The organism is Streptomyces sp. NPDC102270 (genome assembly GCF_044766405.1).
Taxonomy (GTDB): domain Bacteria; phylum Actinomycetota; class Actinomycetes; order Streptomycetales; family Streptomycetaceae; genus Streptomyces.
The window spans coordinates 450,147-506,551 of record NZ_JBIWLX010000002.1 but is presented as its reverse complement, the minus strand read 5'-3'; the positions used below and the strand labels follow the sequence as shown (position 1 = coordinate 506,551).

Annotated in this window: 53 protein-coding genes (2 of these 53 cut by a window edge); 28 read left to right on the top strand and 25 right to left on the bottom strand. The window is 71.2% G+C overall.

Annotation, left to right across the window (positions count from 1 at the left end; translation table 11 throughout):
* Together ACIRP7_RS05220 and ACIRP7_RS05215 are read left to right on the top strand one after the other, a co-directional pair.
* Nucleotides 1-433 carry the final stretch of a coenzyme F420-0:L-glutamate ligase gene (locus tag ACIRP7_RS05220; protein WP_403654280.1) on the top strand. Its footprint begins 866 nt before the window's first position, so only the last 433 of its 1,299 coding nucleotides appear in the window; its start codon lies off the left edge, out of view; the stop codon is at nucleotides 431-433.
* Between the two features lie 70 nt (nucleotides 434-503).
* Entirely contained in the window at nucleotides 504-1,511 is a 1,008-nt protein-coding gene (locus tag ACIRP7_RS05215) for a DNA-3-methyladenine glycosylase family protein (protein WP_403654158.1), read from the top strand.
* A gap of 37 nt (nucleotides 1,512-1,548) precedes the next feature.
* Here ACIRP7_RS05215 and ACIRP7_RS05210 read toward each other — a convergent pair whose 3' ends face one another.
* A complete protein-coding gene (locus tag ACIRP7_RS05210; RefSeq protein WP_403654155.1) occupies nucleotides 1,549-2,631 on the bottom strand; it encodes a sugar phosphate nucleotidyltransferase in 1,083 nt (360 codons plus the stop codon).
* A gap of 146 nt (nucleotides 2,632-2,777) precedes the next feature.
* Complete coding sequence (locus tag ACIRP7_RS05205; RefSeq protein ID WP_403654152.1) at nucleotides 2,778-4,199, bottom strand: peptidoglycan recognition protein; 1,422 nt, start codon at nucleotides 4,197-4,199, stop codon at nucleotides 2,778-2,780.
* A 129-nt stretch (nucleotides 4,200-4,328) separates the two neighbouring features.
* On the opposite strand from ACIRP7_RS05205, the gene ACIRP7_RS05200 reads away from it, so the two are divergent.
* The 6 genes from ACIRP7_RS05200 (at nucleotide 4,329) to ACIRP7_RS05175 (ending at nucleotide 13,544) form a co-directional block, all read left to right on the top strand.
* Nucleotides 4,329-5,063: a TIGR03089 family protein gene (locus ACIRP7_RS05200; protein ID WP_403654149.1), complete on the top strand. Its 735-nt coding sequence runs from the start codon at nucleotides 4,329-4,331 to the stop codon at nucleotides 5,061-5,063.
* A 119-nt stretch (nucleotides 5,064-5,182) separates the two neighbouring features.
* Complete coding sequence (locus ACIRP7_RS05195; RefSeq protein ID WP_403654146.1) at nucleotides 5,183-6,367, top strand: LCP family protein; 1,185 nt, start codon at nucleotides 5,183-5,185, stop codon at nucleotides 6,365-6,367.
* A 153-nt stretch (nucleotides 6,368-6,520) separates the two neighbouring features.
* Complete coding sequence (locus ACIRP7_RS05190; RefSeq protein ID WP_403654143.1) at nucleotides 6,521-8,266, top strand: LCP family protein; 1,746 nt, start codon at nucleotides 6,521-6,523, stop codon at nucleotides 8,264-8,266.
* Nucleotides 8,267-8,366: 100 nt separating this feature from the next.
* Entirely contained in the window at nucleotides 8,367-9,977 is a 1,611-nt protein-coding gene (locus ACIRP7_RS05185; protein WP_403654140.1) for an LCP family protein, read from the top strand.
* Nucleotides 9,978-10,117: 140 nt separating this feature from the next.
* Nucleotides 10,118-11,851: an LCP family protein gene (locus ACIRP7_RS05180; RefSeq protein ID WP_403654137.1), complete on the top strand. Its 1,734-nt coding sequence runs from the start codon at nucleotides 10,118-10,120 to the stop codon at nucleotides 11,849-11,851.
* 151 nt (nucleotides 11,852-12,002) lie between these two features.
* On the top strand, nucleotides 12,003-13,544 hold the full coding sequence (locus ACIRP7_RS05175; protein ID WP_403654278.1) for an LCP family protein: 1,542 nt from the start codon (nucleotides 12,003-12,005) through the stop codon (nucleotides 13,542-13,544).
* Between the two features lie 40 nt (nucleotides 13,545-13,584).
* On the opposite strand, the gene ACIRP7_RS05170 is transcribed toward ACIRP7_RS05175, so the two are convergent.
* Nucleotides 13,585-14,628, bottom strand: coding sequence for a glycosyltransferase family 2 protein (locus ACIRP7_RS05170; protein WP_403654134.1), 1,044 nt, complete (start codon nucleotides 14,626-14,628; stop codon nucleotides 13,585-13,587).
* A 132-nt stretch (nucleotides 14,629-14,760) separates the two neighbouring features.
* Between ACIRP7_RS05170 and ACIRP7_RS05165 the strand changes: the two genes are divergently transcribed.
* Entirely contained in the window at nucleotides 14,761-16,221 is a 1,461-nt protein-coding gene (locus ACIRP7_RS05165; RefSeq protein WP_403654131.1) for an LCP family protein, read from the top strand.
* A 42-nt stretch (nucleotides 16,222-16,263) separates the two neighbouring features.
* Here the strand turns inward: ACIRP7_RS05165 and ACIRP7_RS05160 are convergent, their stop codons facing one another.
* Nucleotides 16,264-16,848 (bottom strand): acyl-CoA thioesterase, encoded by a 585-nt coding sequence (locus tag ACIRP7_RS05160; protein ID WP_403654129.1) that lies wholly within the window; start codon nucleotides 16,846-16,848, stop codon nucleotides 16,264-16,266.
* A 118-nt stretch (nucleotides 16,849-16,966) separates the two neighbouring features.
* Between ACIRP7_RS05160 and ACIRP7_RS05155 the strand changes: the two genes are divergently transcribed.
* A complete protein-coding gene (locus tag ACIRP7_RS05155) occupies nucleotides 16,967-18,277 on the top strand; it encodes an LCP family protein (protein WP_403654126.1) in 1,311 nt (436 codons plus the stop codon).
* Nucleotides 18,278-18,311: 34 nt separating this feature from the next.
* Here ACIRP7_RS05155 and ACIRP7_RS05150 read toward each other — a convergent pair whose 3' ends face one another.
* The 3 genes from ACIRP7_RS05150 to ACIRP7_RS05140 form a co-directional block, all read right to left on the bottom strand.
* Complete coding sequence (locus ACIRP7_RS05150) at nucleotides 18,312-19,133, bottom strand: class I SAM-dependent methyltransferase (protein WP_403654123.1); 822 nt, start codon at nucleotides 19,131-19,133, stop codon at nucleotides 18,312-18,314.
* A gap of 81 nt (nucleotides 19,134-19,214) precedes the next feature.
* Entirely contained in the window at nucleotides 19,215-19,577 is a 363-nt protein-coding gene (locus ACIRP7_RS05145; protein ID WP_403654120.1) for a four-helix bundle copper-binding protein, read from the bottom strand.
* A gap of 178 nt (nucleotides 19,578-19,755) precedes the next feature.
* The gene (locus ACIRP7_RS05140) at nucleotides 19,756-20,913 is read right to left on the bottom strand and encodes an acyl-CoA dehydrogenase (RefSeq protein ID WP_403654118.1); all 1,158 of its coding nucleotides are present in this window, start codon (nucleotides 20,911-20,913) and stop codon (nucleotides 19,756-19,758) included.
* 179 nt (nucleotides 20,914-21,092) lie between these two features.
* On the opposite strand from ACIRP7_RS05140, the gene ACIRP7_RS05135 reads away from it, so the two are divergent.
* From ACIRP7_RS05135 to ACIRP7_RS05105, 7 genes are all read left to right on the top strand, one after another.
* On the top strand, nucleotides 21,093-22,436 hold the full coding sequence (locus tag ACIRP7_RS05135) for a UDP-glucose dehydrogenase family protein (protein ID WP_403654115.1): 1,344 nt from the start codon (nucleotides 21,093-21,095) through the stop codon (nucleotides 22,434-22,436).
* Nucleotides 22,437-22,678: 242 nt separating this feature from the next.
* The gene (locus ACIRP7_RS05130; RefSeq protein WP_403654112.1) at nucleotides 22,679-23,827 is read left to right on the top strand and encodes a DNA gyrase subunit B; all 1,149 of its coding nucleotides are present in this window, start codon (nucleotides 22,679-22,681) and stop codon (nucleotides 23,825-23,827) included.
* Nucleotides 23,828-24,070: 243 nt separating this feature from the next.
* On the top strand, nucleotides 24,071-24,745 hold the full coding sequence (locus ACIRP7_RS05125) for a hypothetical protein (RefSeq protein WP_403654109.1): 675 nt from the start codon (nucleotides 24,071-24,073) through the stop codon (nucleotides 24,743-24,745).
* Nucleotides 24,742-26,061: a copper resistance CopC/CopD family protein gene (locus ACIRP7_RS05120; RefSeq protein WP_403654106.1), complete on the top strand. Its 1,320-nt coding sequence runs from the start codon at nucleotides 24,742-24,744 to the stop codon at nucleotides 26,059-26,061. The genes ACIRP7_RS05125 and ACIRP7_RS05120 overlap by 4 nt, the downstream gene beginning before the upstream one ends.
* Nucleotides 26,062-26,103: 42 nt before the next feature.
* Complete coding sequence (locus ACIRP7_RS05115; protein ID WP_403654103.1) at nucleotides 26,104-27,138, top strand: plastocyanin/azurin family copper-binding protein; 1,035 nt, start codon at nucleotides 26,104-26,106, stop codon at nucleotides 27,136-27,138.
* A gap of 109 nt (nucleotides 27,139-27,247) precedes the next feature.
* Nucleotides 27,248-27,706: a hypothetical protein gene (locus ACIRP7_RS05110; protein WP_403654100.1), complete on the top strand. Its 459-nt coding sequence runs from the start codon at nucleotides 27,248-27,250 to the stop codon at nucleotides 27,704-27,706.
* Nucleotides 27,703-28,407: a plastocyanin/azurin family copper-binding protein gene (locus ACIRP7_RS05105; RefSeq protein WP_403654097.1), complete on the top strand. Its 705-nt coding sequence runs from the start codon at nucleotides 27,703-27,705 to the stop codon at nucleotides 28,405-28,407. The genes ACIRP7_RS05110 and ACIRP7_RS05105 overlap by 4 nt, the downstream gene beginning before the upstream one ends.
* A gap of 37 nt (nucleotides 28,408-28,444) precedes the next feature.
* On the opposite strand, the gene ACIRP7_RS05100 is transcribed toward ACIRP7_RS05105, so the two are convergent.
* Nucleotides 28,445-28,954, bottom strand: a complete 510-nt coding sequence (locus ACIRP7_RS05100) for a CGNR zinc finger domain-containing protein (protein WP_403654094.1) — start codon at nucleotides 28,952-28,954, stop codon at nucleotides 28,445-28,447.
* A 116-nt stretch (nucleotides 28,955-29,070) separates the two neighbouring features.
* Here ACIRP7_RS05100 and ACIRP7_RS05095 point away from each other — a divergent pair, with 116 nt between their 5' ends.
* Together ACIRP7_RS05095 and ACIRP7_RS05090 are read left to right on the top strand one after the other, a co-directional pair.
* Nucleotides 29,071-29,430 (top strand): VOC family protein, encoded by a 360-nt coding sequence (locus tag ACIRP7_RS05095; RefSeq protein ID WP_403654091.1) that lies wholly within the window; start codon nucleotides 29,071-29,073, stop codon nucleotides 29,428-29,430.
* 29 nt (nucleotides 29,431-29,459) lie between these two features.
* Complete coding sequence (locus tag ACIRP7_RS05090) at nucleotides 29,460-29,843, top strand: VOC family protein (RefSeq protein WP_403654088.1); 384 nt, start codon at nucleotides 29,460-29,462, stop codon at nucleotides 29,841-29,843.
* Nucleotides 29,844-29,849: 6 nt separating this feature from the next.
* Here ACIRP7_RS05090 and ACIRP7_RS05085 read toward each other — a convergent pair whose 3' ends face one another.
* From ACIRP7_RS05085 to ACIRP7_RS05070, 4 genes are all read right to left on the bottom strand, one after another.
* The gene (locus ACIRP7_RS05085) at nucleotides 29,850-30,962 is read right to left on the bottom strand and encodes a dipeptidase (protein WP_403654085.1); all 1,113 of its coding nucleotides are present in this window, start codon (nucleotides 30,960-30,962) and stop codon (nucleotides 29,850-29,852) included.
* Between the two features lie 189 nt (nucleotides 30,963-31,151).
* Nucleotides 31,152-32,339: a dipeptidase gene (locus ACIRP7_RS05080; protein WP_403654082.1), complete on the bottom strand. Its 1,188-nt coding sequence runs from the start codon at nucleotides 32,337-32,339 to the stop codon at nucleotides 31,152-31,154.
* Complete coding sequence (gene purE, locus ACIRP7_RS05075; RefSeq protein WP_403654276.1) at nucleotides 32,336-32,833, bottom strand: 5-(carboxyamino)imidazole ribonucleotide mutase; 498 nt, start codon at nucleotides 32,831-32,833, stop codon at nucleotides 32,336-32,338. The genes ACIRP7_RS05080 and purE overlap by 4 nt, the downstream gene beginning before the upstream one ends.
* Nucleotides 32,834-32,853: 20 nt before the next feature.
* Nucleotides 32,854-33,993, bottom strand: a complete 1,140-nt coding sequence (locus tag ACIRP7_RS05070) for a 5-(carboxyamino)imidazole ribonucleotide synthase (RefSeq protein WP_403654079.1) — start codon at nucleotides 33,991-33,993, stop codon at nucleotides 32,854-32,856.
* A 167-nt stretch (nucleotides 33,994-34,160) separates the two neighbouring features.
* On the opposite strand from ACIRP7_RS05070, the gene ACIRP7_RS05065 reads away from it, so the two are divergent.
* On the top strand, nucleotides 34,161-34,676 hold the full coding sequence (locus ACIRP7_RS05065) for a GtrA family protein (protein ID WP_403654076.1): 516 nt from the start codon (nucleotides 34,161-34,163) through the stop codon (nucleotides 34,674-34,676).
* Between the two features lie 158 nt (nucleotides 34,677-34,834).
* Here the strand turns inward: ACIRP7_RS05065 and ACIRP7_RS05060 are convergent, their stop codons facing one another.
* Entirely contained in the window at nucleotides 34,835-36,109 is a 1,275-nt protein-coding gene (locus tag ACIRP7_RS05060; protein WP_403654073.1) for an ATP-binding protein, read from the bottom strand.
* A gap of 45 nt (nucleotides 36,110-36,154) precedes the next feature.
* The gene (locus tag ACIRP7_RS05055) at nucleotides 36,155-36,832 is read right to left on the bottom strand and encodes a response regulator transcription factor (protein WP_007382513.1); all 678 of its coding nucleotides are present in this window, start codon (nucleotides 36,830-36,832) and stop codon (nucleotides 36,155-36,157) included.
* Nucleotides 36,833-37,129: 297 nt separating this feature from the next.
* Here ACIRP7_RS05055 and ACIRP7_RS05050 point away from each other — a divergent pair, with 297 nt between their 5' ends.
* Entirely contained in the window at nucleotides 37,130-38,674 is a 1,545-nt protein-coding gene (locus ACIRP7_RS05050) for a peptide MFS transporter (RefSeq protein WP_403654069.1), read from the top strand.
* 98 nt (nucleotides 38,675-38,772) lie between these two features.
* Here ACIRP7_RS05050 and ACIRP7_RS05045 read toward each other — a convergent pair whose 3' ends face one another.
* From ACIRP7_RS05045 to ACIRP7_RS05025, 5 genes are all read right to left on the bottom strand, one after another.
* Nucleotides 38,773-40,017, bottom strand: coding sequence for a hypothetical protein (locus ACIRP7_RS05045; protein WP_403654274.1), 1,245 nt, complete (start codon nucleotides 40,015-40,017; stop codon nucleotides 38,773-38,775).
* A 65-nt stretch (nucleotides 40,018-40,082) separates the two neighbouring features.
* Complete coding sequence (locus ACIRP7_RS05040; protein ID WP_403654066.1) at nucleotides 40,083-41,174, bottom strand: hypothetical protein; 1,092 nt, start codon at nucleotides 41,172-41,174, stop codon at nucleotides 40,083-40,085.
* Between the two features lie 89 nt (nucleotides 41,175-41,263).
* Nucleotides 41,264-41,956 carry an LPXTG cell wall anchor domain-containing protein gene (locus ACIRP7_RS05035; protein WP_403654063.1) on the bottom strand — a complete coding sequence of 231 codons (693 nt, stop codon included), beginning with the start codon at nucleotides 41,954-41,956 and terminating at the stop codon, nucleotides 41,264-41,266.
* Nucleotides 41,957-42,088: 132 nt separating this feature from the next.
* Entirely contained in the window at nucleotides 42,089-42,583 is a 495-nt protein-coding gene (locus tag ACIRP7_RS05030; protein WP_403654060.1) for an ATP-binding protein, read from the bottom strand.
* Nucleotides 42,584-42,808: 225 nt separating this feature from the next.
* Nucleotides 42,809-43,189, bottom strand: a complete 381-nt coding sequence (locus tag ACIRP7_RS05025; protein WP_352388188.1) for an STAS domain-containing protein — start codon at nucleotides 43,187-43,189, stop codon at nucleotides 42,809-42,811.
* A 238-nt stretch (nucleotides 43,190-43,427) separates the two neighbouring features.
* Here ACIRP7_RS05025 and ACIRP7_RS05020 point away from each other — a divergent pair, with 238 nt between their 5' ends.
* Nucleotides 43,428-44,342 carry an RNA polymerase sigma factor SigF gene (locus ACIRP7_RS05020; RefSeq protein ID WP_403654057.1) on the top strand — a complete coding sequence of 305 codons (915 nt, stop codon included), beginning with the start codon at nucleotides 43,428-43,430 and terminating at the stop codon, nucleotides 44,340-44,342.
* Between the two features lie 173 nt (nucleotides 44,343-44,515).
* Entirely contained in the window at nucleotides 44,516-46,021 is a 1,506-nt protein-coding gene (locus ACIRP7_RS05015) for a ricin-type beta-trefoil lectin domain protein (RefSeq protein ID WP_403654054.1), read from the top strand.
* A 12-nt stretch (nucleotides 46,022-46,033) separates the two neighbouring features.
* Here ACIRP7_RS05015 and hutI read toward each other — a convergent pair whose 3' ends face one another.
* Genes hutI through hutU form a run of 4 tightly spaced genes read right to left on the bottom strand, consistent with a single transcriptional unit; the run spans nucleotide 46,034 to nucleotide 51,619 of the window.
* Nucleotides 46,034-47,326, bottom strand: coding sequence for an imidazolonepropionase (hutI, locus tag ACIRP7_RS05010; RefSeq protein WP_403654051.1), 1,293 nt, complete (start codon nucleotides 47,324-47,326; stop codon nucleotides 46,034-46,036).
* On the bottom strand, nucleotides 47,323-48,684 hold the full coding sequence (locus tag ACIRP7_RS05005) for a formimidoylglutamate deiminase (protein ID WP_403654048.1): 1,362 nt from the start codon (nucleotides 48,682-48,684) through the stop codon (nucleotides 47,323-47,325). The genes hutI and ACIRP7_RS05005 overlap by 4 nt, the downstream gene beginning before the upstream one ends.
* The gene (locus tag ACIRP7_RS05000) at nucleotides 48,681-49,883 is read right to left on the bottom strand and encodes an allantoate amidohydrolase (RefSeq protein WP_403654272.1); all 1,203 of its coding nucleotides are present in this window, start codon (nucleotides 49,881-49,883) and stop codon (nucleotides 48,681-48,683) included. Before ACIRP7_RS05000 ends, ACIRP7_RS05005 begins: the two co-directional genes overlap by 4 nt.
* Before the next feature lie 56 nt (nucleotides 49,884-49,939).
* Nucleotides 49,940-51,619, bottom strand: a complete 1,680-nt coding sequence (hutU, locus tag ACIRP7_RS04995; protein WP_403654045.1) for a urocanate hydratase — start codon at nucleotides 51,617-51,619, stop codon at nucleotides 49,940-49,942.
* Between the two features lie 154 nt (nucleotides 51,620-51,773).
* On the opposite strand from hutU, the gene ACIRP7_RS04990 reads away from it, so the two are divergent.
* The 5 genes from ACIRP7_RS04990 to ACIRP7_RS04970 all read left to right on the top strand — a co-directional run bounded on the left by ACIRP7_RS04990 (nucleotide 51,774) and on the right by ACIRP7_RS04970 (nucleotide 55,644).
* Nucleotides 51,774-53,159 (top strand): diaminopimelate decarboxylase, encoded by a 1,386-nt coding sequence (locus ACIRP7_RS04990; RefSeq protein WP_403654270.1) that lies wholly within the window; start codon nucleotides 51,774-51,776, stop codon nucleotides 53,157-53,159.
* Nucleotides 53,160-53,329: 170 nt separating this feature from the next.
* Nucleotides 53,330-53,746: a hypothetical protein gene (locus ACIRP7_RS04985; RefSeq protein WP_403654042.1), complete on the top strand. Its 417-nt coding sequence runs from the start codon at nucleotides 53,330-53,332 to the stop codon at nucleotides 53,744-53,746.
* Nucleotides 53,743-54,690, top strand: coding sequence for a hypothetical protein (locus ACIRP7_RS04980; RefSeq protein ID WP_403654039.1), 948 nt, complete (start codon nucleotides 53,743-53,745; stop codon nucleotides 54,688-54,690). Before ACIRP7_RS04985 ends, ACIRP7_RS04980 begins: the two co-directional genes overlap by 4 nt.
* A gap of 34 nt (nucleotides 54,691-54,724) precedes the next feature.
* Complete coding sequence (locus ACIRP7_RS04975) at nucleotides 54,725-55,249, top strand: roadblock/LC7 domain-containing protein (RefSeq protein ID WP_403654036.1); 525 nt, start codon at nucleotides 54,725-54,727, stop codon at nucleotides 55,247-55,249.
* A gap of 20 nt (nucleotides 55,250-55,269) precedes the next feature.
* Nucleotides 55,270-55,644, top strand: coding sequence for a hypothetical protein (locus tag ACIRP7_RS04970; RefSeq protein ID WP_057611596.1), 375 nt, complete (start codon nucleotides 55,270-55,272; stop codon nucleotides 55,642-55,644).
* 25 nt (nucleotides 55,645-55,669) lie between these two features.
* Here ACIRP7_RS04970 and ACIRP7_RS04965 read toward each other — a convergent pair whose 3' ends face one another.
* Entirely contained in the window at nucleotides 55,670-56,263 is a 594-nt protein-coding gene (locus ACIRP7_RS04965) for a hypothetical protein (protein WP_403654033.1), read from the bottom strand.
* Nucleotides 56,264-56,346: 83 nt separating this feature from the next.
* Nucleotides 56,347-56,405 carry the final stretch of a MurR/RpiR family transcriptional regulator gene (locus ACIRP7_RS04960; protein ID WP_403654268.1) on the bottom strand. The gene runs 805 nt beyond the window's last position, so only the last 59 of its 864 coding nucleotides appear in the window; the start codon falls outside the window, past its right edge — the gene reads right to left on this strand; it ends in the stop codon at nucleotides 56,347-56,349.

Sequence of the window (56,405 nt, the reverse complement as noted above, 5' to 3'; positions counted from 1 at the left end):
GCGGACCGGGCTGCTGGACGCCATGCGGGATGCCTGGATCGCCGATCTGCGGCGGGACGGGAAGTCCGAGGAGTCCATAGCCAAGCGGGTGCGGCGCGGGGACGTGCTGCGCAACGCGCCGTATCTCGTCGTGCCCTGTCTGGTGATGGACGGGTCGCACACGTACGGCGATGTGCGACGGGACGCGGCCGAGCGGGAGATGTTCGTCGTCGCCGCGGGGGCCGGGGTGCAGAACTTCCTCGTCGCGCTGGCCGGGGAGCGGCTGGGGTCGGCGTGGGTGTCGTCCACGATGTTCTGCCGCGGTGTGGTGCGGGAGGTGCTGGGGCTGCCGGAGGGCTGGGATCCGATGGGGGCCGTGGCGGTGGGGCATCCGGCGGAGGAGCCCCGGCCCCGGCCGGAGCGGGACGCGGGGAGCTTCATCGAGGTGCGGTAGTGGGCCTCTGCTTGCGCCTAGTCTCATAGGGCTGCTCCCCCGGTTCCTCTCGTATCCCAGGACTTCACTCGTGGCAGGACGTTTCGCTCCGCGCCCCACGCGTACGACCGTGCGCGGCGGGGAGGTCGTCGTGCCCGCCGCCCGGCGGGAAGCGGCGCCGGTGCAGGCCCCGCTGGTGCGGAGGTGGACGCCGGGGTGGCCCGTCGATCTCGGGCTGGTGCTCGGGGCGCTGCGGCGCGGGCCGGCCGATCCCACCTTCCGGGCTCTTCCGGACGGGTCCGTGTGGCGGGCCAGTCGTACACCTGCCGGGCCCGGGACCCTGCGGGTGTGCGTGTACGGCGGTGAGGTGCGCGGCGAGGCGTGGGGGCCGGGGGGCGAGTGGCTGCTCTCGCAGCTGCCGGAGCTGCTCGGGGCCGCGGACGATCCTTCCGCCTTCGTGCCCCGGCATCGGGTCGTGGCGCATTCCTGGCATCGGCGGCCGGGGTTGCGGCTGACGCGGACCGGGCTGGTGCTGGAGTCGTTGATCCCTTCCGTGCTGGAACAGAAGGTCACCACCGACGAGGCGTACCGGGCGTGGCGGATGCTGGTGCGGAAGTTCGGGGAGCCGGCGCCCGGGCCCGCGGCGGGTGGGCGGCTGTGGGTGATGCCGGCGCCCCGGACCTGGGCGTTGATTCCGTCGTGGGAGTGGCACCGGGCCGGGGTGGACAACAAGCGGGCCTCGACGATCCTGCGGGCCGTGCGGGTGGCTGCGCGGCTGGAGGAGGCGGTGGGGATGTCTCCGGCCGCCGCGCAGGCCCGGTTGGAGGTCGTGCCGGGGGTGGGGCCGTGGACCTCCGCGGAGGTGGTGCAGCGCAGTCACGGCGCGGCGGATGCGGTGACCGTGGGGGATCTGCATCTGCCGGGGATCGTGGGGTTCGCGCTCGCGGGGGACCGGGACGCGGATGACGCGGCGATGCTGTCGTTGCTGGTGCCGTATGCGGGGCAGCGGCATCGGGCGGCTCGGTTGATCTTGCTGAGTGGGCGTACGCCTCCCAGGCGGGCGCCGAAGATGACCCGGGGAGACATCGGGCGGTTGTGACCGGTGTGGGGGCGCCGTCGGGGCTGGGTTTCCGGATTCACTGGTCCGACGAGAAGCGGACCGCTCCCGCCGGGATCTGCGCGTCGCACCAGACCCGCGCGCCGTCCCTCAGCTCGTTGTCGGCGCCGATGATCGCGCCGTCGCCGATGACCGTGCCGGTGAGGACCGAGCGTTCGCCCACGCGGGCCCTGGTGCCGATCAGGGAGTCGGTGATGACGGCGCCTGGTTCGATCACCGCGCCCGGCAGGATCGTCGAGCCGGCGACTCGCGCGCCCTGCGCGATGTACGCGCCCTCGCCGACCACCGTGCCGCCCGTCAGCTTCGCGTCGGCGGCGACCCTTGCCGTGGGCAGTATCAGGCGGTCGCCGCAACGGCCGGGTACCGCCGGGGAGGGGGCCCGGCCGAGGACCAGGTCCGCCGAGCCGCGGACGAAGGCGGCGGGGGTGCCGAGGTCGAGCCAGTACGTCGAGTCCACCATGCCCTGGAGGTGGGCTCCGGCCGACAGGAGTTCGGGGAACGTCTCGCGTTCGACCGAGACCGGGCGGCCCTGCGGGATCGTGTCGATGACCGAGCGGCGGAAGACGTACGCGCCCGCGTTGATCTGGTCGGTGACGATCTCCTCCGGGCTCTGGGGCTTCTCCAGGAAGGCGAGGACCCTGCCCGTGTCGTCGGTGGGGACCAGTCCGTAGGCCCGGGGGTCCGTCACCTTCGTCAGGTGGAGGGAGACGTCGGCGCCCGTGGTCTCGTGGGTGCGCACCAGCGCCCTGATGTCCAGGCCCGTCAGGATGTCACCGTTGAAGATCAGGACCGGGTCGTCGGGGGCGGAGTGCAGACGGGCGGCCACGTTGCGGATCGCGCCGCCCGTGCCGAGGGGCTCCTCCTCGGTGACGTACTCGAGGTGGAGCCCCAGGGACGAACCGTCGCCGAAGTAGGGCTCGAAGACCTCCGCGAGGTAGCTCGTCGCGAGGACGATGTGGTCGACGCCCGCCGCTCTGGCCCGGGCCAGCTGATGGGTGAGGAAGGGGACGCCTGCCGCGCGGACCATGGGCTTCGGGGTGCGCACCGTGAGGGGCCGCAGCCTCGTGCCCTTGCCGCCGACCAGGAGGATCGCTTCTGTCACCTGTCGTCTCCGCTTCCTGCCGGGACCGGCCCGAACTGTCTTTCGACCGGCCAGTGTATGCAGACCGTTGTGCTGCACCTTCGGCGGCCGTGCGGCATTCGCGCCTGCCCCCCGACGGCGGTGAAACGGATGGTATGAACCGACCGTCAACGGCCCTGGAGACGGGCGGCTGTCGTGCGGGTGGATCCGAGTTTGCGATAGAGCTGCCGTCCGGGGCACTCCGTGGCGAAGCCGTCCCGGTGACCGGAGATCACGTTCAGTCGTACCTTCCTACCCTTCGGATAGCGGTTGCCACCGCCCGACTTCAGATACGTCTTGCCCTTGGGGTTGGCGCCGTGAAGGCCGAGCTTCCACGCGGCGAGTTGTGCGATGGCCCTCGTCGCGGCGGCGGGCGGCTTCTTGGAGCCGTAGCTGCCGAGGACGGCGATCCCCATGCTGTTGGAGTTGAAGCCGAGGGTGTGGGCGCCGAGGACCGGCTTCGCCACGCCGCCCGCCCGGCCCTCGTAGATGTTTCCGCACTTGTCGACGAGGAAGTTGTAGCCGATGTCCCGCCAGCCCATGCTCTTGACGTGGTAGCGGTAGATACCGCGAATGAGCGAGGCCGCCTGCGTACAGCTGTACCCGTTGCCGGACGCCGTGTGGTGCACGAAGGCCGCCTTGACCTTCTTCGTGTAGACGAACGTCCGCTCGCGCAGCCCCTCGTCGGCGCCCCAGCCGTGCCGGGTGACGATGCGCGGGCGCGGCCCGATGTACGGCTTCACCCGCTGCTGCCCCGTCAACTCCGCCGCACGCAGGGCGAACAGTTCCTGTTCGGTCTGCTGCCGGTCCAGCGCCGGGATCTCGGTGGCGCCGAGGCCGACGAGACCGGCGTTGGCGGCGGAGGCGTCCATGGCGGCGTCGGCATCGGCGGGGTCGGCGGTGGGCGCGGGGCGAGGTGCGACAGCGCGCCGGGGTGCGCCGGCCGCGCTCTCCTCGCCGGTGGGCTCCGGTGCGCTCTCGCCCGGGTCCACGAGTTCCAGACGCAGACCGGCGGGAAGCGGGGCGGTCGTCGTCGCCGTACGGGAGCCGCGGGCCGTGTCCTCGGTCCTGCGGTCGGCCTCGGCGCGGACCCGTACCTCCACTCCGTCGGAGTCACCCACCCACAGCGGTGCCGTGGCGCCGTGGACGCGGCCGGAGGTGCGCTCGGCCGTGCCGGGGTCGGCGGCGTCGTCGTTGTGGATCTCCAGATCCTGCCAGCCCGACCAGGTGTCGGCGCCGACCGCTCGGGTGCGGACCTGGACGCGGCCGTTCAGGACGGCGTCCGGGTCGTCCCAGATGACGCCCACGAGGGAGAAGTGCCGTACGTCCCGGCGTGGCAGGCCCTGTTCGGCGACCGGGGCGAGGGTGCGGTCCCGGGAGACGAGGGGCGCGAGGGGCAGCGACTGGGTGCCCCCGAGGGCTTCCGCGCCCGATGCCGGTCTCACGGCAGCCGGGGACACCGGTCTCGCCGCGAGCGCGGGCGAGGTGAGGGGAAGGGCGAGGGCGAGGGCGCAGGTGACGCCGACCGAGGAAGCAAGAAGTCCACGCATGCTCCCGATCCTGAACATAGTCATATAAATCTGTCCATCGGGGAACTGACGGGCCGTCGGGTGCCGTTGCGCCGAACCGGTGGCCCCGCGCGGAGGTGTCCGGCCGCGGGCCCGCGTACGCTTCTGCGGGTGAACGCCACCGATCGCACCCCTGCCGACCTGCTGCGTTCCGCGCTCGCCGCGGACCCCGGACGCCCCCTGGTGACCTTCTACGACGACGCCACGGGTGAACGTGTCGAATTGTCCGTGGCCACCTTCGCCAATTGGGTGGCCAAGACCTCGAACCTCCTCCAGGGCGACCTCGCCGCGGCACCCGGCGACCGGGTGGCGCTGCTGCTGCCCGCGCACTGGCAGACGGCGGTGTGGCTGCTGGCGTGTGCGTCGGTGGGGGTGGTCGCGGACGTGGGCGGCGACCCTTCGGCGGCGGACCTCGTGGTGAGCGGGCCGGATTCGCTGGCGGCGGCGCGGGCGTGCTCCGGGGAGCGGGTCGCTCTCGCACTGCGACCGCTGGGGGGCCGGTTCCCGCAGACGCCGGACGGGTTCGTGGACTACGCCGTGGAGGTGCCGAGCCAGGGTGACCGGTTCGTTCCGTTCGCGCCGGTGGATCCGGACGAGCCCGCGCTGGTCGTGGCGGGCCGGGAGTTCAGCGCGGCGGAGGTCGTCGAACGGGCCCGGGCCGAGGGGACGGGGGATCGCGTGCTGTCGGGGCTGTCGTACGACACGTGGGACGGGTTGAACGCCGGGCTGTACGGGGCGCTCGCCAACGGGGGGTCCGTGGTGCTGTGCCGTCATCTGGAGCAGTTGGGCGAGGAAGGGCTCACCAAGCGGATCGAGAGTGAGCGGGTCACGGCCGTTCGCCGGTGACCGGACGGCCGGACACCGGGTGCGGTCACCCGAGTGGAGCAGTACCGGCCGCCCCCGGGAAGCGGTCCGCGTCATGGTCGTACGGACAGACCCGTACGCCATGAGGGGTGGGCCGACTCGTGACCGACACTGCTCGCGGCCTCGGGCCCGGCCTCGGGGCGTCGGCCGACGGTGAAGGGCTCATACGCCGGCGCCGGCGGCGGTGGCTGCGCGGTGCCGGGCTCGCCGGCGCCGTCGTCGCCACGGCGGCCGGCGGTACCGGATGGGCCGTCTACGCCAAGCTCGACGGGAACATCACCGCGGACGACGCCGCCGCCGCGGAACTCGCCCGGTACGAGAAGGACCGGCCGACCTCGCTCGTCAAGGGCGCGCAGAACATCCTGCTGATCGGGTCCGACTCACGGTCGGGCGACGGGAACGCGCGGTACGGGCGGGACTCCGGGACCGCGCGGTCGGACACCACGATCCTGTTGCATCTGGCCGCCGGGCGGCGGGCCGCGACCGCCGTGTCGCTGCCGCGGGACCTGATGGTGGACGTGCCGGCCTGTCTGGGGCGGGACGGGACCCGCAGTGAGCCCATGTTCGCGATGTTCAACCACGCCTTCCAGATGGGCGGTTCGGCCTGCACGATCCGGACCGTCGAGAAACTCACGAACATTCGCGTGGACCATCACATGGTCGTCGACTTCCATGGGTTCAAGGACATGGTGGACGCCGTCGACGGGGTCAATGTCTGCCTCGCCGAACCGATCGACGACAAGGCGGCCAAGCTGCGGCTTCCGGCAGGGCGGGTGACACTGAACGGCGAGGAGGCGCTCGGCTATGTGCGGGCCCGCAAGTCCCTCGGCAACGGCAGCGACACCGGCCGGATGGACCGTCAGCAGCGCTTTCTCGGGGCACTCGTCAACAAGGTGCAGAGCAATGACGTACTGCTGAATCCGGTGAAGCTCTATCCCGTGCTGGACGCGGCGACTTCCTCGCTCACCACCGATCCCGCACTGGCGAGTCTGCGCGGCCTGTACGAACTCGTGCGCGGACTCAGGCACATCCCCACCGAGCGGGTGCAATTCCTTACCGTGCCGCGGGAGTCGTACGTCTACGACGCCAATCGTGATCAACTCGTCGAACCCGAGGCCCGGCGGCTCTTCGAACGGTTGCGCAAGGATGCGCCGGTGAAGGTGACGGAGAAAGCCCCGAAGGTTTCAGAACATTCTCCCGACGAAGAACCCTATGGACAATCTGAGAACGGCGACGGGACCCCCGCCTTCCGCGGCAACACGGCCGCCCAGGACACCTGCGGGTAAAGCGTTTACCAAGGCGACGAAGCCGTGTCCGGGCAAATGGGCGGATTGCCCGGTTGTAGGGACGTGGAATACGTCACCGCCGTAACCTGTCGGCGAATCGGACGGCTAGTGTGAGCGATCCGGTGCATCCGGCCGACGGAGGATTCAGCAACCGTGGACGCACAAGGCCGTGGGCGGGCGGGCGAAATCGACCCCGCCGACCAGTGGGTACTCAACCCGCACACCGGTGAATACGAACTGCGACTGACCCCTTCCGCACCGCAGTCGGGTGTTCCCGGTCCCCGTAGATCCATGTCCTCCCCGAGCAGGGCGGGCGCGCCCGTCGGCCGTACGACCACTCCGGTGGTCCCCGGCCGGGACGTCCCGCCGCCGCGCAGGCGCCGGGGCGCACCGCCCGAGCAACCGCTGCCGGGGCGGCGCGGACGCCGGCCGGTCAAGAAGAAGTCGACGGCGAAGAAGGCGCTGCTGTGGACCGGCGGCACGATGGCCTTCGTGCTGGTCGCGGCCGCGGGCGGCGGCTACCTCTACATCCGCCACCTCAACGGGAACATCACCTCCGTCTCCGACGACGGCGCGAGCACCGGTGGCTTCCAGTCCGACAAGGCGATCAACATCCTGCTGATCGGCACCGACAAGCGGACCGGCAAGGGCAACGGCAGCTACGGCGACAAGGACAGCGTCGGGCACGCGGACACCACGATCCTGCTGCACGTCTCCAAGGACCGGACGAACGCGACCGCGCTGAGCATCCCGCGCGACCTGATCGTAAATGTGCCGGACTGCCCGACCACGCAGGAGGACGGCACCACCAAGGTCATCCCGGGCACCGACAACGTCCGCTTCAACACCAGCCTCGGCCAGGACGAGCGCACCCCCAGCTGCACGGTACGGACCGTGACCGAGCTCACCGGCATCCAGGCCGACAACTTCATGGTGGCCGACTTCAACGCGGTCAAGACGCTGACCACGGCGGTCGGCGGGGTCGAGGTCTGTCTGGCCAAGGACATCGACGACGAGGACTCCAAGCTCAAGCTGTCCAAGGGCACGCACACCATCTCGGGCGAGCAGGCCCTCGCGTTCGTGCGTACCCGGCACTCGGTCGGCTTCGGCGGTGACCTGAGCCGGATCGGGCTGCAGCAGCAGTTCCTGAGCGCGCTGATGCGCAAGCTGAAGTCGAACGACACGCTCACCAACCCGGCGAAGATGCTGAAGCTGGCCGAGGCGGGCACGAAGGCGCTGACCGTCGACTCGCAGCTCGACAGCATCGGCAAGCTGAAGGACCTCGGCCTGGAGCTGGGCAAGCTGAACGTGAAGAACCTGACGTTCGCCACCGTGCCGGTCGTCGACAACCCGGCGGAGAAAGTGAAGGCGACGGTCGTCCTCAACGACGCGACGGCCCCCACGGTCTTCGACATGATCAAGAACGACGTGTCGTTCACCGAGGTCAAGAAGAAGGCGAACGCGTCCAAGAGCGCGGAGGCCGCGGAGGCGGCGGCCCGTCTGAAGGGCACCAAGTCCGCCGCGTCCGAGGTGCGGGTGCGCATCCTCAACGGCGGTGCGGTGGCGGGCAGCGCGCAGGCCGAGCTGGAGTACCTCCAGAACGAGGAGGGCGTGCTGAAGTCGGAGAACGCGGGCAACGCGGACGCGGCGCTGGCGAAGACGACCCTGGAGTACTCCCCCGACCAGGCCGATCAGGCGCGGCGCCTCGCGGCCATCATGGGGCTGTCCGGTTCGGCGCTGAAGCCCGGCAAGAGCGTCACCAACTCCCAGGGCCTGCCCACGATGACGCTGACCCTCGGCAAGGACTTCAAGGGCGCCGGGGTCTCCTTCACCACGGCGACGAAGGCACCCGAGGGGGTGCAGCAGTCCACGGCCGACAAGGTCGAGTGCGCCAAGTGAGAGCCGGCTCCGCGGTGACCTGAGAGGCCTGTCGTGCGTCTAACCAGTCGTACGGCAGGTCTTTTCGTTCGTTCGGCGTGTGAGGGTGGGGAGACAGGGGATGGGGCACAGCAGTGTGCACGAGGAGGGGGCGCGGGCGGATGTACGGCCCGCCCAGGGGCCCGGTCCGGAGAAACCCGGGCGGCACGGGCGGCGGCGGGCCAGGGCTCAGCGCAAGCACCGGGTGCTGAGATGGTCGGCGACCACGCTCGCCGTGCTGATACTCGGCACGGCCGGCGCCGGATACCTCTATTACCAGCATCTCAACGACAACATCCGCAAGGGTGAGCGCAGCAGCGGTGACTCCAAGGCGCGCAAGGCCGGGGCCAACGCGGCCGGTCAGACGCCGTTGAACATCCTGCTGATCGGCTCGGACAGCCGTAACTCCGACGAGAACGTGAAGCTCGGCGGCAGCAGGGACAACCGCGGCAACCCGCCGCTGGGCGATGTGCAGATGCTCATCCACCTGTCCGCGGACCGCAAGAGCGCGGCGATGGTGAGCATCCCGCGCGACACCCGCGTCGACATCCCCAAGTGCACCGACCCGGCCACCGGCGAGAAGTACCCGGCGACCACCGACATCATCAACACCTCCCTGGCCCGCGGCGGCGCCGGCTGCACGCTCGCCACCTGGCAGAACCTCACCGGCGTCTACATCGACCACTGGATGACGATCGACTTCTCCGGCGTGGTGCGGATGGCGGACGCCATCGGCGGGGTCTCCGTCTGTGTGAAGCAGAACGTGTGGGACCGCCCGACGCCCGACGTGTCCGGCGGCTCCGGGCTGAAGATGAAGGCGGGCACGCACAAGGTCAAGGGCAAGCAGGCCCTGCAGTGGCTGCGCACCCGGCACGCCTGGGGCAGCGACCTGATGCGGGCCAGGGCCCAGCACATGTACCTGAACTCGATGATGCGCACGCTCAAGGGGCAGAACGTCTTCACCGACACCCCGCGGCTGATGGGCCTGGCCGAGGCGGCCACGAAGTCCCTGAAGGTGTCCGAGGAGATCGGCTCGGTCAAGGACCTCTACGACCTGGGCATGCAGCTCAAGTCGGTGCCGACGGACCGCATCACCTCGGTGACGATGCCGAACGTCCAGGACCCGAAGAACAAGGACCACGTCGTACCCGACGGCGCGAACGCCGACAAGCTCTGGGAGATGCTCCGCGACGACGTGCCTCTCGACAAGAACGGCAAGAACGGCAAGAGCTCCGCCGGGAAGAAGACCGCGCAGGCCACCAAGGCTCCTTCCGCGCCCGACGGCGAGATCGGCGTCCTCGTGCAGAACGCGACGGCCACCTCCACGCTCGGCCCGGTGGGCGGACGGGCCGGCACGGTCGCCGAGGAGCTGGTGCGGAAAGGTTTCTCGCAGGCGTCCAAAGACGCGACGGCGGGCCTCTCCGAGGACCGGACCGTGGTGCGCTACCCGAGCGCAGACCTGGAGGGTGACGCCCAGCGCGTCGCCAAGTCCCTGGGAATTCCCTTGAGTTCCGTGAAGAAGTCGACCGATGTCTCCGGGGTCACCCTCGTCGTGGGCGCCGACTGGCGTACCGGGACGGCGTATCCGAAGCAGGCCGAGGCCAGGGCCGGTGATCTCCCGGGCAACGCGGACGCCATCAACGGCTCGGACACCGGGCAGTGCATGGACGTGTACGGGGTGTACCAGTGGTAATCGAACGCTGGGGTCCTGGCGTACGTACCTGCTTGCAGAATCGGCACGAGAACAACTCACGTCGCTCAAGGCCCGACCGGGCGGATAGGGTGAGCGATCCAGCGATCGCCGCGTGGCCCTGACGGAGGATTCGGACAACCGTGGACGCACAAGGCCGTGGGCGGGCGGACGACGTCGACCCCGCCGACCAGTGGGTGCTCAATCCGAACACCGGTGAATACGAACTTCGACTGGGCCCTTCCGCACCGCAGTCGGCCGTCCCCGGTCCGCGTGGATCCGCGCCCTCCCCGAGCCGGCCGGGAGCACCGCGTGGTCGTACGACCACCCCCGTGGCCCCCGGCCGGGACGTCCCGCCGCCGCGCAGGCGCCGGGGCGCGCCGCCCGAGGAACCGCTGCCGGGGCGGCGCGGACGCCGGCCGGTCAAGCAGAAGTCGACGGCGAAGAAGGCACTGCTGTGGACCGGCGGCACCATGGCCTTCGTCCTGGTCGCCGGTGCCACGACCGGCTACCTCTACCTCAAGCACCTTGAGGGCAACGTCGGCACGGCCGATGTCGGCGACGCTGCCGCGAGCAACTTCAGCAAGGACGAGGCCTTCGACATCCTCATCATCGGCACCGACAAGCGCACCGGTGAGGGCAACGGGGGCTACGGCGACGCGGGCAGCGTGGGCCACGCCGACACCAACATCCTGCTGCACGTGGCCAAGGACCGGACGAACGCGACCGCGCTCAGCATCCCGCGCGACCTGATCGTCGACATACCCGACTGCCAGACCAAGCAGGAGGACGGCTCTCAGACGGTCGTCGCGGGGCAGGAGGACGTCCGCTTCAACAGGAGCCTCGGCGAGAGCGGCCGCGACCCGGGCTGCACGATGCGCACGGTCGAGGCGGCCACCGGCATCAAGCCCCAGCACTTCGTGATGGCCGACTTCAACGCCGTGAAGACCCTGACCACCGCGGTCGACGGCGTCGAGGTCTGCGTGGAGAAGGCCGTCAACGACAAGAAGTCGAAGCTCGTCCTGCCCGCGGGCACGTCGAAGGTGGAGGGCGAGCAGGCCCTCGCCTTCGTGCGCACCCGGCACGCCTTCGGCAACGAGGGCGACCTGGACCGGATCAAGGTGCAGCAGCAGTTCCTGGGCTCGCTGATGCGCAAGATGACCTCCGGTGACACCCTCAGCAGCCCCGGCAAGCTGCTGAAGCTGGCGGACGCCGCGACCAGCGCGCTGACCGTGGACAAGGCGATCGGCAAGGTCGGCACGCTCAAGGACATCGCCCTGGAGCTGAAGAAGGTGCCGACGAAGAACATCAGCTTCATGACGATCCCGGTCAAGGACAACCCCGCCGAGCCGAAGCCGGTGACGGTGGTCATCGACGAGTCGAGGGCTCCCCAGGTCTTCGACGCGATCAACAACGACGTCTCCTTCACCGAGGTCAAGGCACAGCAGAAGAAGGAGAAGGCGGAGGTCGCGGCCCGGCTCAAGGGCGCCAAATCCGCCGCCTCCGACGTCCGGGTGCGCATTCTCAACGGCGGTGCGGTCGCGGGCAGCGCGCAGCAGCAGCTGTCCTACCTCCAGACCGAGGCGGGCGTGACCAAGTCCGAGAACGCGGGCAACGCCGACGCGGCGCTCGCGAAGACGACTCTGGAGTACGCCCCCGACCAGGCCGACCAGGCCCGCCGCCTCGCGGACATCATGGGCCTGTCGGGTTCCGCGCTGAAGCCCGGCAAGAGCGTCACCAACTCCCAGGGACTGCCCGCCATGACCCTCACCCTGGGCAAGGACTTCAAGGGCGCGGGCGTGAAGCTCAGCTCCGCCACGGCCGCCACGCCGGGCGTGGAGAAGTCCACCGCCGACAAGGCGCAGTGCGCGAGCTGAGGCCTCCGGAGGCGGGTCCCAGGTCTCGCACAGGTTCGTAGGGCAACCTCACGGCCCCGTCGTATGTCTAAGACGTGCGGCGGGCCCGTGGCATGACCGCGGGTCCGGTGGGGTGGGTGGGAGGACGGGAACGTTGACAACGCAATACAGCGTGCAGGAAGTCGCGCCGGCGACCGAGGGGGACAGCGGGCACGGCAGCCGCAGGGCGCCGCGCAAGCACCAGATGCTCAGATGGTCCGCGGCGACGCTCGCGGTGCTGATACTCGCGGTGGCCGGAACCGGCTACCTCTACTACCGGCACCTGAACTCCAACATCGAGCAGGACGACCTGAACCTGGGCGACAACAAGGTCGCCGAGCCGACGCCGAACGCGGCGGGCCAGACCCCGCTGAACATCCTGCTGATCGGCTCCGACGCCCGGGACAGCAAGGAGAACCAGGAACTCGGCGGCGCCAAGGAGACCTTCGGCTCCACGCCGCTCGCCGACGTGCAGATGCTGCTGCACCTGTCCGCCGACCGCAGCAACCTCTCGGTCGTCAGCATGCCCCGCGACACCCTCGTCAAGGTCCCCAAGTGCACCGACCCGGACAACGGCAAGGTGTACGCGGCGAGCGACGGGCGGGTGATGGCCAACCAGAGCCTCGGCCACGGCGGTCCGGGCTGCACGGTGGCCACCTGGCAGGAACTCACCGGCATCCACATCGACCACTTCATGATGGTCGACTTCTCCGGCGTGGTGTCCATGGCCGACGCCATCGGCGGCGTGCCGGTCTGCGTGGACGCCAACATCCTCTCGCGGGACAGCCAGGGCCACGGCTCCGGTCTGAAGCTGGAGAAGGGCACGCACCCCGTCAAGGGCGAGCAGGCCCTGCAGTGGCTGCGCACCCGCTACGGCTTCGAGGACGGCAGCGACCTCGCCCGCGCCAAGGCCCAGCACATGTACATGAACTCGATGGTGCGCGAGCTGCGCGACAACGCCACCCTCAGCAGCCCGAACAAGCTGCGCAAGCTCGCCGAGCAGGCCACGAAGGCCGTCACCGTCGACTCGGGGCTCGGCACCGTGAAGAAGCTCTACGACCTCAGCAACGAGCTGCGCAAGGTGGAGCCGGAGCGCATCACCATGACGACCATGCCCAACCGCTACGTCGGCGCGCGCGTGGAGCCCACCGAGGACGCCGAGCAGCTGTTCCGGCTGGTGCGCGAGGACATCGCGCTGGACGGCAAGGACGCGAAGAAGGCGACCGCCGGCAAGACCGAGGCGGCCTCCGACGACCCCGCCGCCGCGAAGGACGAGATCGGGGTCCTGGTCCAGAACGGCACCCGCACCGACAGCCTGGCCGCGGCGCGCGGACGCGCGAGCACGGTGGCCGGGCTGCTGGTGGACAAGGGCTTCGAGAAGGCCGTCTCCGACCGTTCCGCGTCACTGAGCGAGGCGACGACGCTCGTGCGCTACCCGAGCGCGGAACTGCGGGGCGACGCCGAGGCGGTCGCCAAGTCCCTGGGTATTCCGATGAGTTCGGTGAAGAAGTCGACCGATGTCTCCGGGGTCACGCTCGTCGTGGGCGCCGACTGGCGCGAGGGTACGACGTACAAGGCGCCCAAGGAGGACGACACGACTCCGAAGACCGCGGAGGCCCTCAACGGCGCGGACGACACGGCCTGCATGCACGTCAACCCGGGCTTCACCTGGTGACGGAGGCGCCCCTCGGTCCTGAGGGGCGCCGTCCTTGAGTTCACACCTTGTTCAGCACGGCCGGCCGCCGCGAGGCGATGACCCGCCTGGCCAGGGAGCGCGGGCTGGTCAGAAAGCCGTAGCCCCACGACATGTGCATGGTGGCGAGGGCGACGGGGATCTGGAGCCGTGCCTTCAGCGGCAGCCCCTTGCCCGCGGGCAGCGAGCCGAGGACGATCGCCGCGAGATAGCCGCCGGGGATCACGAAGCCGAGCGGGGTCAGCGCGGCGCCGACCACGATCCCGGCCGCGATCGCGCACACGGCGGCCGGCGGCGCGAGGTAGCGCAGGTTGATGGAGCCCTCGTGGTAGCGGGCGACGACGTGCCGCCAGCGGCCGTAGTCCTTGTACTGCTTGGCGAGGGCCTTCACGCTCGGCCGCGGGCGGTACGACACCCTGAGCTCCGGCGAGAACCAGATGAGCCCGCCCGCCTCACGGATCCGGAAGTTCAGCTCCCAGTCCTGGGCGCGGATGAACTCCTCGTTGTAGCCGCCCTGTTGCTCAAGGGCCTCACGACGGAACACCCCGAGGTACACGGTCTCGGCGGCCTGCGCCGCACCACCTGTGTGGAAGGCCGCGTTGCCCACGCCGATCTTCGAGGTCATCGCGGCGGCGACCGCGTGCTCCCAGTCGTTCTCGCCCTCGGCGTGCATGATGCCGCCGACGTTCTGCGCGCCGGTCTCCTCCAGGAGCCGTACTGCGGTCGCGATGTAGTTCGGCGAGAGCATGCCGTGCCCGTCGACGCGGACGACGATCGGATGGCGGGAGGCCTTGATCGCGGCGTTGAGGGCGGCGGGGGTGCGGCCGGTGGGGTTCGGGACGGTGTGGACGCGCTTGCTTTTGAAAGATGCAGTCTCGGCCACGAGCTGGGCCGCGATCTCGTCCGTGCGGTCCGTGGAGGGACCGAGGGCGATCACGACCTCCATCTCGCCGGCGTACTCCTGCGCGAGGATCGCTTCGACGGCTCCGCGCAGATGCCGCTCCTCGTTGAGGACGGGCATGATCACAGACACAGCGGGGGGCCGCACGTCGGGCTTGGCGTTCATAGGGTGCTCACGTTACCGCGAACGGGGGACACCGTTGCGCGCCACCGGCGGCGGTGCACCGGGCGACAGATCGTATGGGCCTACGGTGCTCAAGATCCCTCGTTCGGCTGTTCCTCGCGGAGGTGTCCCCGCATGCCCACCACGCCCCCCCGGCCCTCCGCCGCCCGCCCTCGCCCTCCGCAGCGCAGGCCCCCGCGGCCCCCCGCACCACGCAAGCGGCCCCGCTGGGCCATGCGGGCGGCGACCACCCTGTCGGTCGTCGTGCTCGCCTCCGCCGGGATCGGGCACGCGGTGATGACCAGCCTCGACGCGGACATCACGCGCGTGGACCCCTTCAAGGACATGAAGAACCGGCCGCGCGCCGGGCACGGCATGAACGTGCTGCTGGTCGGCACCGACGGCCGCGACAGGATCACCGAGGCGGAGCGCCGGAAGTACCGGCTGGGCGGAGCGCCCTGCCACTGCACCGACACGATCATGATCGTGCACATCTCGGAGGACCGGGAGCGGGCGAGCGTGGTGAGCCTGCCGCGCGACTCGTACGCGACGACCCCGGCGCACGTCGACGCGACCACGGGGGAACGCCATCACGGACACCCCATCAAGATCAACGCGGCGTACGCGGAGGGCGGGCCGCAGCTGACGGTGCGGACCGTGGAGTCCATGACCCGTGTGAAGATCGACCACTATCTGGAGGTCGACTTCACCAGCTTCATGAGGACGGTGGACGTGCTCGGCGGCGTCGAGATCTGCAACGCCGACCCGCTGAAGGACGCGTACACCGGCCTCGATCTCGCGGCGGGCCGGCACCGGCTGATGGGCGGACAGGCACTCCAGTACGTCCGCTCCCGGCACGCCGACGGCTCCTCCGACCTCGGCCGGATGAAGCGGCAGCAGCGCTTCCTGGCGGCGCTGATCGGGCGGGCCACCTCGTCGGGCGTCCTCCTGAACCCGATGAAGTTCCGCGATGTGGCCCGGGCCGTCCTCGGCTCCGTACGGGCCGACAAGGGCTTCGGCACGGAAGAACTGCTCGACCTGGGCCGGGCGATGCGGAACTTCTCCCCCTCCTCCTCGGAGTTCACGACCGTGCCGATCGGACAGATGGGATACGCCGTCAAGGGCGTGGGCTCGACCCTGAAGTGGGACCCCGTGAAGTCGGAGCGGCTCTTCAAGGCCCTGCGCGAGGACCAGCCGCTGGCCGCGCACCAGCCGAAGAGCAAGGCCATGCTGGTCCCGGTCTCCCCGGAGCAGATCCGCGTCCAGGTCGAGAACGGCACGGCGAAGGACGGACTCGGCAAGCGGGTGGACGCGGCACTGGCTTCGACGGGATTCCGTACGACGGGCAACCCGGTCGACTCGGCCGACCGCACCCTGAAGCGCACGGTCATCGCCTACGACCCCCGCTGGGACCGCTCGGCCCGCTCCCTGGGGGCGGCCCTGCCCGGAAGCGAACTGCGGGCGGTGAAGGGCCAGGGGGCGGTGCTGAAGGTGCTCGCGGGCACGGACTTCGACCGGGTACGGAAGGTACGGGCCGAGGACGAGCTGCAGGGGGAGTTCGGGGTGGTCACGGGGGACGAGGTGGGGTGCGTGTAGGGGGAGCGCTGTCCGTGACCTGTCTTGCCTACGGGGGCGTGCTCAGTCCTCGAATCCCTCCGCCGCCCGCTTCTCCCGCAGCTCCATGATCGCCCGGCGGCGCGCGAGCCGGTGGGTGCGGCGGATCTGGGCCTCCTGGTAGCGGCGCTCGTCGCGTTCCGTCTCCGGGAGCACCGGAGGGACCCGGCGGGGCCTGCCGTCGGCGTCGACCGCCGCGAAGACGAGGTAGGCGGAGCCGACCTGGGTGGCGGGCGTGGACTCGTTCCAGCGCTCGGCCAGGACCCGCACACCGACCTCCATCGAGGTCCGGCCGGTCCAGTTGACCTGGGCCTTCACATGGACGAGGTCACCCACCCGGACCGGCTCCAGGAACGCCATCTCGTCCATGGAGGCGGTGACCGCGGGCCCGCCGCTGTGCCGGCCGGCCACCGCGCCCGCCGCGTCGTCCACCAGCTTCATGATCACGCCACCGTGCACGGTACCGAGGAGGTTGGTGTCGGCCTGGGTCATGATGTGGCTCAGCGTGGTGCGGGACGCCGAGGTGGGCTTGCCGGGGATCTCCGGCGTCTCCGGGATCTCCGGCGTCTCCGGGCCGCTTCGTTCCGCGGCGGTGGCCTGGTCTGTCATGTCCCCCACCCTATGCCTGATGACAATTCGGGAATTTGTGTCAGCTTGGCAACAGCGCTGACCTGATTTTCCGACGACCCTTGTATAGGGCCCAGCGGGTACCTGCACACTGGGCCCCATGAACGATTGGCCCGAGGGATGGTCCGGCGACGACCGCGACCGGTACGGACGCGGCAGCGCGAGCGCACAGCCCGAGAGCGCCCGCGTGATGCGGCAGGTCCGCCGCGATCAGGGGGCGCCCGGGCAGGGCGCGTACGGCCGCCGGAGCCCGTCCGCGCCGCCGTACGGAAACGGCGTGCCCCAGCAGCCGTCGTACGTCAACGGCCAGGGTCACGGCGGCGGTGACTACGACGCGTACGACAGCGGCTACAACACGGGCCAGGTCTACGGCGGCTCCGGGGGCGGTGGCTATGGCGATCCGGGCGGCGGCCGTGGTCCGCGGCCCGCGCCGAACTGGCGCAAGCGGATCAAGTGGACCGCGATCGTCGTGATCACCGGGCTGGTCGTGACGACCGTCTCCACCTACTTCTGGGCCGACTCCAAGCTCAACCGCGAGGTCGACCTGTCCAAGGTCATCGACCGGCCGGACCAGGGCGACGGCACCAACTACCTGATCGTCGGCTCCGACAGCCGCGCCGGGCTCTCCTCAGAGCAGAAGAAGCAGCTGCACACCGGCTCCGCGGCGGGCAAGCGCACCGACTCGATGATGATCCTGCACACCGGCAGCAACGGCGACACCCTGATCTCGCTGCCGCGCGACTCGGACGTGGAGATCCCGACCTTCGTCGGCTCCGAGTCCGGCAAGACCTACAAGGGCACGGGCCGGCACGTGAAGCTGAACGCCGCCTACGCCGAGGACGGCCCCGAGCTGCTGGTGCGCACCGTCGAGTACAACACCGGCCTGAAGATCGACCACTACGTCGAGATCGGCTTCGCCGGTTTCGCGAACATCGTCGACGCGGTCGGCGGGGTCGAGATCGACATCCCGAAGGGCGGCATGAAGGACACCAAGTCCGGTGCCGACTTCACCGCGGGCAAGCAGACCCTGAACGGCGACCAGGCGCTCGCCTTCGTCCGCACCCGGTACGCCCTCGCGGGCTCCGACCTCGACCGCACGAAGAACCAGCAGAAGTTCCTCAACGCGCTCGCCAACCAGGTCGCCACCCCGAGCACCATCCTGAACCCCTTCAAGCTCTACCCGACGATGGGTGCGGGCCTGGACTCGCTGATCGTCGACAAGGACATGGGCCTGTACGACCTGGGCAAGATGTTCTGGGCGATGAAGGGTGTCAACGGCGGTGACGGCACGTCCATGAACATGCCGATCTCCGGCTCCACGGGCGGCAACCTGGTCTGGGACAAGGCCAAGGTGAAGACGCTGGTCGACGAGCTGAAGAATGACGAGAAGGTCACGGTCTCGGGTAACTGAGGTTCACCGTCCCGGGCAACTGAGGGCCAGGCCCTCAAGCCCGCCGTCCCGAGCCGAGCAGCGCGATGTGCGGAAGGGCCAACTGCCCTTCCGCCACCGTGTGTTCGGCACACAGCAGGTCGTACTCCCGCCGGATCCGTACGACGGTCCCCGGGTCCTGCGAGGTGACGACCAGTCCGATCGTGGCGACACCGCCCGCGGCACCGCTCCACCACTCCTCGACACCGGCCCGGTGGTCCCAGGCGAGTTCGGCCGCCTCCGCCTCGATGAATCCGGCCTCGCCGAGCAGTTCGGCGAGGCCGTCCGCCGTACGGGTCCAGTCCTGCGCCGGATCCAGCCGCGGGAGGTAGGCCGGCGGTACGGCCCCGCCCGCCTCGCAGGCCCGGCCGAGCAGGTCCTGTCCCGCGCCGCGCCGTGCGCTCCATGTCGTGAGGGCGATCCGGCCGCCGGGGCGCAGGAGGCGGTGGAGTTCGGCGAGGGCGGCTCGGGGGCGGCCCACGTGGTTGAGGACGAAGTTGCCGACGACGGCATCGAACTCGCCGTCTCCGTAAGGGAGTTCAGGAAGTACACCGGTGCGTGCGCCGAGCCCGCGGGCCCGCGCCGCCGCCACCATCCCGGCATCGGCGTCCACGGCACTCACCAGGGCACCGCGCGCCCGCGCCGCCACGGCCGCCGTACCGGTGCCGGTGCCGACGTCGAGGACGCGCGTGCCCGCCTCGACCCCGGCGGCGTCCAGCAGGGCCTCCACGGGATGGGCGCACAGGCGCGCGAAGCTGCCGGCGTAGGCCTCGGTGCGGTCCTTCCACATCTCGCGCTCGGCGGCGTCGAAGGCATCGGTCGCGTTCGCGTGTGTCATGGGCCCCAGCCTGCCGCACACAGGGCCGGGGGCATCTCGGCGGATGCCCCCGGCCCCTGGACCGCTGTCAGCAGGCAGGCGTCACATCGCCATCCCCGACATCGCGCGACAGGTCTCCATACAGCGACGACACGCCTGTGCGCAGCGCATCATCTGGGGATCGTCCGGCATGGACATACACGCCTCGGCGCACATCTCGCACGCCTTGGCGCACAGTGCGCACATCTCGGCGGACATGGGCGAGCGGCGCATCATCATGTCCGCGCACATGCGGGTCATCTCGGCACAGTCGATGAGCGCGCGCATGATCTGCATCTGCGCCTGGCCGCCCATCTGCATGCAGGAGCTCATGGTCTCCTCGCAGACACTGTGGCACTCCATGCACGCCGCCACGCAGTCCTGCATCTCCCTGCTCATCGCGGACATGCTCTCGGCCTGGGTCATGGCTCCTCCTCGGGGACGCGGGAGCCCGGGACGGGCCCCTGTGCCCTTCCGTCCTACGCCCCTGCCCGGCCGGGCGCCATCGGACGGACGCGACCAATCCGCCCCGGAATGCCCCACCCGCAGTACGACAAAGCCCCCGGAACGCGTCCGGGGGCTCGGTCGTCGCCACGCCGACCGGTTACGGCAGGTTCCTCGCCATCACGATCCGCTGAACTTGGTTCGTGCCTTCATAAATCTGCGTGATCTTCGCATCGCGCATCATCCGCTCCACCGGGTAGTCCCTGGTGTACCCGTACCCGCCGAGGAGCTGGACCGCGTCCGTGGTGACCTCCATGGCCACGTCCGAGGCGAAGCACTTGGCCGCCGCGCCCTGGAAGGTGAGGTTCTTGTCGAGGCGTTCCGAGGCGGCCGCGGCCTGGTAGGTCAGGGCGCGGGCGGCCTCGATCTTCATGGCCATGTCGGCGAGCATGAACTGGATGCCCTGGAAGTCGGCGATGGCCTTGCCGAACTGCTTGCGCTCCTGGACGTAGCCCTTGGCGTAGTCGAAGGCGCCCTGGGCGACACCGAGGGCCTGGGCGGCGATGGTGATGCGGGTGTGGTCCAGGGTCTTCATCGCGGTCGCGAAGCCGGTGCCCTCCTCGCCGATCATGCGGTCGGCGGGGATGCGGACGTTGTCGAAGTAGACCTCGCGGGTCGGGGAGCCCTTGATGCCGAGCTTCTTCTCCGGGGCGCCGAAGGAGACGCCCTCGTCGGACTTCTCGACCACGAACGCGGAGATGCCCTTCGAGCGCTTGGTCGGGTCCGTCACGGCCATCACCGTGTAGTACTCGGACTCGCCCGCGTTGGTGATCCAGCGCTTGACGCCGTTGAGGATCCAGTGGTCGCCGTCGCGGACCGCCTTGGTCTTCATGCCGGCCGCGTCGGAGCCGGCGTCCGGCTCGGAGAGGGCGTAGGAGAACATCGCGTCGCCCTTGGCGAGCGGCGACAGGTACTTCTTCTTCAGGTCCTCGGAACCGGAGAGGATCACGGGGAGCGAGCCCAGCTTGTTCACGGCGGGGATGAGGGAGGAGCTCACGCAGGCGCGTGCGACCTCCTCGATGACGATCACCGTGGCCAGCGCGTCGGCGCCCGCGCCGCCGTACTCCTCGGGGACGTGCACGGCGTGCAGGTCGTTGGCCACCAGCGCGTCCAGCGCCTCGCGCGGGAAGCGGGCCTCCTCGTCGACCGCGGCGGCGTAGGGCGCGATCTTCGCCTCCGCCAGCGAGCGGATGGCGTCCCGGAGCATGTCGTGCTCCTCGGACGGGCGGTACAGGTCGAAGTCAGCCGATCCGGCCAAGGTCTCTCACGCTCCAAGGACGCTGCAATGCCTGTGCTAATTACCGTTAAGTAACTCAAATTTTAGGGGTCCGCCCACGGGAGTGACGACGTGAGCTTGGCGACAGCGGGAAAGCTGCCCGTCAGGCGCTCCGACTATGCTCGGGCGCGCACCGGACCGTCCCCCTTACTGGAGTCTCCATGGCCCTCAAGATCACCGTGATCGGCACCGGCTACCTCGGCGCCACCCACGCCGCGGCCTTGGCCGAGCTCGGTTTCGAGGTCCTGGGGCTCGACGTGGTGCCCGAGAAGATCGAGATGCTCCAGCGGGGCGAGGTCCCGATGTACGAGCCGGGCCTGGAGGACCTGCTGCGCAAGCATGTCGCCGGGATCGAGGGCTCCACCGGTCGGCTCCGTTTCACCATGGACTTCGCCGAGGTCGGCTCCTTCGGTGACGTGCACTTCGTCTGCGTGAACACCCCGCAGCGGCACGGCGAGTACGCCTGCGACATGTCGTACGTCGACTCGGCGATCGCCTCCCTGGCCCCGCACCTGACCCGCCCGGCCCTCGTCGTCGGCAAGTCGACGGTGCCGGTGGGTTCCGCCGACCGGCTGGCCCGCTACCTGGCCGACCACTCCCCAGCGGGCGCGGACGCCGAGCTGGCCTGGAACCCGGAGTTCCTGCGCGAGGGCTTCGCGGTGGACGACACCCTGCACCCGGACCGGATCGTCGTCGGTGTGCGCAGTGAGCGCGCGGAGAGGCTGCTGCGCGAGGTGTACGCGACGCCGCTCGGCGAGGGCACGCCGTTCGTGGTGACGGACTTCCCGACGGCCGAGCTGGTGAAGACCTCCGCGAATTCCTTCCTGGCCACGAAGATCTCCTTCATCAACGCCATGGCGGAGGTGTGCGAGGCCGCGGACGGCGATGTGGCGAAGCTGGCGGAGGCCATCGGCTACGACGACCGGATCGGGAAGAAGTTCCTGCGGGCCGGGATCGGCTTCGGCGGCGGCTGTCTGCCGAAGGACATCCGCGCCTTCATGGCCCGGGCGGGTGAGCTCGGTGCCGACCAGGCGCTGACCTTCCTGCGCGAGATCGACTCGATCAACATGCGTCAGCGCGGCCAGATGGTGGAACTGGCCCGGCAGATCCTGGGCGGCGGACCGTTCCTCGGCAAGCGGGTCGCGGTGCTCGGCGCCACCTTCAAGCCCGACTCGGACGACGTCCGCGACTCCCCCGCGCTGAACGTCGCCGGGCAGATCCACCTCCAGGGCGGCCAGGTCACGGTCTACGACCCGAAGGGCATGGACAACGCCCGCCGCCTGTTCCCGACCCTCGGCTACGCCGACACCGCCGTGGACGCGGTCCGGGGCGCCGACGTCGTCCTCCACCTCACGGAGTGGCGGGAGTTCCGCGAACTGGACCCGGCGGCCCTCGGCGAGGTCGCGGCGGCGAAGGTCGTCCTCGACGGCCGCAACGCCCTGGACCCGGTGCTGTGGCGGAAGGCCGGGTGGACGTACCGGGCGATGGGGCGGCCGACCGCCTGAGGCGTGGGGCCGACCGCCTTGGTGAATCAACGCCCTCAGGGGCGCCGGTAATTGGCCCGTGCGGGGTCCCGGCACTGTCCGGGGCGCGATGCGGTGGCGGACTCGGACCCCTTTGGTCGGCGGTCTCCCGGTCGGTGTTCACCCGCCCGTCCACAGCCTCGGCACATCCGCTCTGACCTGCCCGTTTCCTGGATTTCCCCTACGCTGGCGAGGTCTGTCGGGCGGCATCGCGGGAGGATTTCGTGAGCGGGGAAGCCATTAGGTACGACGCCAGCCGGATCGAGGTTCTGGAGGGGCGGGAAGCCATCCGGAAACGGCCCGGGATGTACGTCGGCTCCGTCGGCGAACGGGGCCTGCGGCAGCTGGTGTTCGAGGTCACCGACCGGGCCGTGGCCGAGGTCCTGGCGGGCCGCGCCACCCGCGTCGACGTCACCCTCACCGCCGACGGGGGTGTGCGGATCGCCGACGACGGACCCGGTGTACCCGTGGAGGCCGCGGGGCACGTCGGCCGTCCCGGACTCGAAAGTCTGCTGACCCGGCCCCTCTCCGGGGCGGGCCCCGTGGGCCGCCACTCGGTGACGCTCGCATTCTTCGCGATCGGGCCCTGCGTCACCAACGCCCTGTCGAGCAGCCTGAGGGCCGAGGTGCGGCGCGAGGGGGTGCTCTGGGTCCAGGAGTACGTCCACGGCGCCGCGGTCACCGCACCCATCGCCGCCGGACCGACGACCGGAAGCGGGACCACCCTCGTCTTCCGGCCGGACGACGGCATCTTCGAGACGACGGAGTTCTCGTTCGCCGCGCTGGAGGAGCGCTTCAGGGAACTGGCCTTCCTGAACCGGGGCCTGGACATCTCGCTGACCGACGAACGCCCTTCGGGCGAGCCCCGTTCGGTGCGGTGGCGATTCCCCGACGGGGTGGGGGAGTTGGTCGCCTTCCTCGACGCGCAGGCGGGGCCGCCCCTCCATCGGGACGTCATCCGCTTCGAGCGAGAGGATCCGCAAGCGGCTGGGACGGTGGAGGTGGGCCTGCGGTGGTGCGGCTCGGGCCAGGAGCGGATCCGGAGTTTCGCCAACAGCCGGCCCACCCCTCAGGGCGGCACGCACACGGAGGGCTTCCTCCGCGGAGTGACCGCCACGGTCAACGCGTATGCGCGAAAGCAGCGCTTGCTGAGCCCCGCCGACCCCGATCTGAGCACCGAGCGGATCTGTGCCGGCCTGACGGCTGTCGTGTCGGTGAAGGTGGACGAGCCCGAGTTCCTCGGCGCCACGAGCGGCGCGCTGGGCAACGTGGCCGTGCGCTCCGCCGTCGAGGAAGCCGTGCGAAAGCACCTGGGACGCTGGCTGGAGGAGCAGCCGGAGCAGGCCGCGGCCGTCGTCGGCCGGCTTCTCTGAATCCCCGTCGCGACCTTCCGCGTTGGCATATGCCCACCCTCCCCGGAATCCTCAACACGAGTTCGATTTGCATTCGAGCACGGTGCGGAATCGACCGTTCTCACAGACCACACCCCCGTGGTGGAGAGGTAGGCAACCATCGGTTAACCGGTGCGTAGTGATGCGGAATCCACGCTCCACTCCACTGTTCGTCATCGGCCGCAATCTTCGGCCGGAATGACCTGAGCATGTCAGGAGTGAGTCATGCCCTTGTTCCGCAGGGCGACCACAGTCTCCGCACGCGACCACCGCGACGAACTGGTCGCCGGGGCGCTCGTCGGCACCGTGGTGATCGTGCTGGGGTACGCGTCGGGCATCGGCGCCCCCGCCTCCGGCGCGGCCGAGGCCGCTCCGGCGGTCACCCCGCCCGCCGCCACGGCACCGGCGACGACCTCCCCGCGGGCCGGTCAAGCGCCGGTGGGATCCGGGGAGTTGCCGTCGTACGGCGGAGTCGGCGGAGTCGGTGGAATCGGCGGAGCCGGCGGGGGCCTCGGATACGGCGGTGGGTACGGCACCGGCGGCGGGGGCGTGGTGACCGGTACCGTCCCCGTCGGCTCCGGTGGCGGCCAGGGCGGCGGGCACGTCGGCCACGGGACCACGCCGGTCCCGGGCACCGGGTCCCCCACGCCCACCATGCCCGCACCCACCACCCCCACGCCCTCCCCCTCGGGCACCTGCGCGGACGGTGAGGTCACCCTCGTACAGCCGCTGCTCGTCGGAGTCACCGACTCCGTGCTCGGCCTCCTGGACGGCCCGGCGGCGACCCCCTCCCCGTCGCCGACTTCCTCCCCCTGCGTCGGGCTCGCCCCCGCCTCGAGTCTCCTGGGCGGCATCCTCGTCCCCGCCTCCGCCTCCTCGCAGCCGGAGGCGACCCCGTGAGGACCCTGCGCCGGACCCTGTTGCTCCTCGCCGCCCTGCTCTGCGCCCTGTTCGGCGCGGTCCAGCCCGCCTTCGCCCACACCGGGTTGGTGAGCTCCTCCCCCAAGGACGGGGCCGACCTGAAGAAGACGCCCGGCAGCCTCGTCCTCACCTTCGACGAGGCCGTCGACCTGGCCGACGTACGGGTGCTGACGGTGGACGGCGACCGGCTGCCGGTGTCGCACACGGCGAAGAAGCGTGTCGTGCGGGTCGCCCTCAACAGCCCGGCGGACGGGAAGTTCGCCGTCGTCTGGTCTGTCGTGGACGAGAAGGACGGGCACGCCTCCTCCGGCCGGATCGCCTTCACCGCCGGCACGGCCGCCACCCAGGCCGGCGGCGACGAGACCCCTGCCGCCGCTCCCGGACCGTCCCCCTCGGTCCGCAAGGGTCTCGTCGCCGCCCGCTGGGCGGGATATCTCGCGCTGGCCCTGTTCGTCGGAGGGCTGGCGTTCGTCGCGCTCCTGTGGCCGGGCGGCACCCACGAACCGCGGGCCCGGGTGCTGCTGGGGCTCGCCTGGACGGTCGGGCTGCCGGCGACCGTGGCGGCCGTCGGGCTCCAGGGCGCCTACACCTCCCTCGGCGGTCTGCGGGACGCCCTGCGCCCGGCGACCTACGCGGACGTCCTGGCCACCGAACCCGGCATCGTGCTCGCCGCGCGCGGGCTGATGTGGGTGCTGGCGGCCGTGGTGCTCAGCGCCCTGCTCCAGGGCGGCCCGGCCACCTCCCGTTCGCCGGGCTGGCGGGTGGGCGCCCTCGCCGTGACCTTCGGCCTGCTCCGCACGACCGGGATGACGGGCCACAACTCCGAGGGCAGCGAGCCCACTTGGGGAGCCGTCGCCGACTTCGTGCACCTGCTCGGGGCCGCGCTGTGGATCGGCGGGCTCGCCATGCTCGCGCTGGCCGTACTGCCGCGCCGCCGGGCCGGGGAGCTGGCGCGGGTCGTGCCGGGCTACTCGAAGCTCGCGGCCGTGAGCGTCACGGGCATCGTCGGCGCCGGGCTGGTGCTCGCCTGGCAGGTGGTGGGGTCGTACGGCGCCCTGCTGCACACCTCGTACGGGCATCTGCTGCTCGTCAAGACGGCCGTCCTCGGGGGCGTCCTGGTGGCCGCGTACGCGAGCCGCCAGTGGGTGCGCACCCGTCTCGATCTCGCCGTGCTGCTGCGCGGCGACGCCGCCACCGTGCGGCCCTTCGGTTACTCGGTCGCGGTCGAGACGGGGCTGGTCCTCGTCGTCCTCGCCGTGACGAGTCTGCTGGTCACGGCCGATCCTGGCCGCTGAACTCCATGGGAAACAACTCCCTGGGAAACAATAGGAGTTGAAGTGAAAAGAAGCGATGAGACCGGCGAGCGGCGGCTCCAGCCGCCGACGGCCGAGGCCGGTAGGTCCGGGGGCCGGTCCCTGCTGTTCGTGGGGCTCGGCGCGGCACTCGCTGCCGTGCTCAGTCTCGGACTGCTGAACGTGGCCTCGAGTGCCACGAGTTCCTCGCAGCAGACCGCGGGCGCGGCTCAGGCGCCCGCTGCCGCCGCTGCCGAGGTCCAGCCCGCCGCGGCCGCCAAGCCGGACTACCAGGTCGACATCATGAGCTACAAGTTCGGCGACGGTAAGCAGCTCGTCGTCGAAGCCGGCCAGACCGTCCAGTGGACCAACCACGACAGCGCCCCGCACACGGTGACCACGACCAAGGCCCCGGTGGCCTTCGACTCGGGGACCCTCAAGCAGGGCCAGTCGTGGTCGTACACCTTCACCAAGGTGGGGACGTACGAGTACTACTGCGCGGTGCACCCGGACATGGTGTCGTCCGTGAAGGTCGTCGCCGCGTCCGGCGGCGGTGGCGGTGGCGGTGGCGGTACGACGCCCACGGCCACCCCGACGGTGACGCCGACCGGCACGCCCACGGCCACTCCGACGGCCACGCCCACCTCGACGCCGCCCACCGGCACGCCCACCGCGACACCGACGGCCACGGCCACGCCGACCTCAGGCGGTGGCTCCGGCTCCGAGCAGTGCGCCAGCATCGACAACGAGCTGCTGCCGATCCTGCAGCACCTCTACGCGGCGCACCTGTCGGAGTCGCCGGGCCAGCAGGTGCAGGACGCGCTTGCGCTCGACTCGTACCTCAAGATGCACACGGTGTGGATCGAGTCCATCCTCAAGCCGGCCGTCAGTGACGGTGGCTCGGTGGCCGACGACACCCTCACCGTGCTGCTCCAGCACATCTACTCGGCACACCTGGAGGAATCGCTCGGACAGCAGGTCACCGACCTGCTCGACATCGACAGCTACGTGAAGATGCACACCGTCTGGGCCGGGCACATGCTCACGCCCACCACGGACTTCCTCACCGCCAACTGCTGACACATGGGTGGACGCCGTTCCGGCCGGGGCTCAGCCGGCCGGAACGGCGTCCATGGCCATTCTCCACACCCTCACCACATTTCGGGAACCGCTTTCCAAGGAGTTCGGGATGACAACCGTCACCCTGCCCACCGTTCCTCCGCCCCGGCACCTCACCGTGGCCCCGGGCCGCTCGCTCGCCGAACTCACCGCCTGGTACGGGCCTTTGCCGGTACGGCGCCGGCGGGTACCGCTCGCCCGAGCGTCCATGGAGATGCCCCAGGACGCCGAACAGCCGTCGTTCCGCTTCGAGTTCGACGGCCGTGAACTGCGGGCCGTCCTCACCTCCGAGCAGGTCGACGCGGTCCCCGGCGACCGGCTCCAGCTCACCGGCGACCTCCACCTGAACGACGTCGCCTTCCCCGTCCTGCTGCGGCTGCGGGTGGTCGAGCGGGCCGAGGACCGGCTGCTCGTCGTGGGCACGGCCAAGCTGCCGTACCGGCTGCTGCGCCGGGCCACCGGATTCCGGCTGCCGTGGCGGCTGCCGGCCACGCGCCTCAGGCTGCTCGTCGCGGTGGAGTTCGCGTGAGGCGGGTGCTGCGGGCCGCGGCGGTGCTCGCCCTGCTCGCCGTGGGGATGCTGCCGTACGGCCACGAGGCGTCGGCGGCGGGCTACTCCGTGGCCATGAAGGGGTACGCCTTCTCGCCGGCGTCCTTGAGCGTGCCCGCCGGGTCCACGGTCACCTGGACCAACTACGACACGGCCCCGCACGACGTGAAGACCACCTCCGGCCCGCTCTCGATCCACTCCCCCATGCTGAACAAGGGCCAGAGCTGGAGCTTCACCTTCACCACGGCCGGCTCCTACGGCTACGTCTGCACGGTCCACCCGGACATGACGGCGGGCATCACGGTCCGGGCGGCGGCTCCGGCTCCGGAACCGACACCGGCGGCCCCGACGCGGCGCGAGCACACGCAGCCGGCCACGAGCCAGGAACAGCACTCGACGATGCCGGGCATGACGACGAGCCGCAGCGCCGCCGCGCCCCGTGCCGGCTCGTCGCCCTCACCCACGGCGTCCCAAGCCGCCGTACCGCAGACGGCACCGTCGCCGCAGTCCTCGCAGGCGGCGCAGCCGGCCGTGACCCAGACGGCCGCGTCCACGGTCCGGCCGCTGGACCCGCTGCTGGTGCTGGCCGGTCTGGTGGCAGGCGTCTCGGTGCTGTGCCTGCTCCTGGTGGGGTCGCGGGCCGCCGCCGGCGCCCCGCGTGGCGGTGAGGAGGGCGCGTAGGCGGGTGCGGCGGCCGTCGTGGCCGCACCCGGCGCCCCTACGCCGTGCTCTTCCCCCGATACCGCCGCATCTTCGCCCGCGCCCCGCACACCTGCATGGAGCACCACCGCCCCCGCCCCGCCGGGCTCCGGTCGTAGTACGCCCAGTGACAGTCCACGGCCTCACAGGCCTTCAGGCGGATCCAGGTGCCCGCGACCAGCGACTCGGCGACGGCGGCGGCGACGCGGGAGAGCAGGGGCCGGGCGTCGGCGGGGGCGAGGGCGGCCGAGCCGTCCGAGGCGGACACCGTCAGGACCAGGGGCGCCGCCGCCAGCAACTCCCCGAGCGGCGTCACCGCGCGATGCGGCGGATGCCCGGCATGGGCCAGCAGCGCGACCCGCAGCGACTCCCGCAGTTCACGCGCCTGCGCCACCTCGCCCTCGGCGATCCCGAACCGCTCCCGCCCCTCCGCGGTGTCCAGCGAATCGGCGCCCGACTCCAGGTCCACCGTGTTGACCAGGGACTCGACCAGGGCCAGTCCCCCGGGCGCGGGCGATCGGTCGCTCATGGCTGCACGCTACCTAGCTAGGCAATTCCCTTGCGACGTTACCCCCGATGCGGGAGCATGCGGTAACCGTTACTGGTTACCCGCCTCTACAGGTAACCACGCTTCAGGAGGAAGCCATGGCCGTCGCCGAACTCGGAGCCGTCGTACTGGACTGTCCTGACCCCCGTGCGCTCGCCGGTTTCTACGCCGGTGTCCTCGGCGGCACCGTCGAGGGCGAGGGCGAGTTGGTGGACCTCAGGACCCCCGGCGGACCGTCGCTGGCCTTCCAGGCCGCCCCCGGTTTCGTACCGCCGAAGTGGCCGGCCCCCGACGCCTCGCAGCAGTTCCACCTGGACCTGACCGTCCAGGACCTGGACGCGGCCGAGAAGGAGGTGCTGGCGCTCGGGGCGAAGCCGCTGGACACCGAGGACCGCTCCCGCACCTTCCGTGTGTACGCGGACCCGGCTGGGCACCCGTTCTGCCTCTGCGCCTGCTGAACAAACTGTCCTGACCAGGAGGATCTCTCGTGACCGTCGCACGTTTCCGTTCCGTCGTGATCGACTGCCCCGACCCCCGCGCGCTCGCCCGTTTCTACGCCGGGATCGTGGGCGGCACCCCGGAGGACGAGGACCCCGACTGGGTGGTCCTGCGCGTCCCCGGCGGCCCCCGGCTGGCCTTCCAGAGCGCACCGGGACTCACCCCGCCCGAGTGGCCGCGGGCGGACCGCAACTCCCAGCAGTTCCACCTGGACTTCGACGGCGGGACCACGTGGGAGGAGATCGACGCGGCCGAGGCCAAGGTGCTGTCGCTGGGCGCACGGCTGCTGCACGCCGAGGACAAGGAGGACTTCCGGGTGTACGCGGATCCGGCGGGGCATCCGTTCTGCCTGTGCCGGATCGACCCGCTGTAGGTCCGGTCAGCCGTCGAGGTCCGCGATCTTCGCCATGGACGGCTCGCGCCGCATCTGGGCCGCCTGCGCGGTGAAGTCGGACTCGCGCAGCAGCCGCTGGACGTTGCCCCAGGTCAGCAGCGCGAGCTCGGCCTCGTCCCAGCCGCGGCGCAGCAGCTCGGCGACCAGGTGGGGGTAGCAGGAGGCGTCGCCGAGCTCCTGTGGGTGGGCGGTGCCGGCGTCGTAGGTGCCGGACAGGCCCACGGACTCGGCGCCCGCGACCGCGCGCACATGGTCGAGGTGGTCGGCGACGTCCCGGACCGTCGGACCGGTCTGCTCGGCGGTCAGCGGCACCATGCACAGGCCCTTCGCGGCGCCGAGCTGGGCGAGCAGGTCGTCGGGGAGGTTGGCCGGGTGGGGGCGCAGGGCGCGGGCGGCGGAGCGGGTGAAGAGCACGGGTGCCTTGGCCACCGTCAGGGTCCGCCGGACGGTGGCGTCGGAGGCGCCGGAGAGGTCGGCGAGGACTCCGAGCCGGTTCATCTCGCGCAGCACCTCCTCGCCGAACCGGGTGAGCCCCGCCGCGCTCGCCCAGGACACCCCGCTCAGGGTGAGGGCACGCAGACCGAGGGCGTGCAGGGAGCGCAGGATCCCGAGCGAGTCGCCGAGCGCGGCGGCACCGGCGGGGCCGAGCAGGACGGCGACGCGGCCGCAGTTGCGGGCGTCGGTGGCCTGTCCCGCGGTGCGGGCCAGGCGCAGGCCCTCGGGATGGTTGCGTACGACAGTCTTCACCAGGTCGAGCTGTTCCAGGGTGGCGCCGACGGCCCGGTCCCCGTCGAGCCCCTCGGGCAGGTGCACGGACCACAGCAGGGCACCCACGTGCCCCTCCCTGAGCCTAGGTACGTCCGTGTCCACGGCGCTCTCGCCGGCCTCCAGGTCGAACCAGGGCAGGTGCCGCAGCGCCCAGGGCAGCCCGCTGTAACCGTCGGCGACGGGATGTGCGGCGAGGAGGGCACGGGCCCGCTCCAGGAGCTCGCCGGCCTGGCCGGAGCCCGGGGTGTACAGCTCCGGCACGGACCCGAAGACCCGGGGCAGCTCTCCCACGTCGGCCGCGGGCTGCAGTTCGTCCTGGAGGTCTGCCATGACGGGCTCCGTACGTCGTGATCTTCCTGATCGCCGTACGGTCACCGTCGCACGGAGCGCGGGGGCCTTCCTGGTGGGCGGGGCGTTCGGGGGTACGCCGGTTCGGGGTACCGCGCACCGCCCCGGCCACCGGGCCCGCCGTCGTCCTCGGCCGTCGTGGCGCCGCTGACGTACGCGGGCCCCGGGCCCTCAGCCGTCGAGCTCGGAGAGCGTCGCGTTGGACGGGCCACGCGTCACCTGCAGCTCCCGTGCCACGTCCTCCGCCGCGCCCAGGACCCGGACCGCGTTCTGCCAGGTGAGCTTGGCGAGGTCGGTGCGGGACCAGCCGCGGTCCAGGAGTTCGGCGATGAGGTTGGGGTAGCCGGAGACGTCGTCGAGGCCGTCCGGGGTGAACGCCGTGCCGTCGTAGTCGCCGCCGATGCCGATGTGGTCCACGCCGGCCACCTCGCGCATGTGGTCCAGGTGGTCGGCGACCGTCGAGACCGTGGCGACCGGGCGCGGGTTGCGCTCCTCGAAGGCGCGGTGCACCTTCATCGCCTCGGGCGTGGTCGCGAGGTGGTGGACGCCGTGCTCGCGCATGTTCTCGTCGGCCGCGGCCGTCCAGTCCACGGCGGCCTGCAGGACGAACTTCGGGACGAACGTCACCATCGCCATGCCGCCGTTGGACGGGAGGCGTTCCAGGACGTCGTCGGGGATGTTGCGCGGGTGGTCGCACACGGCCCGCGCGGAGGAGTGGGAGAAGATCACCGGTGCCTCGCTCGCGTCCAGCGCGTCCCGCATGGTCGTCGCCGCCACGTGCGAGAGGTCCACGAGCATCCCCTCGCGGTTCATCTCCCGGACCACCGCACGGCCGAAGGCCGAGAGCCCCCCGACGCCGGGTTCGTCCGTCGCCGAGTCCGCCCAGTCCACGTTGTCGTTGTGGGTGAGGGTCATGTAGCGCACGCCGAGCGCGTACAACGCGCGTAGCGTGGCGAGGGAGTTGGCGATGGAGTGGCCGCCCTCGGCGCCCATGAGGGAGGCGATACGGCCTTCCGCGCGCGCCGCCTCCATGTCCGCGGCGGTGAGCGCTGCCCGCAACCGCGACGGGTACCGCGCGATCAACTGCCGTACGCAGTCGATCTGTTCCAGTGTCGCCGGTACCGCGCCGGGCAGGTCCGAGCGCACGTACACCGACCAGTACTGCGCGCCCACCCCGCCGGCCCTGAGCCGCGCCAGGTCGGTGTGCAGATGGGCCGACTGGTCGGCGGCGATGTCCCGGGCGTCCAGGTCGTAGCGGACCTGTTCGCGCAGCGCCCACGGGAGGTCGTTGTGGCCGTCGACGACCGGGAACTCGCGCAGGAGTTCCCGGGCCGTCTCCAGCGGTCCCACGGCCGTCACTTGCCGAAACCGAAACCGCTGGAGCCCTCGACCTTGGACCGCAGGCGCTTGCCCTTCTCGGTGGCCTGGTCGTTGAGTTCCTGCTGGAACTCCCGCATCCGGCTGAGGAGTTCCTCGTCGTGCGCGGCGAGGATGCGGGCCGCGAGCAGCCCGGCGTTGCGGGCGCCGCCGACGGAGACGGTCGCGACGGGGACGCCGGCCGGCATCTGCACGATCGACAACAGCGAGTCCATGCCGTCGAGGTACTTCAGCGGGACCGGGACCCCGATGACCGGGAGGGGGGTGACGGAGGCGAGCATGCCCGGGAGGTGGGCGGCTCCCCCTGCCCCCGCGATGATCACCTTCAGACCGCGCTCGGCCGCCTGCTCGCCGTACGCGATCATCTCGCGCGGCATGCGGTGCGCGGAGACGACGTCCACCTCGTACGCGATCTCGAACTCGTCGAGGGCCTGGGCGGCGGCCTCCATGACGGGCCAGTCGGAGTCCGAACCCATGACGATGCCAACAACGGGGCTCATTCGGTGATCGTGCCTCTCAGGTAGCCGGCAGCGTGACGTGCGCGTTCGAGAACGTCGTCCAGGTCGTCGCCGTAGGTGTTGACGTGGCCCACCTTGCGGCCGGGCTTCACGTCCTTGCCGTACATGTGGATCTTCAGCTTGGGGTCGCGGGCCATGCAGTGCAGGTACGCGGAGTACATGTCGGGGAAGTCGCCGCCGAGGACGTTGACCATGACGGTCCACTTCGCGCGGGGGCGCGGGTCGCCGAGCGGGAGGTCGAGGACGGCCCGGACGTGGTTGGCGAACTGGGAGGTGATCGCGCCGTCCATCGACCAGTGGCCGGAGTTGTGCGGGCGCATCGCGAGTTCGTTGACGAGGATGCGGCCGTCGCGGGTCTGGAACAGTTCGACGGCGAGGTGGCCGACGACGTCCAGTTCCTTGGCGATGTTGAGGGCCAGCTCCTCGGCCTTGAGGGCGAGAGCCCGGTCCAGGTCAGGGGCCGGGGCGATCACGGTGTCGCAGACGCCGTTCACCTGCTGGGACTCGACGACCGGGTAGGCGACGGCCTGACCGTGCGGCGACCGTACGACGTTGGCGGCCAGCTCGCGGACGTAGTCGACCTTCTCCTCCGCGAGGACGGGGACGCCGGCCCGGAAGGGGTCTTCGGCCTCCTCGGCGGAGTCCACGACCCACACGCCCTTGCCGTCGTAGCCGCCGCGGACGGTCTTGAGGACGACGGGGAAGCCGTCGCCCTCCGCCGCGAAGGCCGCCACGTCCTCGGGATCGCTGACGATCCGGTGCCGTGGGCACGGCACGCCGATCGCGTCGAGTCTCGCGCGCATCACGCCCTTGTCCTGGGCGTGCACGAGCGCGTCGGGGCCGGGGCGCACGGGGATGCCGTCCGCCTCCAGGGCCCTGAGGTGCTCGGTGGGCACGTGTTCGTGATCGAAGGTGATCACATCGCACCCGCGCGCGAACTCGCGCAGCGTGTCGAGGTCGCGATAGTCGCCGATGACGACGTCGCTCACCACCTGCGCCGCGGAATCCTGAGGGGTGTCACTGAGGAGCTTGAACCTGATGCCGAGCGGGATGCCTGCCTCGTGTGTCATACGCGCGAGCTGGCCCCCGCCGACCATGCCGACTACCGGGAACGTCACGACCCCAGGGTATCGGTCGCGCCACGGCGGCCGGATCCCGCGCCTCTTACCGGTCCTCTTACCAGCTTGTTTCCCTGTGTGTGAGTTCGTCCACAGGCAAACAGGCAAGATGGGTGGTTAGCATGGGTTGAGTTGACGAATCCAATCGACTGGGGGCCTGTACGACCATGGGACATGGTTCCTCAGGGCTGCGAAGGGTCCTTCGCGAGGTCGCCAAATTCGGTGCGGTCGGCGGAGCGGGGCTCCTCGTCAACCTCGTCGTCTTCAACGTCGTCCGGCATCTCACCGACCTTCCGGTGGTCCGGGCGAGTGTTGTCGCCACGGTGGTGTCGATCGTCTTCAACTACATAGGGTTCCGCTACTTCACGTACCGCGACCGCGACAAGAGTGGCCGTACGAAAGAACTGACCCTGTTCCTGCTGTTCAGCGTGGTCGGCCTGGTCATCGAGAACGGCATCCTGTACGCCGCGACCTACGGCTTCGGCTGGGACAGCCCCCTGCAGAGCAACATCTTCAAGTTCCTCGGCATCGGCATAGCCACCCTCTTCCGCTTCTGGTCCTACCGCAGCTGGGTCTTCAAGACACTCCCGGCCCGCGAGGCGGTGGCGAGCGCGGAGCACTTCCTGGAGGAAGTAGAACAGGCAACCACCCGCAAGGGCCGCCCCCGGCAGCGAGTGCGCTGACGGGCGGTCGGCCGCGTACGCCCACCGGACCGAAACAGGCCGCCGCAGGCATCCAGGGGGCGCGGGGAACTGCGCAAAGACGCCCGCCCCCACCGAACCCGCACCCGCACCCGCACCCGCACCCGCACCCGCCCAGGCTCCTGTTCAGCCCGCGCAGCTCACCGCACCGTCGGCTCGTCGTCGTCCAGCAGTGACGACTTCAGCGGGGTGCGGGAGAGGAACAGGCCGAAGACCGGGGGCTGGGCCTGGAGCATTTCCAGGCGGCCGCCGTCGGCCTCCGCCAGGTCTCGGGCGACCGCGAGGCCGATGCCCGTGGAGTTGCGGCCGCTGATCGTGCGCTCGAAGATGCGGGCGCCGAGGTCGGCGGGGACGCCGGGGCCCTCGTCGGTGACCTCGATGACCGCCTGGTTGCCGGTGACACGGGTGCGCAGCGCCACCGTGCCGCCGCCGTGCATGAGGGAGTTCTCGATCAGCGCGGCCAGGACCTGGGCCACCGCACCCGGCGTACCGACAGCCGTGAGGTGCCGTTTGCCCGAGCTCACGATCGCCCGGCCCGCACTGCGGTACGCGGGCCGCCACTCCGCGAGCTGCTGCTGGATGACCTCGTCGAGGTCGAAGGTGACCGCGTTGCCGGCCCGGGGGTCGCGCGAGTTGGTCAGCAGCCGTTCGACCACGTCCGTCAGCCGCTCCACCTGGGTCAGCGCGACGTTCGCCTCCTCCTTCACCGTGTCCGGGTCGTCGGTGAGGGTGATCTCCTCCAGGCGCATGGACAGGGCCGTCAGGGGTGTGCGGAGCTGGTGGGATGCGTCGGCGGCCAGGCGCCGCTCCGCCGTCAGCATGCGCGCGATGCGCTCGGCCGAGGAGTCCAGCACATCGGCGACCCGGTCCAGCTCGGGGACGCCGTAGCGCTTGTGCCGGGGCCGTGGGTCGCCGGAGCCGAGGCGTTCCGCGGTCTCGGCGAGGTCGGTCAGCGGTGAGGCCAGCTTGTTGGCCTGCCGGATCGCGAGCAGCACCGCGGCGATCACCGCGAGCAGCGCCACCAGGCCGATGATCAGGAGCGTACGGCCGACCTCCCGGGTCACCGAGGAGCGCGGCTCCTGCACGGTGACCGTCTCGCCCTCCTCGCCCTTCTCGGTGGAGCGGATGACCTCACCGGTGGGCCGGGCACCGACCTCGATCGGATCCTTCCCGGGGATCCGGATCACGGCGTACCGTTCCTGCGCGACCTGGTCGCGCAGGATCTCCGCGGTCACGTCCTCCGCGGCGAAGAGCCGGCTGTCCACGATCCCGGCCAGCCGGATCGCCTCGGAATCCACCCGCTCCTGAGCGCTGTTGCTGATGGTGCGGGTCTCGACGATGACGAGGGAGACGCCGAAGACGGCGATCACCACGAGCACCACGGCGAGCGTGGACTGGATCAGTCGACGGCGCATGTCCTCTTACCTGCCGGCCGGATACCCCGACGGATACCCGGGGATTCAGCTCTTCTCGAAGCGGAAGCCCACTCCTCGTACCGTCGCGATGTACCGCGGGTTGGCCGCGTCGTCGCCGAGCTTCTTGCGGAGCCAGGAGATGTGCATGTCGAGCGTCTTGGTCGAGGACCACCACGTCGTGTCCCAGACCTCGCGCATCAGCTGGTCCCGGGTCACCACCCGGCCCGCGTCCCGCACCAGGACCCGCAGCAGGTCGAACTCCTTCGCGGTGAGCTGGAGTTCCTCGTCGCCCATCCACGCCCGGTGCGACTCGACGTCGATCCGCACCCCGTGGGTGGCCGGCGGCTGGGCCGGCTCGGCCGCCCCGCGCCGCAGCAGGGCCCGGACCCGGGCGAGCAGCTCTGCGAGGCGGAAGGGCTTGGTCACGTAGTCGTCGGCACCCGCGTCGAGACCGACGACGGTGTCCACCTCGTCGGCACGTGCGGTCAGGATGAGGATCGGTACGGCGTGGCCCTCGGCGCGCAGTCGGCGGGCCACCTCGAGGCCGTCCATGCCGGGCAGACCCAGGTCGAGGACGACCAGGTCGATGCCGCCCTGCATTCCGGCGTCGAGCGCGGTGGGGCCGTCCTCACGCACCTCGACCTCGTACCCTTCCCGGCGCAGGGCGCGGGCCAGCGGCTCCGAAATGGACGCATCGTCCTCGGCGAGCAGTACACGGGTCATGAGCTGATGGTAGACCGCTCCTGACACATGCTGGGGTGTGATCACGACCCAGTGGTTCTTACCTTTCATGGCTGGGGTGTGAACCTGTGACTATGGGGTGCCAATCCTGTAGGGACCTTAGAAATCAGGTGTACGGTTCCTCGGCCACCTGTGATTCACCTCTCAAGTCCTTCCATTTCCGTCAGTGTCCTGACGTATGGTGAATCAACTGCCTGTCGCATCGTGGGGACCTTTGGCGCGCATCCGTCGCTGAAGGTCTCTTTTGTGTGCGGTGATCCCCACCAGCAAGGAACGACCATGGCGTCCAGCCTGACGAAGGACTCGGTGACTGAGGGCACCCCCGGTTCCGACAAAGCCTTCTTCGGCCACCCCCGCGGACTGGCCACCCTCTTCATGACCGAGATGTGGGAGAGGTTCTCCTACTACGGGATGAAAGCCCTGCTCACCGTCTACCTGCTCGCCGGCGGCCCCGACGCCGGCAAGGGCAGCATGGGCGGCGGCCTCGCGATGGACCTCGCGACCACCACCGTGATCGTCTCCGTCTACTCGGCGATGGTCTATCTGCTCGCCATGCCCGGCGGCTGGCTCGGCGACCGCGTCTGGGGCCCCCGCAAGACGGTCGCCATCGCCGCCGTCACGATCATGGCCGGCCATCTCACGCTGGCGCTGCCCGGCGGCCAGGCGCCGTTCTTCGCCGGCCTCGCGCTCGTCGCGGTCGGTTCCGGGCTGCTCAAGGCCAACATCTCCACGATGGTGGGCCACCTGTACGACGGCCCGGACGACCCGCGCCGCGACGGCGGCTTCACGATCTTCTACATGGGCATCAACGCGGGCGCCTTCTTCGCCCCGCTGGCCGTCGGCACCGTCGGTCAGGAGGCCAGCTGGCACCTCGGCTTCGGCATGGCCGCGGTCGGCATGGCGATCGGTCTGGCCGCGTTCCTGCTCGGCACCCGCAACCTGAGCCCGGTCAGCAACGTCGTCCCCAAGCCGCTGGCGGCCGAGGAGCGTGCGGCCTGGCTGCGCAAGGGCCTGTTCTGGCTGATCGCCGCGACCGTCTTCTACGGCGTCGTCGGCCTCACCGGCCACTTCACGCTGAACTGGGCGATGATCCCGCTCACCGTCATCGGCCTGGTCGTCCCGGCGGGTGTGCTGCTGCGCATCAAGCGGGACAAGGAGCTGACGGCCGGCGAGCAGTCGAAGATGTCCGGCTACATCTGGTTCTTCGTCGCGGCCGCCCTGTTCTGGATGATCTACGACCAGGGCGCGTCCACGGTCCAGGCGTTCGGCTCGAACGACCAGAAGACGGCAGGCTCACTGCTCGGCTTCGCCTTCCCGACCTCCTGGTACCAGTCGCTGAACCCGCTGTTCATCATGGCGCTGGCCCCGGTCTTCGCCTGGCTGTGGGTGTGGCTGAACCGCAGGGGCCAGGAGCCCGGCACCATCGTGAAGTTCGCGATGGGGCTGTTCCTGGTCGGCGTCTCGTTCTTCTTCTTCCTGATCCCGATCGCGATGGCGGCGAACGGCACCGCGGTCAGCCCGATGTGGCTGGTGGGCATCTACTTCATCCAGACCGTGGGTGAGCTGTGCCTCTCCCCGGTGGGCCTGTCGGTGACGACGAAGATGGCCCCCGCGAAGTACGCCTCGCAGATGATGGGTGTCTGGTTCCTCGCGGTCACCGCGGGCGACTCGATCACCGGCCTGCTGTCCAACCCGGCGATCGCCGGGGCCGACCTCAGCGGGACGCCCGCGGTGTTCGGTGAGGCGGCACTGGCGGCTCTCGCCGGGTTCGCGGTGTGGATGTACCGGCGAAAGGTGAAGTCCCTCATGGGGGACGTTCGTTAGGGCCGGCCCGAAGTGACGGGACCGTCGGAGTCCAGGTGGATTCCGGCGGCCCCGTCGGTTCACGTGCAGTGCGCGGTTCCCCGCGCCCCTGAAGCGCGTTACCTCATCCGCCTTCCAGGCATGAAGGTGAATATCGCGCCGCCCAGCAGCACCGCCGTTCCCGCCACCAGGCCCAGCGCCTTCAGGGCCGCGTGGTCGTCCGCGCCCGTGGCCGCCAGGCCGCCGCTCGTCGACGTACCGGACGAGGAGCCGCCGGAGGACGACGAACCACCCGACGCCCCGCCCTCCTGCTCCTTCGTGGTCAGGGTCAGGGAGACCTCGGTCTTGTCCGGCTTGCAGGTCGTGGTCGTGCCCAGTGCCTCGATCGTCAGGACACCCGGCGACAGCGTCGACTCACCGGTCGCACCCGGCTTGTACGTGCCCGTCATGTCCGGGATCTCTATCGGGTCGCCCGACTTGATGGCCTCGGAGTTGGTGGGGCCCTCGACATGGACCGAGCCCGTGTCGTCGCCGCCCAGCACCACGTCCATGGAGGGCTTGACCGAGTTCGCCGGGATGTCGGCGGGGCTGTCCATCGGGGAGTTCTTGAACTGCACGGTCAGGCCGTAACTGCCGCCGTTCTTCTTGGCGTTGACCTGGATCGTGGAGGTGGCCTTCTTCTCGCCGAGGGGCGACTGGCAGGTGTAGGGGATGTCGACCGCCTTGCCGGTGAAGTCGGTCTGGCCGTCGTCGGAGGAGGTGGCGCTCGGACTCGCCGTGGCCGTGTCGGTCGGGGTGGGCGTCGATGTGGGGGTGGCGGTGTCCGTCGGATCAGGCGTCGGCGTCGGTGTCGGTGTGCCGTTCCCCGCGGCCACGTCGATCGTCCCCGCCGCCGGAACCGTCTCCGTCGGCGTGCACACCGTGTTCGTGCCCATCGCGTTCACCGTGTAGGCGCCGGGCGTCAGGGTGAGCTGCCCGGCCGCCGTCAGCTTCAGCGTGCCCTTCATGTCGGACAGCACCATGGCGCCGCCCTTGGGGATGGCCGGGTTCTCGCGCGGGCCGGTCATCGCGAGGTCGGCGCTCTGCGCGCCGGACACCTTCAACGTCCCTGTCGGCTGGACGGAGTTCGCCGGCAGGTCGATGATGTTCGGGTTCTTGGACGCGGCCTGGGTGAACTTCCACACCACGTCGATCTCGTCACCGACCTTCGCGCCGGCCGACGCGGTGATCTCGACCTTGGTGGTGCCGTCGACGGGGTCGAGGCCGACGCCGGCGGGCGGCACGCACCGGGTCGCGAACGACACCTCCGCGGCCTGGGCGGGGCCGGCCGCGAGGCCCAGGACCACGCCCGCACCGGCCAGCACCAGCGCCGCACCGGCCGCGCTCGCTCGTCCCGGCCCGCCGGCCGGTGGGACTCTCCTTCGCTTGCTCACGTGGAACCCTCTCTGGTGGGAGTCGTGGGACTCGTCGGGCTGTCGTCGTGCGGTGCGGAGAGCCGGCCACCGGCCGCGCCCGGATCGGCGTCCGGGGTGAACCACGGCAGGGTGGACGTCGAGGGGGCCGCGTGCGCGGCCGTCGAGGGCTTGAAACCCGGCAGGCGCAGGGCGAGTTCGGGCAGCCGCAGGCCGCGGTGCCGGACGCCTCCGGCGGGCCGGGGCCGTACCCGGTCCACCACCGCCATGCCGATGCGGAACAGCGCCGCGGGCACCACCAGGCAGACCAGGATCCAGAACAGGGTCACGCCCCAGGGCCGGCCGACTCCCCAGGGCTGCTCGGCCAGTACCTTGCCGCCGTACTTCAGCGAGACGGTGTACTCGCCGTGCGCGCCGCCCGTGAGCTCGACGGGCAGTTCGATCCGCGCCTTCCCGCCGGGCCGGATCGTGCCGCGCCACTGCTGTTCCTCCCACTGCGGGGCGAACACGCCGTGCGCGGTGCCGACTTGGAAGACCGGGTTCCGGACGGCGGAGGTGCCGATGTTTCCGACGGTGAAGACGAGGGTGCGGGCGGGGGGCGCCCCGAACCAGGTGAGCAGGCCCCCGGAGCCGTCGAGTGCGGTGTCGGTGAGGACGGACAGCCGCCCGCCGTCCGTCTGGGCGGGCAGCGGTTCCACGGCGTGTCCGGCCACCTGGAAGATCGCGTCGGCCTCGGCCTTCGCCCCGGTCACGGTGGCCACGTGCACCACGCAGGGACAGGGCACCGGCGGCTCGGCGACGGGCAGCTTCCTGCTGAAGCGCCCCTTCGCGTCCGTCGTGACGGCCCGGCCGTCCGCGTTGGCACAGGAGTTGGTGCCGCCCGGCACTCCGCGCGAGGGCACCGCCTGTCCGCACACCAGGATCATCAGCAGCGCCCGCTCGCGCCAGCCGCTGCCGCTCACGGTGATCGAACCGCCGGTCCCCGCCTGGGACTTGGACAGCTTCACGGTCGGCATGTCCGCCGCGGCCGCCGTCCCCGCGAGCGGCGCGAGCAGCAGCGCGAGCACCGCCGCCAGCACCGCCCACCGCACCCTGCCACTCGGGCTCACGTCGTCGCTCCCGTCAACTCAACTTCCGTACCGGGGATTCGGGCCCGGATGCGGCCGTACGACGCCTCGGGCGCCGTAGGAGAGACCGCTCAGCGGCGTACGCGGGCGGCCTGGTGGCGCCGGGTCAGCCACAGCGTGCCCGCCGCGCCGGCGAGCAGCACCGTGCCGCCGAGCGTGCCGAGGGCGATCGCCGAGTCCTCGGGGCCGGTCTGCGGGAGTGCGGCACTCTCGTCGCCGCCGCTGTCGCTCCGGGTGCCGCCCGAGGAGCCCGAGGCGGCGGTGACGTCCAGGGTCAGCGCGGCGCCGGGGCTGTTGGTCGGCGTGCAGGTGGTCGTCGTACCGAGTGCCTTGATGGTGAGCACACCCGGTGTGAAGGTGACCTTGCCGGACTTCTTCGGGGTGTACGTCCCGGTCAGGTCGTTGATCTTGATGGGGGTGTTGGCGGGGACCACGGCCTGGTTGGCGGGCCCGGTCACGTTCACGGTCCCGCTGTCCGCCCCGCCCAGCTTGATGGTCGCGCTCGGATTCATCGCGCCCTTGCCGAGGTCGACCGGGCTGGAGGAGACGCCCTTCTGCCAGGACATGGTGAGCCGGTAGCCGCTGCCGCTCTTGACGCCCTTGATGTCGATGGGCGAGACGGCGCTCTTGTCACCGATCGGCGTCTTGCACTGGTAGTTGACGTTCACGACCGCGGCACGGGCAGCGGGGGCGGCCATCAGCACCGCCGAGCCGGCCAGAGCCGCGACGGACGCGAGCGCGGCGGTTCGTTTCGGGTACGACACGGTTCCGCTCCCCTTACTCGTTCCTGACGGCACATCAGATCGGCCGTCAAGGTACGCCGGGGCACCGGAGGAAGGAAGAGAAAGTAAGTGGCGGAACTGTGGGGACACCCGCGGGAGAGCGCCGGAAGGCGGCTAGGCGGGTGCGCCGAGCTCCGCCCACACGGTCTTGCCGGTCATCCCGGGAGCCCGTACCACTCCCCAGTCGAGGCAGAGGCGCTGCACGATGAACATGCCGTGCCCGCCGGGCCGTCCCGCCCGGTGCGGAGTGCGCGGCGCCGGCTGACCGGTCCCGCGGTCCGAGACCTCGAGCCGGATCACCTTGTTGTCGCAGGAGATCCAGAGCTGGTCCGGGCCCTCCGCATGAAGACACGCGTTCGTCACCAGCTCCGAGACGACCAGCAGCACGTCCTCCGCGGCGGCCCGCTGGTCCGCGGACGCCGCCGGCAGCCACCCCCACGCGTACAGCGCCTGCCGGGTGAAGTCGCGCGCGAGCGGGACGACCCCGCTCTGCCCCTCGAAGCTCAGCCGGCGGACCTGGCGTCCCGTCGGCACCTCTGCTTCGCCGCCAGGCTCCACGCCGGGCTCCGGGTCACGGTCGCCCGGCGAGTAGGGCCGGGTGGTGCTCATCAGCGCTTCACCTCACCGATTCACCGGTTCACGATTCAAAACGTCGCTGCATGGTCGCTCACCGAACAGTCAGTACGGATGTCTCCTGCCCGGGCGGACGGGTAGAACACCCCTCCATTCGGGACGTATGTCCGCCATAAGGGGTGTGACACCCGGTGGACACCGGCCGGAGGGGACGAACGGGGCATGAGCGGGGCCACCGGGGCCGCCACCCGAGTCGCCGCCTCAGTCACCGGGCTCGTCGGCCAGGGCCTCCTCCAGCGTGTCGTGCACGGTGAAGACCGCGTCGGCCCCCGTGATCTCGAAGACCCGTGCCACGACCGGCAGCATGCCCGCAAGATGTACGGCACCCCCTGCCGCCTCGGCCTTCAGCCGTGCCCCCAGCAGCACATTCAGTCCGGTGGAGTCACAGAACTCCAGCCGTGTGCAGTCGACGACAAGCCGGCTCTTCCCCTTGGCGAGGCACTCCTCGAGTGGCTCACGCAACAAATCGGCCGTGTGGTGATCCAACTCACCTGCTGGAGTCACGACGGCACTGGAGCCCTCTTGCCGCACCTCAACCAGAAGCCGGCCAGACTGTGCGCTGCCGACCGTCCCGCGGTCCATGCCGTCTCTCTCTCCCGACGTCGTGGCTGCTGATGACGCCATCGAACACTACGCCTTCTCCACACCCTCCGACACCCGAACAATCACACACAAACGGACATAACCACACGGAACACACTTGCGGTCGTGCCGGGAAACCGGGTAGGGCTAGTACAGACACGTACTCGACACGGCCGGCTTTGGAGGCGCCGCACACCGCAGTGCACGAACTGGCTTCGGCAGCCATATGCCGAGAACGATGGAGGACATCATGTCACCCCGGCTCGACGCCTCGCATACCCATCAGGCGACGTCGGCATCCCCACCGGAACATCTGAATCCCATCGAGCAGGACGGCGAGGACGATGTGCTCGCCGGGCTCCCGGACATCCCGCCCTTCGAAGAGGTGGGGGCCGTGGACGCGCGAGCGCTCTCCAAGACCCTCTTCGCACGGCTGGAGTCGCTGGAGGAGGGCACGTACGAATACTCGTACGTCCGCAACACGCTCGTCGAACTGAACCTCGCCCTGGTCAAGTTCGCCGCCTCCCGGTTCCGCTCCCGCAGTGAGCCGATGGAGGACATCATCCAGGTCGGCACCATCGGCCTGATCAAGGCGATCGACCGCTTCGAACTCAGCCGGGGTGTGGAGTTCCCCACCTTCGCGATGCCAACCATCGTCGGCGAGATCAAGCGCTTCTTCCGCGACACGTCCTGGTCGGTGCGGGTCCCGCGCCGCCTCCAGGAACTCCGGCTCGACCTGGCCAAGGCCGGCGACGAGCTGGCCCAGAAGCTCGACCGCGCCCCCACCGTGGGCGAGCTCGCCGAACGTCTCGGTCTCTCCAGGGAGCAGGTCGTCGAGGGCATGGCGGCGTCCAACGCGTACACCGCCGCCTCGCTGGACGCCCAGCCGGAGGAGGACGACTCCGAAAGCGCGCTGTCCGACCGGATCGGTTACGAGGACCACGGGCTCGAGGGCATCGAGTACGTCGAGTCCCTGAAGCCGCTGATCGCCGCACTTCCCTCCCGGGACCGCCAGATCCTCTCGCTGCGCTTCGTCGCGGGCATGACCCAGTCGGAGATCGGCGACGAGCTCGGGATCTCGCAGATGCATGTCTCGCGGCTGCTGTCGCGGACTCTGGTACGACTGCGCAAGGCGCTGACCGTCGAGGAGTGACGCGGCGGGACCACTGACCTGCGCGTGTGCCCGGTGTCCGGTGGGACACCGGGCACCGGGCACCGGGCGTGCGGGGCCCCTCGCGGTTACTCGGCGAAACCCTTTCCCCAACGGTGCGCTTCCCTCACTATGGTCCCTCACAGACTGGCCGGTACGTCAGGAGGAGGGTGCGCATGACTCGCCCCGACGGGGCGTCCGACGCCCGGCTCACGGAGCTGCTGCGCGCCGACACGGCCACGGCGTACGCGGCCCTGGTGGAGCTCCGCGCCCGCCACCAGTCCTCGGTGCTGGCCTACGCCCGCCTCTGCACGGCCGGGGAGAGCGCCGCCCGGCAGCTGGCCGCGCAGACCTTCACCCTCGCCGCCCGGGAGACCGCCCGCGGGGTCGACCCCGGCGTCCCGTGGCGCCACCGGCTCCTGCTGCTGACGGCCCGGTCGGCGGCTGCGTGGGCGGGGGACGACCGGGCGGCGGGCCTGGACCCGGGCGTCCTGCTGCTCCTGAACACGGCGGGGCCGGCGGGCCCGGTGCCGCCCATGCTCGCCGCCTTCGAGTCGCTGCCGGCCCGCACCCAGGGCCTCGTCTGGTACGGCCTGGTGGAGGGCGAGCCGGAGCACCGCACCGCCGACCACCTGGGTCTCACCCGCGCGGACGTGGTCCACGGCACGGAGGGGGCCCTGCACTCCCTGGCCCGCACGTGCCTGAGACTGCGCCTGGCGGCCTCGGACGACCCCCGGTGCGCGGACTTCCACCGCCTCATCGAGGAGTCCGTACGACCGGACAGCCCCCGCGTCAGCGCCGATTTGCACGCCCACATGGCCCACTGCCCGCACTGCACGGCGGCCCACGAGGAGCTGTGCGCGCTGCGGGACACTCCGCGGGCGGCCCTGACGGAGGGTCTGCTGCCGTGGGGCGGGACGGCGTACGCGGCGCGGAGCGCGCCCGAGCCGCAGGAACGACCGCGGGCGGGGTCCCGTACGCCGTCCGGCACCTGGCCGCGGCCGCGTCGGCTCGTCCTGGCCTCGGCGGCGCTGGGGGTGGCTCTGGTGCCGCTGTTGCTGTTCCTGGTGCCGCAGGAGGGCGACTCTCCGGCAGGCGCGTCGGCCTCGGCTTCGGTCTCGGCCTCGGCGGGCGTGGTGCTGCCCGGCCCACCGCAGGTGACGGTGACGACGACGGTCTCGCCCTCGCCGTCCCCCTCCCCGTCGACCAGGCCGCCGTCCCCCTCCCCCACGAAGAGCTCGGCACCGCCCCGCCGGGCGAGTCCGCCGCCCTTCCGCGCGCCGGGCGGCTCCTACGCCCAGGTGGTCAACGTCTCCACGGGACGCTGTCTGGACGTCCACGGCGACTTCTCCGAGGGCACTGACGTCGTCACGGCCCCCTGCACCTCGGCCGGCTCCCAGCGCTGGCGCGTCGACACCGCCCGAGGTGTCCTCCAGTCGTACGCCGAACCCGATTTCTGCCTCGACAGCCGCGGCGACGTCGACAAGGGCCTCGGCATCTGGTCCTGCGACTCGGTCGAGGGCGACAACGGCGACAACCTGCGCTTCACGGTCGACCCCGACGGGGTGATCCGCCCGGCGATCGCCATCGCCACGGGGATGACACCGGGGGGCGGGGCCGGGCTCTCGCTGGAGCCGCTGACCGGGGGCGCGGAGCAGCGGTGGCGGGCGGGACCGGCGTAGCGGCGGCTGCCGTCAGAGCACGCGCGTGCCGCGCCGCCAGACCCCGCTGACCAGCGGCACCCCCGGCCGGTAGGCCAGGTGCACATGGCTCGGGGCGTCCAGGAGGATCAGGTCGGCTTGGGCGCCCGGGGTGAGGCGGCCGATGTCGTCGCGGCGGAGTGCGGCCGCTCCGCCCGCCGTGGCCGACCAGACGGCCTCGTCCGGGGTCATCCGCATGTCGCGTACCGCGAGGGCGATGCAGAACGGGACCGAGGACGTGAAGGAGGAGCCCGGGTTGCAGTCCGTGGACAGGGCGACGGTGACGCCCGCGTCCAGCAGGCGGCGGGCGTTGGGCCACTGGGCGCGCGTGGAGAACTCGGCGCCGGGCAGGAGCGTGGCGACCGTACGGCTGTTCGCCAGGGCGTCCACGTCCTCGGCGGTGAGGTGGGTGCAGTGGTCGGCGCTGGCCGCGTCGACCTCGACGGCCAGCTGGACGCCGGGGCCGTGGGAGAGCTGGTTGGCGTGGACGCGGGGGTGCAGGCCCCTCGCCTTGCCGGCCGTGAGGATGGCGCGGGCCTGGTCGCCGTCGAAGGCGCCCTTCTCGCAGAAGACGTCGATCCAACGGGCGTACGGGGCGCAGGCGTCGAGCATCTCGCCGGTGACCAGGGAGACGTAGGCCGCCGGGTCGTGTGCGTAGTCGGGCGACACGATGTGGGCACCGAGGTAGGTGACCTCGTCGGTGTGGGCGGCGGCGATACGCAGGGCCCTCGCCTCGTCCTCGACCGTGAGGCCGTAGCCGGACTTGGTCTCGAAGGTGGTCGTGCCCTGGCGGAGGGCCTCGGCGAGGTAGCGGGTGAGGTTCGCCTCCAGTTCGGCGTCCGTGGCGGCGCGGGTCGCGGCGACCGTCGTACGGATGCCGCCCGCGCTGTAGGCCCGCCCCGACATGCGGGCGTTGAACTCCTGCGTGCGATCGCCCGCGAAGACGAGGTGGCTGTGGGAGTCGACGAAACCGGGCAGGACCGCCCGGCCGCCCGCGTCGACCCGATTGTCAGTGGCGGGTGCTTTGCTTTGATCACCGGTCCACACGACGCGGTCGCCCTCGATGACGACGGCCGCGTCCTGGATCAGTCCGAGGGGAGATCTGTCACCGAGGGAGGGGTCGTTGGTGACCAGGGCGGCGATGTTGGTGATGAGCGTGCTTGCGGTGCTCGCGGAGTGGGCGGGGCTGACGGTCGTCGCGTTGCTCATGGCGTCCTCGGTGGCCTGGTCGGCGGTGGGGGCGGGTTCGGGGGCGGGCCGTCGTGGGGGCGGGCGGCCCGGTGTCATCCGTGCAGCGCCGCGACGGCGTCCGCGAGGGCTTGCGGCACATCCGGCACCAGCGCGTGGACCCCGTCCCGCACGACGTGCCGACCTCCCACCACCGTGTGCGACACGTCTGCTGCCGACGCGGCGAATACGGCCGTCTCGGCCCCGAGCCGCGGAGGCGGCCCTGCCGTCCTGACCGAGTCGAGGGCGATGGTGGTGAAGTCGGCGAGCGCACCGGGCTCCAGGGTGCCCGCGCCGTCCCAGCCGAGGGCCGCGTGGCCGTCCGCCGAGGCCGCCCGCAGGAGGGCCGCCGCCGTCCAGTGACCTCGTGTGCGGGTGCGCAGGCGCTCGTCGAGCTCCATCGCGCGTGCCTCTTCGAGCAGGTCGATGACTGCGTGACTGTCGGAGCCGAGGGACAGCGGTGAGCCCGCCCTCTGGAGGGCCACGGCCGGCCCGATGCCGTCGGCGAGGTCCCGCTCGGTGGTCGGGCACATGCAGGTGCCGGTGCCGCTGCCGCCGATCAGGGCGATGTCCTCGTCGGTGAGGTGGGTGTTGTGGACGCCGGTGGTGCGCGGCCCGAGGACACCGTGCTCGGCGAGCAGTTCGGTGGGCGTGCACCCGTGGGCGGCACGGCACGCCTCGTTCTCGGCGGTCTGCTCGGACAGGTGCACGTGGAGCGGGGCCCGCCGCTCCTCGGCCCAGCGTGCCACGGTCGCCAACTGGTCGGCGGGCACGGCCCGTACGGAGTGGATCGCCGCACCGATCCTCGCGTGATCCCGGTCCTTGAGAACTGAACAGCGTTCGGCCCAGGCCCGCGCGCTGCCGTCGGAGAAGCGCAACTGGTGGGTGTTGGGCGGCTGCCCGAAGCCGGCGGAGAGATAGGCGGTGTCGAGGAGGGTGATGCGGATGCCGGCGTCGGCGGCGGCCTCGATCAGCGCCTCGCCCATGGCGTTGGGGTCGGCGTAGGGGGTGCCGCCGGGGGCGTGGTGCAGGTAGTGGAACTCGCCGACCGCCGTGACACCGGCCAGCGCCATCTCCGCGTACACGGCACGGGCGAGGTCGCGGTAGGTGTCCGGGGTGAGCCGGCCGGCGGTGGCGTACATGACCTCGCGCCAGGTCCAGAAGGTTCCGGAGCCGACCTGGACGGTGCCGCGCAGGGCCCGGTGGAAGGCGTGCGAGTGGGCGTTGGCCAGGCCCGGCAGGGTCAGTCCGCGCAGGATCTCGGCGCCGGGGGGCGGGGTGTCGGTGTCCGTGCGGACGGAGGCGATCCGGCCGTCCGCCCCCGCGGCGGAGCCGCTGGTCGACACCGTCACGGCCACGCCCGGCTCGACATGGGTGCCGAGCCAGGCGTGCTCCAGCCAGTACGTCTTCGCTGTCACCTGCAGGCCAGCCCTTCCAGTACGTCGGCGAGCGCGAGGACTCCGGCCACGCAGTCGTCCTCGGCGGCGAACTCGGCCGGGGAGTGCGAGACGCCGGTGGGGTTGCGCACGAACAGCATGGCGGTCGGGATGTGCCCGGAGAGGATCCCGGCGTCGTGTCCGGCGCCGGTTCCCAGGACGGGCACCTTGAGATCGGTGTCGGTGCCCAGGATGCGGGCGAGTTCGTCGCGCAGGGCGTGGTCGAACTCGACGACAGGGGTGAAGGACTCCCGGACCACGTCGAGAGCGATGCCGTGCGCCTGCGCGTACTCCCTGGCCGCCTTCTCGATGCCGCCGACCACCTGGTCGAGGCTCTCCTGGTCGGCGGCGCGGGAGTCGAGCCAGCCGCGCACCAGGGAGGGGACGGCGTTGACGCCGTTCGGCTCGACGGCGATCTTGCCGAAGGTGGCGACGGCACCGGCGAGTTCGGCCTCCCGGCGGGCCGCGAGCACGGTCTCGGCGTACGACAGCATGGGGTCGCGCCGGTCCACGAGGCGGGTGGTGCCGGCGTGGTTGGCCTCGCCCCGGAAGTCGAACCGCCAGCGACCGTGCGGCCAGATGGCGCTCGCGATGCCGACCCGGTCGCCGGAGAGGTCCAGCGCCCTGCCCTGCTCGACGTGCAGCTCGACGAAGGCGCCGATGCGGGCGAGCCGCTCCGGGTCGGCACCGATGCCGTCGGGGTCGTGTCCGGCGGCCTCCATGGCCCGCGGGAGCGTGACGCCGTCCCCGTCGGTCAGCAGGTGCGCCTGCTCGACGGTGAGCTGCCCGGCGGTGAGGCGGGACCCGACGCAGGCGAGCCCGAAGCGGGCGCCCTCCTCGTCACCGAAGTTGACGAGGGCGAGGGGCTTGGCGAACTCGGCCCGCCGCGCCCGGAGTTCGTCGAGCGCGGCGAAGGAGGACACGACTCCGAGGGGTCCGTCGAAGGCGCCCCCGTCGGGTACGGAGTCCAGGTGCGACCCGGTGACGACGGCGTCCCCCCGGTCGGGGTCGCCGAGCCAGGCCCACTGGTTGCCGTTCCGGTCGACCTCGTAGGTCAGCCCGCGGGCTTCGGCCTGCTCCTTGAACCAGGCCCGGCACTCGGTGTCGGCCCCGGTCCAGGCGAACCGGCGGTAGCCGTGCGAGCCGGGGTGCCGGCCGATGGGGAGCAGCTCGCGCCACATCTCCTGAAAGGAGGAGGTGCCGGGAGAGCGAGCCGTTCCGGAGTCGGCGCCCACCGTCACGCGCCCTCACCCTCACGCATCGGCACGCGCACGCCCCGCTCGTCGGCGACGGACTCCGCGATGTCGTATCCGGCGTCCACGTGCCGGATGACGCCCATGCCGGGGTCGTTGGTCAGCACGCGCCGGACCTTCTCCCCGCCCAGCTCGGTGCCGTCGGCCACCGTCACCTGCCCGGCGTGGATGGACCGGCCCATGCCCACGCCGCCCCCGTGGTGGATCGACACCCAGGACGCGCCCGATGCCACGTTGACCATGGCGTTCAGCAGCGGCCAGTCGGCGATCGCGTCGGAGCCGTCGAGCATGGCCTCGGTCTCCCGGTACGGGGAGGCGACGGACCCGGCGTCGAGGTGATCCCGTCCGATGGCCAGCGGTGCCACCAGTTCTCCGCTCGCCACCATGTCGTTGAAGCGCTCGCCGGCCTTGTCGCGCTCGCCGTAGCCGAGCCAGCAGATGCGCGCGGGCAGGCCCTGGAAGTGGACCCGCTCTCCCGCCATCTTGATCCAGCGGGCGAGGGACGCGTTGTGAATGGACTCAGCCTCGGGGAACAGTTCCAGGATCGCCTTGTCGGTCTTGGCGATGTCGGACGCCTCACCGGACAGCGCGGCCCAGCGGAAGGGGCCCTTGCCCTCGCAGAACAGCGGCCGGATGTAGGCGGGGACGAACCCGGGGAAGTCGAACGCCCTCCCGTACCCGGCGAGTTGTGCCTCGCCCCGGATCGAGTTGCCGTAGTCGAAGACCTCGGCGCCGGCGTCCATGAAGCCGACCATGGCCTCGACATGGCGGGCCATCGACTCGCGGGCCCGGGTGGTGAAGCCCGCCGGGTCCTTGGCGGCGGCGTCAGCCATGTCCTCGAAGGCGACACCCACCGGCAGATACGCCAGCGGGTCGTGCGCGGAGGTCTGGTCGGTGACGATGTCGATGGGGGCGCCCTCGGCGAGCATGCGCGGGAGCAGTTCGGCCGCGTTGCCCAGGAGGCCGATGGAGAGCGGGCGGCGGGCGTCGCGGGCCTCGACGGCGAGCTGGAGGGCGTGCTCCAGGGAGTCGGCCTTCACGTCCAGGTAGCGGTGCTCGATGCGGCGCTCGATGGCGCGCGGGTCGCAGTCGATGCAGATCGCGACGCCGTCGTTCATGGTGACCGCGAGGGGCTGGGCGCCGCCCATGCCGCCGAGGCCGGCGGTGAGGGTGATGGTCCCGGCCAGGGTGCCGCCGAACTTCTTGGCGGCGACCGCGGAGAAGGTCTCGTAGGTGCCCTGGAGGATGCCCTGGGTGCCGATGTAGATCCAGGAACCGGCGGTCATCTGGCCGTACATGGTCAGGCCGAGGGCCTCCAGGCGGCGGAACTCCTCCCAGTTGGCCCAGTCACCGACCAGGTTGGAGTTGGCGATCAGGACGCGCGGGGCCCACTCGTGGGTCTGCATGACGCCGACGGGGCGGCCGGACTGGACCAGCATGGTCTCGTCCTGCTTGAGGGTGCGCAGGGTGCGGACCATGGCGTCGAAGGAGCGCCAGTCACGGGCGGCCTTGCCGGTGCCGCCGTAGACGACGAGCTTGTCGGGGTGTTCGGCTACCTCGGGGTCCAGGTTGTTCTGGAGCATCCGCAGGGCGGCCTCCTGCTGCCATCCCAGGGCGCTCAGTTCCGTACCGCGCGGCGCTCGGACGGGGCGGGGTCCTGCCATGGTCTGCCTCCTGGGGCCTCTGCTGCGGACTGTCGATATTCACATCCTGGCTTTCTGAATAGAACTAGTCAATACGTTCTCGCGTCAGTGTCGGCAGGACGGGGATGTTTGGCTGGACATCCAAGGCGCGGGTGACGAGCAGGACGGGGACGTGATGGACGGGGACGTGATGGACGAGTACGGCAACACCGGCGAAGGACGGGCCGCCCGCCGGGACGAGGCGGTGCGGGCGGCGGTGCAGCAGGGTCTGCTGGGGCCGGACTCCCCCATCGTCGGGCTGCTCGACGTCACCGGCATCCGGGAGTCGGCGGCGGAGCTCCGCGCGGCCTTCGACGAGGTCACCGCGCCGGGCACGCCGGTGCTGCACGCGTTCGCGGTGAAGGCGACCCCGCTGGTGCCCGTGCTGCGGCTGCTGCGCGAGGAGGGTATCGGCGCGGAGGTGGCGAGCCCGGGCGAACTCGCACTGGCGCGGGCGGCGGGGCTGTCGCCGGACCGGACCGTCCTGGACTCGCCCGCCAAGACGCCGGCCGAGCTCAGGGAGGCGCTGGCGCTGGGGATCGCCGTCAACGCGGACAACCCGCAGGAGCTGGACCGCATCGACGGCCTCATGCGGTCCGCGGTCAGCCGCTCGCCGCTCGGCATCCGGGTCAACCCGCAGGTCGGCGGCGGCTCCATCGGGGCGACCTCCACGGCCACGGCGACCTCGAAGTTCGGGGTGGCACTGCGGGACGAGGGGGCGCGCGAGTGGGTCGTGCGCGCCTATCTCGACCGGCCCTGGCTTTCCCGGCTGCACGCGCACACCGGCTCGCAGGGCATCCCGCTCTCCCTGATGACCGAGGGTGTCGCGCAGACGTACGGGCTCGCCGAGGAGATCAACCGGCGGATCGGGCGGCCGCAGATCGACACGATCGACATCGGCGGGGGGCTGCCGGTGAACTTCGCCTCGGACGTGACGACACCGACGTACACGCAGTACGCGCGCACGCTCAAAGAAGCGGTGCCGGGGCTGTTCGACGGGCGGTACGGGCTGGTCACCGAGTTCGGCCGGTCGCTGCTGGCCAAGCACGGCACGATCGTGGCGCGGGTGGAGTACGCCAAGAGCGCGGGCGGGCGGCCGGTCGCGGTGACGCACGCGGGCGTGCAGGTGGCGACGCGGACGGTGTACGTACCGGGGTCGTGGCCGCTGAGGATCGCGGCGTACGACGGCAAGGGGCGGCCCAAGAGCGGGCCCCAGGTGGTGCAGGACGTCGCCGGTCCGGCGTGTTTCGCGGGCGACCTGCTCGCCGAGGGGCGTGCGCTGCCGTTGCTCGACCAGGGGGACTACGCGGCGGCGCTGGACACGGGCGCGTACTACTTCGCGCACCACTACGCGTACAACTCGCTGGCCCGGCCGGGCATTTACGGCTTCGCCCCCGACCATGCGGGAGGCATCCGCTTCGCGACCGTGCGGGACCCCCAGACGCTCGCCTCGATCGTGGCCGAATCCGGAGGGGAGCACGCCGGTGTGCTCACCACCCTCCGCGCACCCGGGAGCAGTTGACACGCGCCCGGCGGATGGGCTGATCAATGCCCCCTTGAGCAAGGCAAGTTGACCCACTCTAGCCACCCGGAGCATGTTCCACCGGAAAATGCCAGATTCCTCACCCGTCGCGCACACGTTGCGTAGTTTCGGCGTCACTCAGCCGAACCCCAGGCGGGAGGGGAGCCACGGTGCAGGGAATCGACGAGTGCCTGCTGGAAGCCATGCGACTGCCGGGTGCGCGGGGGGCCGCGCTGGTCGACTGGATCAGCGGGCTGGCCCTGGGGGCCGTGGGGGAAGCCCCCGGCGGCGACCAGGAGGCGGCCGCCGCGGAGGCCGCCGAGCTCGCCCGGCTCGCCGCCGAGCAGCGCGCCTTCGCCTCCGGGAGTTCCCCGGCCGCTGAGGCGGGGGCCACCGGGCCGGAGCCGGACCCACCGGTCGAGGACCTGATCCTCAGCAACCGGGACAGTTACCACGTCCTGCGGTTCGTGCCGACGTCCTTCGACAGCAGTGTGTTCCTGCACCTGTGGCTGGCCCGCGCGGAGGGCAACCTCGCACTGGCCCGGATCCGGCTCGGTGAGATGGCCGGACGGCTGGAGCTCGGATGACGGCCGTCAGAACCACGCCCGCCACTCCGCCGCCCCGGCTGCCGGTGCGCGACAAGGCGTCCGCCCTGGACCGCGGCTGGGGCGGTGTCTCGCCGATGCTGACCCGGCTGGCCGCCGAGCGCGCCACCGGAGTCCTGGTGCGCGAGCGCGGCACCCTGCACCTCGCCGACGGCAAGGTGGTGCACGCCGAGAGCCCGGCCGCCCCCGGGGCCGACGTCCTCCTCGCCGCCCACGGCACGCTGGACGCCGACATCTGGCGGCAGGCCCTGGCCGAGAGCGTCGCGAGCACCGGCGGCGCCGGCACCGGGGCCCGCCGCCTCACCGGCGCCGAGGCCGTGCACCGGGCGGGCCGCAGGCTGGTCGCGGGCGGACTGCTCACCGCGGGTGCCCTGGAGCTGTGCCGGCTGACCGCGCTGTACGACGCGGCCTACTTCGCGCTCGCCCCGAGCAGCACCCCCGGCCGCTTCCGCTACGGCACCGAGGACGGACCGGACGAGCCCGCCGGCGTGCCCCGGGAACCCGACGACACCCCCGGTGTCCCGCGTCCCGTCCCGGTCGCCGACCTGGAGCGCGAGACCCTGCGCCGCCGCGACCTGCTGCACCGCATCTGGCCCGACGCGCTGCCGGACGAGGTGCCGCTGACCCGGGAGCACCGCCCCGCGCCCCCGCCGCTCCCGGCCCGGCGACTGGCGGTGCTGGCCCGCGTCGACGGCATCCGCACGGCGTCGGAGATCGCACGCGAACTGGGCCGCCCGGCCTTCCACACCCTGGTGGACATACGGCGACTGGTGGCGGCCGGAGTGGTCGCGCCCCGCCCGCCGGTGTCCTTCACCGAGCCTCGGCCCGGACCGCCGGGCGACGGTTCCCTCGTCGGACCCGTCGAGCCCGTCGATCCCCACGTCACCTTGCTGAAGAGGCTCAGGGATGCGCTGGAGGCCCTTTGAACGGCAGCGGATCCGCGCCGAGAGGAGAGACCTGATGGCAGCAGCTCAGGACGCGATCCTGGCGGAGCTGCGCCGGCTCAGAGCCAGGGTGCCGCAGCTCACGGGCGCCCTCGCGGCCGACACCGACGGTCTCGTCCTGGCCCAGGACACCCCGGGCGTCGATCCGGAGACCGTCGCCGCGCTCACCGGGGCCACCCGGGCGCTCGCCGCCCGGCTGACCGACGGGACCGGCCAGGGGGACCTGCGCGAACTGCTCGTGCGGGGCGTGTACGGCTACGTCGCCACCTACCCGGCGGGCGCCGGGGCCGTCGTCACGCTGCTCGCGCAGGACCGGGTCAACGTCGGCCGCCTCCACCTGGAGGGCCGCCGTGCGGGCGCCCGGATCGCAGAGCTCGTCGGCGACGCGGCCGCCGAGCACACCGAAGCCATCACGAAGGCGCCCGCGAAGCCCGCTCCGGCACGTGCCAGAGCGGCTCGCACATCCCGGGCCAAGCCCGAGGACCCACGCGCCGCGGCCACCGCACCGACGGCGGCCCGCACCACCACCACCGAAAGTTAGAGAACCGAGGAGACACAGTCATGGCCAACACCGAAACCGCGCTGAAAGAGGCTCTCGCCTCCATCGAGGGCGCGACCGGCGTCGCGCTCGTCGACTACACCAGCGGCATGGCGCTCGGCACCATGGGCGGCAGCAAGACCTTCGACCTGAACGTGGCCGCCGCCGGCAACACCGACGTGGTCCGCGCGAAGATGCGCACGATGGAGCACCTCGGCCTCAAGGCCCAGATCGAGGACATCCTGATCACCCTGTCCGACCAGTACCACCTGATCCGCCTGATCAGCGGACGCGGTGGCAACGGCCTCTTCCTCTACCTGGTCCTGGACGCCAAGCGGTCCAACCTCGCGATGGCCCGCCACCAGCTCAGGCAGATCGAGAACGACCTGGAGGTGTGACCCGGGAGCACCGGAACTACCGCAACTAGACGAGTGCCGCGGTGCGGCGGCGCGCTCCTCCCGGGGCCGCGTCGCCCGCCGCGATACCCGTGCTGCGGTACGCCTTGACCGCCTTGCCGGCCGGGCGTCCGCCGTTGGCGGCGAGCCAGTCGACCCGCACCCACAGCAGTGCGTCCTCCGCCCGCTCGCGCCGCCCGAGCCACGCGGCCTTGAGCCTCAGGCCCGTACCGCATCCGGCGAGCAGCATGCCGCCCGCGACGGGCACCGCGAACGAACTCGCCAGCGCGACCAGCCAGGCCAGCAGCAGCCACCAGCGGTGCCCGCGGCGCCAGTTGCGCACACTGACCGCACGGTCCTGGAGCACGTCGTGCCGGCCCGCGCGAGCGGCCGCCCGCCCCAGTGCCGTGTACCGCTTGCGGCGGCCGTACGACACCACGGCGACCGCGACGATGAACAGCGCCGCGCCCGCCATCACCCCGATCCGGCGCCCGGTCAGGCCCGGGATCAGCAGCCCGACGCCCGCCGCGAACGCTCCGAGCCACCACAGGGGCGCCGCCCCGGCGCGCACGACGACGGCCACCCGAGCCAGCCCCTGAACCCTGCGATCTGCGCGTGCCACGTCCCGCCTCCTCGTCGTCCTGGCACAGTCCTGCCGGTCGGGGAGAGTAGCGAGCGAACGTGAGACGAGTGTGAAAAAACGCCCTACTCGACGAAGAGTCCGCGGGAAGCGGCCCGCGCGTCGAACTCCTCCAGCCGGGCCT

What these genes read in the sequence shown, in the direction of transcription:
- ACIRP7_RS05205 (WP_403654152.1), bottom strand. Translation starts at nt 4,199, where the DNA reads ATGCGTGGACTTCTTGCTTCCTCGGTCGGCGTCACCTGCGCCCTCGCC.
- ACIRP7_RS05185 (WP_403654140.1), top strand. Translation starts at nt 8,367, where the DNA reads ATGGGGCACAGCAGTGTGCACGAGGAGGGGGCGCGGGCGGATGTACGG.
- ACIRP7_RS05170 (WP_403654134.1), bottom strand. Translation starts at nt 14,628, where the DNA reads ATGAACGCCAAGCCCGACGTGCGGCCCCCCGCTGTGTCTGTGATCATG.
- ACIRP7_RS05165 (WP_403654131.1), top strand. Translation starts at nt 14,761, where the DNA reads ATGCCCACCACGCCCCCCCGGCCCTCCGCCGCCCGCCCTCGCCCTCCG.
- ACIRP7_RS05160 (WP_403654129.1), bottom strand. Translation starts at nt 16,848, where the DNA reads ATGACAGACCAGGCCACCGCCGCGGAACGAAGCGGCCCGGAGACGCCG.
- ACIRP7_RS05155 (WP_403654126.1), top strand. Translation starts at nt 16,967, where the DNA reads ATGAACGATTGGCCCGAGGGATGGTCCGGCGACGACCGCGACCGGTAC.
- ACIRP7_RS05150 (WP_403654123.1), bottom strand. Translation starts at nt 19,133, where the DNA reads ATGACACACGCGAACGCGACCGATGCCTTCGACGCCGCCGAGCGCGAG.
- ACIRP7_RS05145 (WP_403654120.1), bottom strand. Translation starts at nt 19,577, where the DNA reads ATGACCCAGGCCGAGAGCATGTCCGCGATGAGCAGGGAGATGCAGGAC.
- ACIRP7_RS05135 (WP_403654115.1), top strand. Translation starts at nt 21,093, where the DNA reads ATGGCCCTCAAGATCACCGTGATCGGCACCGGCTACCTCGGCGCCACC.
- ACIRP7_RS05125 (WP_403654109.1), top strand. Translation starts at nt 24,071, where the DNA reads ATGCCCTTGTTCCGCAGGGCGACCACAGTCTCCGCACGCGACCACCGC.
- ACIRP7_RS05110 (WP_403654100.1), top strand. Translation starts at nt 27,248, where the DNA reads ATGACAACCGTCACCCTGCCCACCGTTCCTCCGCCCCGGCACCTCACC.
- ACIRP7_RS05100 (WP_403654094.1), bottom strand. Translation starts at nt 28,954, where the DNA reads ATGAGCGACCGATCGCCCGCGCCCGGGGGACTGGCCCTGGTCGAGTCC.
- ACIRP7_RS05095 (WP_403654091.1), top strand. Translation starts at nt 29,071, where the DNA reads ATGGCCGTCGCCGAACTCGGAGCCGTCGTACTGGACTGTCCTGACCCC.
- ACIRP7_RS05085 (WP_403654085.1), bottom strand. Translation starts at nt 30,962, where the DNA reads ATGGCAGACCTCCAGGACGAACTGCAGCCCGCGGCCGACGTGGGAGAG.
- purE (WP_403654276.1), bottom strand. Translation starts at nt 32,833, where the DNA reads ATGGGTTCGGACTCCGACTGGCCCGTCATGGAGGCCGCCGCCCAGGCC.
- ACIRP7_RS05065 (WP_403654076.1), top strand. Translation starts at nt 34,161, where the DNA reads ATGGGACATGGTTCCTCAGGGCTGCGAAGGGTCCTTCGCGAGGTCGCC.
- ACIRP7_RS05060 (WP_403654073.1), bottom strand. Translation starts at nt 36,109, where the DNA reads ATGCGCCGTCGACTGATCCAGTCCACGCTCGCCGTGGTGCTCGTGGTG.
- ACIRP7_RS05055 (WP_007382513.1), bottom strand. Translation starts at nt 36,832, where the DNA reads ATGACCCGTGTACTGCTCGCCGAGGACGATGCGTCCATTTCGGAGCCG.
- ACIRP7_RS05050 (WP_403654069.1), top strand. Translation starts at nt 37,130, where the DNA reads ATGGCGTCCAGCCTGACGAAGGACTCGGTGACTGAGGGCACCCCCGGT.
- ACIRP7_RS05030 (WP_403654060.1), bottom strand. Translation starts at nt 42,583, where the DNA reads ATGAGCACCACCCGGCCCTACTCGCCGGGCGACCGTGACCCGGAGCCC.
- ACIRP7_RS05025 (WP_352388188.1), bottom strand. Translation starts at nt 43,189, where the DNA reads ATGGACCGCGGGACGGTCGGCAGCGCACAGTCTGGCCGGCTTCTGGTT.
- ACIRP7_RS05020 (WP_403654057.1), top strand. Translation starts at nt 43,428, where the DNA reads ATGGAGGACATCATGTCACCCCGGCTCGACGCCTCGCATACCCATCAG.
- ACIRP7_RS05015 (WP_403654054.1), top strand. Translation starts at nt 44,516, where the DNA reads ATGACTCGCCCCGACGGGGCGTCCGACGCCCGGCTCACGGAGCTGCTG.
- hutI (WP_403654051.1), bottom strand. Translation starts at nt 47,326, where the DNA reads ATGACACCGGGCCGCCCGCCCCCACGACGGCCCGCCCCCGAACCCGCC.
- ACIRP7_RS05000 (WP_403654272.1), bottom strand. Translation starts at nt 49,883, where the DNA reads ATGTGGCGCGAGCTGCTCCCCATCGGCCGGCACCCCGGCTCGCACGGC.
- hutU (WP_403654045.1), bottom strand. Translation starts at nt 51,619, where the DNA reads ATGGCAGGACCCCGCCCCGTCCGAGCGCCGCGCGGTACGGAACTGAGC.
- ACIRP7_RS04990 (WP_403654270.1), top strand. Translation starts at nt 51,774, where the DNA reads ATGGACGGGGACGTGATGGACGAGTACGGCAACACCGGCGAAGGACGG.
- ACIRP7_RS04980 (WP_403654039.1), top strand. Translation starts at nt 53,743, where the DNA reads ATGACGGCCGTCAGAACCACGCCCGCCACTCCGCCGCCCCGGCTGCCG.
- ACIRP7_RS04975 (WP_403654036.1), top strand. Translation starts at nt 54,725, where the DNA reads ATGGCAGCAGCTCAGGACGCGATCCTGGCGGAGCTGCGCCGGCTCAGA.
- ACIRP7_RS04970 (WP_057611596.1), top strand. Translation starts at nt 55,270, where the DNA reads ATGGCCAACACCGAAACCGCGCTGAAAGAGGCTCTCGCCTCCATCGAG.